The sequence below is a fragment of the Lysobacter enzymogenes genome (assembly GCF_023617245.1).
GTDB classification, from domain to species: Bacteria; Pseudomonadota; Gammaproteobacteria; order Xanthomonadales; family Xanthomonadaceae; genus Lysobacter; species Lysobacter yananisis.
Genome location: NZ_CP067396.1, coordinates 227,155 through 282,034, shown reverse-complemented (window position 1 = coordinate 282,034; position 54,880 = coordinate 227,155). Strand labels below are relative to the sequence as shown.

Genomic DNA, 54,880 nt, shown 5'->3' with positions numbered 1-54,880 from the left:
CGCGCACGCTGTTGAGGGTCAGCGTCTGGGTCGGCGGATTGCCGTTGCCCTTATTGCAGGTGCCGGTGAAACGGTCGGTGTAGCTGCTGCCGGCGCGCGGTACGAAGTCGCCGGTGTAGCCGGTCGCGGTCAGGGTCAGCTTGAGCACGCCGAAGGTGCTGTCGTTGCTGGCTTCCAGCAGCGCGTGGCTGCCGCTGATGCCGTAGAACGCGCGCCCGCCGGTGCCGACCAGGACCTGGCGGATGCCATCGCTGGCCGCGGCCTTGTTCGGATCCATCTTGGCGTAGCGCTGGTAGTTGTGGTCGTGGCCGACCAGCACCAGGTCGGCCTTGGCCGCGTACAGCGCGTCCCAGAACGGCTTGACCTGGCTGTAGCCGGAGTAGCTGCCGCGGCTGAGCAGCGGATGGTGGAAATAGGCCGCGGTGCAGGGCTTGGTGTTGGCGGCGAGGTCGGACTTGAGCCAGTCGATCTGGGTCTGGGCGACGGTGCCGCCGCTCATGGTGTTGAGGGCGATGAAGTGCCAGTCGCCGACGTCCCAGCTGTAGTAGCCCTTGCTGCGGTCGCCGGCCGGGCCGGTCTGGTTGCCGCTGCCGTTGAAGTAGTCGAAATAGCCCTTGGCGCCGGTGGTGCTGTAGTCGTGGTTGCCCGGCGACGGGCTGGTCAGCGCCTTGAAGCGGCCCCAGGTCGGCGCGTAGCGGTTGTTGTATTCGGTCAGGGTGCCGCTGTTGTAGGCGTTGTCGCCGGCGGTGAACACCGCGGTCGGGTTGATCGACACGATCAGATCGGAGGTGCCCTGGCAGGCGTTGCCGCTGGTGTCGCAGATGTCGCCCGCGCCGGCCACCACCACCGTGGCCTTGTCCAGCGCGACCGCGCTGTAGTCGTAGCGGTCGAGCTGGAAGGCGCTGTCGGGCTGGCTGAAATACGGCTGGATGTCGACGCACTCGCCGCGCAGCGCGCGGGTGGTGAAGCTGCGGTCGTTCCAGTGCTTGCCTTCGAACACCAGCTTGTCGCCGCCGCTGCTGGTCAGCACCAGCGAGTCGTAGCCCGACAGCTTGAGCTGCTTGAAGCCGACGCGCAGCCACTTGGCGCCGATTTCGCAGACGCGGTCGGCGGCGCCGGCCTTGGCCAGCGGCGTGCCGCGCACCGACGCGGCGCTCACCGGCTTGCTGTGGGTGGCGTCTTCCGACAGTTGCAGGGTGCGCTGGGCGGCGTGCGCCGGCGCCAGCGCGGCGGCGCCGATCAGGGCGGTGGCGAGGGCGGCGCACAACGGGGCGCGCGGGGCGATGGCGGTCACTGGCTGTCTCCGGCGGTGGAGTTGGCTGAAGGCGGGGATCGCGACCGACGGCCGCGATGGCTGCGGAGTTTGGCCGGAAAACTGCTACACGATTGCGACGCAATGCGCGGGTGCGGTGGGGGTTAGCGCGCAGGACGTCACAAGTCGCGATTCGGCCCGGGCCTGCGGCCGAACCTCGGCGAACGTTCCGATTCGCGAAGACGCGAACGCCGCGAAGTTTATCGATGCCAATCGCATTCGGACGCGCGGCCCGCCGGCGCGGTCGCCCGCCGGCAGTAAGGCGGCGGCGGGCTGCGCATGCGATGCCACCCAATGCCGAAGCAGGTTCCGCCAGCCAGCTGGCCGAAAGAGTGGCACGTCTATTACTCATAATTAGCGCGCGAATTGCACGCAGTTAAAGCGTAATCCGCAGCTCGAGCTTCATTGCGTGCGCCGGTATGTATTTTCGCGCCGCGAAAGCCGGTTTTCCGATGAAGCGTCTGTTGCGATTCGTGCTATTTTCCGCGCCGCTTCACGATGGGGCCGCATGCGCGAGGGGAGTCGCCGCTATGCGCCATCCCTCTTTCAGTCCAGCGAAGCTTGCGTGCAATCAGGACGCGCGCGGCGCTTCGCCCGCAAGAGACGTACCGATGAAACTTCTTCGCTTCCGCGCGCTGGCGCTGTCCCTGCTCGCGGCCACCGCGCTCGTCGCGTGCGGCGGCGGTGGCGGCGGCAAAGACGCGCCGAACACCGGCCCCAATCCCGCAACGCCGGGAACACCGGGCACGCCCGGCCCCGCCGCACCGTCCGCTCCGACCCGCCTGATCGCGAGCGCGGGCGTGGGCCGCGTAGAGCTGTCGTGGAACGCGGCGCCGGGCGCCACCAGCTACGAGATCTACCAAGGCCTCGCGCCCGGCGCGCAAGGCGCCGCGCCAGTCGTGCGCAACGTCGCCGGCACCTCGGCGACCGTCGTCGGGCTCGCGCCGGGCAGCACGTATTACTTCATGGTCCGCGCGGTCAACGCCGGCGGCAGCAGCGCGCCGTCGAACGAAGCCAGCGCCACGCCGCTGGCGCAAGCGCCGACCGCCGCGCTCGACATCGCCGCGCTGGAACTGGCGCAAACGCATGTGCTGCCCGCGCAGGGCCTGGGCTGGACGCTGAGCGCCGCCAGCGAGTCCTATCACGCCATCGGCGGCCGCCCCGCGCTGGCGTTGCTGCGGTTGTCGGCCGCCGATGCGCGCAACGTGCGCCTGGAAGGCTGGGCCGACGGCACGCTGCTCGGCGCGGTCGAAGTGGCGCCGCCCGCGGCACTGCCGCCTACCGAAGGCGCCGGGCCGGCCTATGCGACCGACCGCTACAGCGCAGACATTCCCGCCGCATGGATGACGCCGGCGCTGCAGCTGCGGCTGCGCGCCGACAACTACCTGCCCGGCGCGGCGCAATCGCCGCTGATCGGCGCCGACAGTTCGGCGGTGCTGCGGGTGCTGCCGTTCTATCTGTTCGGCGCGACGCCGGACAATTCGGTGCCGCTATCCGTCTCCGGCCTGCCCGATGCCGCCACCTTGGACGAGATCTACGCGAAATGGCCGGTGGCCCGCCTGATCGCGCAGAACCATCCGGCGCAGGCGACGGTCTGGCCGACCCTGGTGGTCCCGCCCAAAGGCGGCAAGCCGGCGTATCTGGCGCACAACGCCGACGCAGTGTCCGACAAGTTCCATCTGATGTCGTCGGTGCTGGCCGTGCTCGGCGGCCTGATCGACGCCAACGGCGAACGGCCGGCGCCGGTGCAGTTCTACGCGCCCTTGATCCTGTTCAACGCCGCCGGCCGCGTCGTGTCTCCCGGCGGCGGCCTCGGCGGCGGCGAAGTCGGCACCGGCGATCACGCGTACAGGGGCATCTTCATTCACGAGCAGGGCCACGCCATGGGCCTGCCGCATCAGGGCGAGGCCCATCGCGCCGGCCGTTATCCGTATGCCGGCGGCAGCCTCGCCGGTTCGGCCTGGGGCTACGACGCGGTCGGCAAGCGCTTCCAGCCGCCGTTCATGCCGACCACCTCGACCCGCTACGCGCGCTGCCGCGGCGATACCTTCGACGGCGCGCCGCGGCAGATCGACGCCGAAGGCCGCTGCGTCAAGCAAGACCCGATGCAGAGCGGCGCCGGCGATCAGGCGCCGGAGTACCGCTTCAGCACCTTCTCCGACTACAGCACCGGCATGTACCAGCGTTACTTCGAGGGCACGACCCAGCGCTCCGCCGACGGCCGCCGCAGCTACAGCGGCGGCAGCGTGATCCAGGACGCGGCCTTCGCCAGCGGCTACCGGCGCTGGGACACGATCGACCGGCGCTGGGTCGAGGCGGCCACCGCCACCACCAGCGGCGGCTTGTTCGGCCTCGATCAGAACCTGCCGCAACGACGCGACGTGCCGCTGTACGCGATCGCGATGACGCTGAGCAACGCAGGCACGCCCGAGGTCAGCCAGATCTATCCGCCGCTGAGCTACACCGGCAACCTGCTGCGCTACATCGACCCGACCGACGCGGCCCAGCGCGCCAGCATCGTGCCCGACACCAGCGTCAACTTCTGGTACTGCCGCAACGGCGGTTGCGACTACACGCTGCGCGCGACCTACGCCGACGGCAGCCTCCGCCACGTGCTGATCCAGGACGGGTTCCGCCCGTTCAACCAGGCGCGCGGCACGCCGCCGGCCAGCGCCAGCGATCCGCTCGACGGCGACAGCTTCCGCACCTGGGTCGTGCACGTGCCGGCCGACAAGGCGCTGCGCCGGATCGAGCTGCTGCATACGCCGATGGTCTGGGAGGGTTTTCCCGCCTCGCCGGCGGTGCTGGCCGCGCGCGACGTCGCCGCGCCGCTGGCGCCGCTCGGCTTCGGCGCGGACGCGGCGTCCTGCGCCGAGCTGCCGACGATCGCGGTGCCCGCCTCCGCGCTGCCGCCGCCGCGCTGCGCCGATCCGGCCGCTGCCGCGGCGGCCGCCGTGTCGCAAGCGCAGTCGCGGCTGCGCGGCTTGTTGCGCGACGCGCTGCGGCGCTGAGCGCAGCGGCCCGCGCCGTCATCGCAATCCCGGGCGCGTCCGCGCGGCGCGCCCGTCCTTTCTGCCGAGGAAGTTCATGTCCGTTTCGTCGAAATCCGTTGTATCGAAATCCGTTCTGTCGAAATCCGCACTCGCTGCCGCGCTCTGCCTGCTTGCCGTTCCCGCGCCCGCGCAAGAACGCAGCCACACTTACCTGGACGCCGGCTATGTCGCGCAAAAGCTGAAATCCGCTGGCTCCAATCCGCTGCTGCGGCTGGACGATATCGACGTGGACGGCGCGTACGCGGCCGGTTCGGTCGAACTGGGCTCGCAACTGTTCTTGACCGGCAGCCTGCACAAAGGCAGCGGCGACAACCGCTTGCGCGCCGGCCAGGACGTGCTGGCCGAGTTCGACGTGGACGCGCAGCAGGCCGGCATCGGCCTGGGCTATTACCGCGCGCTCGGCGAACGCGCAGAATGGACCGCCGAGGTCGGCTATCAGAACACTCGCATCGAGTTCGAGAACCGCGCGCTGCGCTTCAGCGAGAAAATCGACGGCAACGATTACCGCGTGTCGCTGGGCCTGCGCGGCGATCTGGCGCCGAATCTGGAAGGCTGGGCCCGGGTCAACTACATCGACGGCGACGTGTACGAGCGCGAATTCAGCGGCACGGTCGGCGCGCTGCTGAAGTTCAACGCGATGTGGGGCCTGAGCGCGGAAGCCAGCGCCGGCGCCGGCAACCAGCGCTACCTCGTCGGCGTGCGCGCGAGCTTCTGACGCCGCGGTTTCACTCGTCGTGCATCGGCGCGCCCCGGCCTGCGATCTCCAGCAGTTCCACTTCGAACGCCAGCACCGAGTTCGGTTCGATCTGCCCGGCCAGGCCGCGCTCGCCGTAGGCCAGCTTCGGCGGCATCCAGAAGCGGTACTTGGCGCCCGGCGCCATCAGCTGCACGCCCTCGGTCCAACCGGGCATCACCTGCGCGAGCACGAATTCGGCCGGATGGTCGGTGTCGTAGGTGCTCTCGAACTTGCGCCCGTCGATCAGCGTGCCGACGTAGTTCACCCGCACCGTGTCGCTGGCCTTGGGATGCGCGCCCTTGCCTTCGCGCAGCGCCCGGTATTGCAGGCCCGAGGCGGTGGTCTTGACCCCGTCGGCGTTCGCGTTCTTGCGCAGGAACGCCTCGCCGGCGGCGAGATTGCGCGCCGCCAGCGCCTCGACCTGCTGATCGTGCTTGTCGCGCAGATGCGCGCTGAAGCCGTCGCGGATGCGCTTGGTTTCGCTCTCGTCGAACAGCGACGGCCGGCCGGCCTGGGCGTCGCGGATCGCGCGCAGCACCAGTTCGGCATCGAGTTCGGCGCGGATCGGCTCGACGCTGCGGGCGAAGTCGCGGCCGACCACGTAGCTGATCCTGGCTTTCTCGCTCGCCACGTCCGCCGCCGCCAGCGGCGCCGGCGCGGCGGCGGCGCCCGGCTTCGGTCCGCCGCTGGGCGCGCAGGCGACCAGGGCGGCGGCGAGCGCGAGCGAGAGCGCGGACAGGACGAGCAGGGAACGCGGCATGGCGGAACTCCGGGAATGCGGGAAGCGCGAAAGAAGGAATACGCAACGGGCGGCGCGGGATCAGTCGGCGACGGCGAAGGTCAGCATCATCCCCATGTCCTCGTGTTCGAGGTTGTGGCAATGGAGCATGTAGCGCTGCACGCCCTGGAACGGCTGCGAGAAGTCGATCGCCAGGCGCACGATCTCGCCGGGCCACACCACCACCGTGTCGCTCCAGCCCAGGTCCTGCGCGGTCAATCCGTTCGCCGCGACCTGGCGGCCGCGGATGTCCGGCGGACTGATCGCGCGCGAGACCACGCGGAACTGAAAGCCGTGCAGGTGCATCGGATGCGGCATGCTGGTCATGCTGTTGCGGATCTCCCACACCTCGCGCGTTCCGCGCTTCACCGTGAACGCCGGTTCGTGGCCGCTGAGGTGGAAGTTCCAGTCGTTGATGAACCAGCGGCCTTGTTCGTCCATGCGCAGGCGCAACGCGCGCACCGGCCAGCCGGCGGTGTCCGGCGGCGGCGGCACGGCCGACATCGCGTCGAGCGAAGGCAGTTGCGCGGGCGGACGCTGGGTCGCGCACTCGATCACCCGCAGCTCCATCAGGTCCAGCGGCTCGCCCATCGCCACCGCGCCGGGATGGTCGCCCATCGGGTCGGGCGCGAACGCGCCGGATTCGTCCTCGTTCTCCATCGCCACATAGTCGAGGCTGCGCAGCACCGCCTTGGCGCCGGGCGCGAGCGCGCCGAAGTCGACCAGCACGTCGGCGCGCTGGGCCGGCGCCAGGAACAGGTCGTCGATCGGCCAGGCGCGTTCGAGCAGGCCGCCGTCGCCGCCGATCAACAGCATCGGCAGCGGCTTGTCCTCGTGCAGGAAGCACGGCCGCAGCATGCGCGCGTTGCTCACGTTGGCGAGGCGGAAGCGGTACCACGCGGGAATCACATCGAGGTAAGGCTCGGGCGTCCAGTTGACCAGCACGCGGTTGCCGATCCAGTCGTCGGCGCCGTCCTTGTAGACGATCGCGTTGCGCGCATCGACCTGCTTGTCGGCGATCATCAGCGGCAGGTCGCGCTCGCCCCAGCGCAGGCCCAGGCGCTGGCGCAGCGCGAGTTCTTCTTCGTCCTCGACCAACAGCAGGCCGGCCAGCCCGCGCTGCAACTGCGCGCCGGTGCGGCCGTGCGGATGCGCGTGATACCAGTACAGGCCGGCGCGGTTGTCCACGCGCAAGCGATAGCGGCGGCTCGCGCCGGCGGCGACCGGATGCAGGCCGCTGCCGTCGTTGGCCTCGTCCACGTGCAGGCCGTGCCAGTGCACGGTGGTGTCTTCGTTCAAGCGGTTGCGCAGGCCGACGTCGATGCTGTCGCCGCGGCGCGCGCGCAGCAACGGGTTCAACGCTTCGCCCGCGGCGGTGCGCGCGGCGTAGGCCCACAGCGCGGTGGCGGGGCCGGGGAACAGGTTCGACTGCGTCGCCTGCGCGCTGAGTTCCAGCGGCGCGCGCAGATCGATCTCGGCCATCGGGCCGGCGCTGCCGGGCAGGCGCAGCGGCTGCACGAAGCGCGCGTCCGGCGGCAGCGATTGCAGGTCCGGCGGCGCGCCCAGGCTGTGGCCGTGGCCGCCGGTGTAGCGCCACAACGCGATCGGCCCGGCCACGGTCGCGGCGCCGCCGACGGTCAGGCCGATGAGGAAACGGCGGCGTTGCGGATCGGTCATCGGGCGCGGGCGTCGGCAGGCGGAAGTCGGTGCCGCCCGCGGCCGCGGGCGACCCGCCATGATGTTCGCGGCCGATGGCAATTGCTTTGCGCGACGGCAGGAATTTGTGCGATGCCGATCATGATTCGGACATGCCGCCGCGCATGTGCGATGCAGGCGCGACGCAGGCGACGCGCGCGGCCCGGGCGCCCGGGCCTCAGATCGAATCGTCGAGCCGCGCCTGCCAGACCCGGTCGCCCATCTCGTGTTCTTCCACGCCGGCGAAGAAGTCCTCGCCGAGTTGGCCGTAGTCGGGCTCCTGCTCGCCGCGCCAGTCCAGGAACTTCGGCCGGTGCACGGCGAAGCCGAGCGGATGGGCGGCGTTGCGGTACGGCACGGCCAGGGTCAGCGCGCCTTCGCCGGCGAAATCGCGCACGCTCAGGATCAGCGCGTCGGTGCGGCCCGAGGGCAGGGTCAGGAAGCCGTCGTGCACCAGCACCGCGTGCTGCGCGCCATCCGGATTCGCGGCCAGCCGAGCGCGCGCTTCGGCCACCGCGTCTTCGACCTGCTCGCCGGCGTAGCGCACCATCTTGCGCTCGCCGGCGGGGTCCTCGAAGGCGTAGAGGGGGATCAGGTCCTCGCCGTCGGCCACGCACCACACGCCATGGGCGGCGAAGAAGCCGGCCAGTCGGATTGCTTGCTGCACTTGCGTCCCCTCGGTGCGTCTCGGCAGCCCCCTGCGGCGTCAATGTAGCAGGAGCCGAGGAGCGAGCGCGGAAGAGCGAAGAGCGAGCAAAACCGCGTCCGCACTCCCCCGCTTTCTCTCGCTCCTCACTCCTCCACGCTCACTCCTCGCTCCACCCCCACAGCCTCGCCTCGCGCCGCCTCTGCAGGAAATACGCCGGCTCGATCAGCAGGCCCGGCATATACGACCCAGACGCCGGGGCGGTAGAACGGCGAGCAAAAGCGCGCCCGCACTCCCCGCTTTCTCTCGCTCCTCACTCCTCCACGCTCACTCCTCGCTCCACCACCCGCAACCCCGCCTCCTGCAGCCGCCGCAGAAAGTACCCCGGCTCGATCAACAGGTCCGGCGTGTACAACCCCGGCGCCGGCGCTTCGGCGCCGTCCAGGCCGAGCAGCCGTTCCACGCCCAGGGCGATGCCGAGCGCGGTCAGCGGCGCCTGGCCCTGCGGGTGCACCAGTTCGTGGCGGGTGCGCACGCGGCGGCCGGCTGCGTCCTCGCCTTCCAGTTCGATCGCGATCTCGGTGGAGAACGCCTCGCCGCGGCGGCGGCTGGCGGTTTCGCCCAGCGCCAGGTCCAGCCGGATCGAATGCGCGCCGGTGGCCGCGGCGAGGCTGACCACGTCCATCGGCGAATAGGCCTGCGCCGGCATCGGCGTGCCGTCGACGCTGACGCCCGCGCCGGCGGCCTGCTCGCCGCGCACCCAGCGCCAGCGGCCGCGCTCGAGGATCTGCGCGGCGGCGGCGCTGGTCAGGCGCTCGTAATCGGCCGCCGCGGCCGGACCGCCCATGTCGCGTTCGTCGAGCAGGGCGAACAGGCCGATGCGTTCGACCCGGCGCAGGGCGGCGGCGAAATGCAGCGCCGGCAGGGTCGCCGCGCCAGCGAGCCAGTGGCTGGCCAGCAGCATCGGCGAGCGGCCGGGATGGCGCAGGTGCAGGCTCACTTCCGGCGCGATCTCGAACGAGCCGCTTGAGGTGCTGACGTACGGCAAACGGCGATGCAAGGCGTACTTCAGGGTGTTGAGCGTGTCGTCCTTGACGAACACGACCACCGCGCTGAAACGCGCGTCGGCCGGCAGGCCGAGGTCCTCGCGCTGCAGGTCCACCGCCAGCGCGCTGGCGCCGCCGACCCGGGCGGCGACCGCCTCGGCGCGCGCGCGGTCGCGACCGGCGATGGCCAGCGGCAGCCGCGGATGCAGCCGGCGCAGCGCTTGCGCGCCCTGCGCGCCGACCACGCCGGAGCCGCCGACGATCAGCACCGGCGCGAGCGCCGCCGCATCGGAGACAGCGGCAGACGGCGCGGGAGCGGCGGAAGAAACCGTGGCAATGTTCATGATCGCGATCCGATAGGCATCGCGCCGGCGCCGCGCCCCGATGGCGCCGGCACAAGCTACGATTGGTAAGTTACCTACAGTAGGATACAATCCTCGCGCCGCTGTCAAGCGCGTTCTTTCTCCGCACAGGCCGACCGATGACCACCGCTCCCGCCAAACGCATGTCCAAGGCCGACCGGCGCGAACAGCTGCTGGAAACGGCGATGGCGATGGTGCGCGAGCAAGGCACCGATGCGCTGAGCCTGGGCGCGCTGGCCGAGCGCGCCGGGGTCAGCAAGCCGATCGCCTACGAACACTTCGGCACTCGCTCGGGCCTGCTGATCGCGCTGTACCGGCGCATCGACGAACGCCAGGCCGCGACCGCGGCGCAGGACTTCGCGCGCACGCCCAAGCGCCTGGGCGACGTGGCGCGGCTGATGGGCGCCAGCTACATGAGCTGCTTCCGCACCGCCGGTCCGGAATGCCACGCGATCTTCGCCGCGCTCAAGGGCGACGAGGAAATGGAGCGGGTGCAGAGCGAACTCACCGCGGCCTACGTCGAGTTCTATCGCGGCCTGCTCGCGCCGTACGCGAAAGTCGACGACGCCGAACTGCAGCGGCGCTGTGTCGCCATCGTCGGCGCCGGCGAGGCGCTGTCGCGCGAGATGACCCATGGCCGCATCGACGAAGCCGATGCGGCGGCGACGATGGCGAGCTTGATCGAGGCGACGCTGGCGCGCGCCTGAGCGCGCGGACGCAAGCGCGTATCCGACTGTAGAAGTTGCGCAAGCCGCGACCGCGAGATCGCGCTTGCGGCGTAATTGCGGTTTCGCGGCCGCGACTTGCGCAGCGCCTACAACGGGCTAGCGGCGATTCAATGGCAACCGCCGCCTCCGCCATCGCCACCACCACCGCCGCAATCGCCACCGCTGCCGCCATCGCCGCCGCCATGGCAGCCGCCGCTGGAATCGCTGCCGCAATACGAACCACCGCTGCCGCCGCTATCGACCGTCGCGCCGACGTGCGCCCAGAACGCAGCGCCCTCGCCCGCGGGTCCGCGGCGCGCGCCGTGCGAGCCGGCGACGATCCGCACCCGCATCCGCGCCGGCACCGCCGGCAGCTCGGTCGCCAACAACGCCCAGACCGCGCCGAACACCGGCAACAGCCACACGCCTGCGATCAGCGCGCCGCGCACGCCCGGCCTCAGCCGCCTGCAGCGCCACGCCTTGCGCGTGGCGAGCGCGTTGGCCGCCAGCAGCATCGCCAGTCCTGTCCATGCCACCGCGTCCATGTCCGCATCCTGTCGTCGCTTGCCGCGGATCGTGGACGAAGCCGCGCTGCGCTTGCGTAAACGATTCGATAAAAACGCCGCTTCCGACGGTTTCGTCGCGTGTGAATTCCAGCAGCGCAACGTTGCGGCGGCGGCCCGCAACGATCCGAGGCGGGCCGACGTCGCGATGCGCGAACGCCGGTCGCAACCGCCCCGATCACGAGCGAAGCGCGGGCCTCGGACATCGACGACGACGCCGGCCGCACCACATCGAATCCATGGCCGCGCAAGCGCGCGCACGGCGGCGTCGGCCGAACCGGCACGCCGCCGACGCAGATCGGCGCGGCAACCGGCGGCGCGGCCCTGCAACCTTGTAACAGCCGCGACTGAACCGGTTGTGGCGAATCGCCGTCGCCGCTGCGCAACGGGGTTGACCCGGCCGCGATCGGCGAGGATCATGCGCCCCGCACGACCCCCTTCCGCCCTCCAGAGGCCCCCTTGGACAGTCGATCTAGACCTTCGCTGCAGCGCTCGCGCTGACGGATCGCTCCAGGTCTGGGATGTCCCAGGTCGGCTCCGTTCGCGCAGAACGAAGCCGAGTCGCACGTAACCCATCACCGATGCTCCGCCCGCTCCGCGCGGTGCGGGCGCGCGCTCGCTTTCCCATCGCACTGCAGTCAAAACCCAGACCGCTTCCGGGTGGCCGCTGGCGTTTCCGTTCGTCCGGAGCGCGCCGATGCCCTTCCGTTTCGCCCTGTTTTGCCTGTTCGCGGCGCTGTCGCTGCACGTCGGCGCCGCGCGCGCCGGCGCCAGTCTCTACGTCGACGACGCCGCCACCGTCGAACGCGGCCGTTGCCAGCTCGAAAGCTGGCTGCGCACCGCGGCGCCGGCGCGCGAACTGACCCTCGCCCCGGCCTGCAACCTGGCCGGCACCGAATTCGGCCTGAGCCATAGCGACTACGCCGCGCCGCACGCGCCGGCCGCGCAGGCCCTGAGCGCCAAGCGCACGCTGCACGCCTCGGCGCACGGCTGGGCCCTGGCCGCGTCGCTCGGCGCCAACTGGAACGGCGCCCGCTACGACGGCTGGAACTTCAACCTGCCGCTGACCTTGGGCCCCGATCCGAACGGCCCGCGCCTGTGGCATTTCAACCTCGGCTGGAACCAGCCGCGCCGCGGCCGCGCGCGCCTCACCGGCGGCGTCGGCCTGGAGCAGGCGCTGGCCGCGGACTGGACCGCGTTGGCCGAGCTCTACGCCGATCCGCACGGCGACCTCGGCGGCCAGCTCGGCCTGCGCCGCGCGTTCGGCGCCGACGCCAGCCTCGACCTGTTGCTCGGCGACCGCGCGCGCGACCCGCGCGGCCCCTGGCTGACCCTGGGCTTCAACCTCGCGCTGCGTTGAACGCCGCGCGCTCACGCACGGTCCCCGCGACCGCAAGGAGCACACCATGACCTTGCTGCACTTCCCCGCCAACCGCCTGCGCCCGCGTCCGCGTCCGGGCAAGGCGCCGTACCGCGCCATCGCGCCGCTGCTGCGCCTGGCCTGCGCGCGGTTGCGCGAACGCGACGCCGCCGACGCGCGCGGCGCGCTGGTCGCGACGTGGTGGCGTTCGCCGCAGAGCGGGCGCCTGGAATGCCGCTGGACCCGCGCCGGCGCAGCCGAGGAACCGCCGGGACGAGAACGCATGGATCGCCGCGACCGCCGCGATCCCAGCGATCGCCGCTCCGACCGCCGTGCGCACCGCGATGCGCATCCGCTCCGCCGTTCCGAGGCCTGTCCCGATGTTCCGTCCCTTCCTGCAATTTCCGCCGGCGCCGCTGCGCGCGCGCTGGTGGCCCAACGCCTATGACCTGATCGCCTTCGCCCTGCTGATCGCCGCCGCGGTGGCGCTGGCGCACGCGGCGATGGAAACCCGCGCGCCGTTGGCGGCGCTCGACGCCGCGCCGGTCTCGCTCGATCCGGCGCGCCTGCCCGACTACGCGTTGCGCACCACGCTGCGCATGTTCGCGGCGATGCTGGCCTCATTGCTGTTCACCTTCACCGTCGCCACCTGGGCGGCCAAGAGCCGGCGCGCCGAACGCCTGATCGTGCCGGCGCTCGACATCCTGCAGTCGGTACCGGTGCTGGGCTTTCTGAGCTTTACCGTGGCCGCGTTCCTCGGCCTGTTCCCGGGCCGCCAGCTCGGCGCCGAATGCGCGGCGGTGTTCGCGATCTTCACCAGCCAGGCCTGGAACATGGCGTTTTCGTTCTACCAATCGCTGCGCACCTTGCCGCGCGATCTGGACGAAGTCGCGCGCGGCTTCGGCCTGAGCGCGTGGCAACGGTTCTGGCGGCTGGAAGCGCCGTTCGCGATGCCGGGTCTGGTGTGGAACGCGATGATGTCGATGTCCGGAGGCTGGTTCTTCATCGTCGCCTCCGAGGCGATCAGCGTCGGCCATACCACCATCGCGCTGCCGGGCGTCGGCTCGTACCTGGCGCTGGCGATCGCGCGCGAGGACTTCGCCGCGGTCGGCTGGGCGGTGGCGGCGATGGCGATGGTGATCGCGCTGTGCGATCAACTGGTGTTCCGGCCGGTGGTGGCCTGGGCCGACAAGTTCCGCAGCGAGCAGACCGCCAGCCAGCAGCGGCCGCGCTCGTGGATGTACGAGCTGATCCGCCGCACCCGCGCCGGCAAGCGCGCGCTGCGGCCGCTGGCGTGGCTGTGGCAGCGCGCGCTGTGCCTGCGCTTGCGGCCGCGCGCGCCGGTCGCTGCGGCCGGCGAAGCCGCGCCGGCGTCGCCGTGGCCCGACCGCCTGTGGCTGGCCGCGTTGCTGCTCGCCGCCGCGGCCGGCGCGTGGCTCGCGCTCGACTACGGCCGCCAGCACCTGCAAGCGGACGACCTGCGCGCCGCGTTCGGCGGCGGCTTGGCGACGCTGCTGCGGGTGGTCGTGCTGATCGCCATCGCCAGCGCGATCTGGGTGCCGGTCGGGGTGTGGATCGGCCTGCGTCCGCGCTGGGCCCAGCGCGCGCAGCCGGTGGCGCAGTTGCTCGCCGCGTTTCCGGCCAACGTGCTGTTCCCGGCGGCGGTGATCGCGATCCTCGCCACCGGCGCGAACCCGGACGTGTGGCTGTCGCCGCTGATGGTGCTGGGCACCCAGTGGTACATCCTGTTCAACGTCATCGCCGGCGCCAGCGCGGTGCCGACCGACCTGCGCGAGGCGGCCAGCGTGCACCGGCTGCGTTCGTGGACGTGGTGGCGGCGCGCGATCGGGCCGGCGGTGTTCCCCTACTACGTCACCGGCGCGCTGACCGCCTCGGGCGGTTCGTGGAACGCCAGCATCGTCGCCGAACTGGTGACCTGGGGCGATCGCAAGGTCGAGGCCTACGGCCTGGGTTCCTACATCGCCCGCGCCACCGCGGCCGGCGACTTCCCGCGCATCGTCCTGGGCGTGGCGGTGATGTCGCTGTTCGTGACCGCCTTCAACCGCGCCCTGTGGCGCCCGCTGTACGCCTACGCCGAACGCCGCCTGCGCCTGGATTGAGCGCGCGCCGTCCGTCCATCGAATTCGAGGAGTTTCGCCATGACCCTGCACACCTGCATCCGCCCGCTGATCGACGTGCGCGGCCTCAGCCAGCATTACCCCAAGGCCGGCAGCGAACCGCTGCGCGTGCTCGACCACGTCGACCTGCAACTGCGCGCCGGCGAGATCGTCGGCCTGCTCGGCCGTTCCGGCTCGGGCAAGTCCACCCTGCTGCGCGCCATCGCCGGACTGATCCGGCCCAGCGCCGGCGAGGTCGAGTTCCTGGGCACGCCGTTGAGCCGCGCGCCGGCCGACATCGCGATGGTGTTCCAGAGCTTCGCCCTGTTCCCGTGGCTGACCGTGCTGCAGAACGTCGAGCTGGGCCTGGAAGCGCGCGGCGTGGCGCCGGCGCAGCGGCGCCCGCGCGCGCTCGCGGCGATCGACCTGATCGGCCTGGACGGCTACGAGAGCGCGTACCCGAAGGAACTGTCCGGCGGCATGCGCCAGCGCGTCGGCCTGGCCCGCGCGCTGGTGGTCGAGCCCAAGGTGTTGCTGATGGACGAGCCGTTCTCCGCGCTCGACGTGCTCACCGCGCAGACCTTGCGCGGCGACCTGCTCGACCTGTGGGCCGAACGGCGCATGCCGATCGAGGCGATCCTGATGGTCACCCACAACATCGAGGAGGCGGTGCTGATGTGCGACCGCATCCTGATCTTCGGCTCGCATCCGGGCCGGGTGGTCGACGAGATCCAGGTGTCGTTGGCGCAGCCGCGCGATCGCTTCGACCCGGCCTTCCGCGGCTTGGTCGATGCGATCTACGAGCGCATGACCGGCTCGGCGCATCCGGGCGCGAACGCGCGCGGCGGGTTGGCGATGGAGCTGCCGCCGGTGTCGAGCAATCTGATCGCCGGCCTGATCGAGGCGGTGGCCGAGCCGCCGTACCGCGGCCACGCCGACCTGCCGGCGCTGGCGGCGCAACTGCAGTTGGAGGTCGACGAACTGTTTCCCATCGCCGAAAGCCTGCAGCTGCTCGGCCTGGCCGAACTCGGCGACGGCGACCTGCGCCTGAGCGAGGCCGGCGCGCGCTTCGCCGCGCTCGACACCGATGCGCGCAAGCGCCTGTTCGCGCGCCAGCTGGCCGCGCACGTGCCGCTGGCCGCGCACATCCGCCGGGTGCTGGACGAGCGCGCCGCGCACCAGGCGCCGGCGCGGCGCTTCCGCGACGAGCTCGAAGACCACATGTCGCCCGACTACGCCGCCGCGACCGTGCGCGCGGTCACCTCGTGGGCGCGCTATGCGGAGTATTTCGCCTACGACGAGGCGGCGGACCGGTTCAGCCTGGACAATCCGGGCTGAGTCCGGGCGACCTGCGACAAAAGCGTCGGGACTGAAGTCCCTCCCACAACAGCCTTCATCCGCCGCCGCCAAACTTCGGCGGCAGAGCTTTCAGAGTCCTTGTGGTAGGGCCTTCACAGCTCTTGTGGGAGGGCCTTCAGGCCCGATGCCTTCCGCTCAGACACGACGATCTTCCAGCACCTCTCCCCCGGAGCCGCCATGCGCTTCCTGCACACCTTCCAACTGCTGCCGTTCCTCGACACCGTCGCCAGCCTGCTCGCCGCCTTCGTCCTGGGCACCCTGATCGGCGCCGAACGCCAGTACCGCCAACGCACCGCCGGCCTGCGCACCAACGTGCTGGTCGCGGTCGGCGCGGCCGCGTTCGTCGATCTGGGCATGCGCCTGGCCGGCAGCGTCGAAGCGGTGCGGGTGATCTCCTACGTGGTCTCCGGCATCGGCTTCCTCGGCGCCGGCGTGATCATGAAGGAAGGCATGAACGTGCGCGGCCTCAACACCGCCGCGACTCTGTGGTGCTCGGCCGCGGTCGGCGCCTGCACCGGCGCGGACATGATCGCCGAGGGCGCGCTGCTGACCGCGTTCGTGATCGCCGGCAACACCTTGCTGCGGCCGCTGGTCAACGCGATCAACCGCGTGCCGATCGACGAACGCGTGTCGGAGGCGACCTACGAGGTGCGGCTGAGCGTGGCGCCGGAATCGGCGCCGGCGGCGCGCGAGTGGCTGGTCGATCACCTGGAGGCGGCGAACTATCCGGTCGGCGACGTCGATGTGGACGAACACGGCGAGACCGCGACGCAGATCGTCGCGATCCTGGTCAGCACCGCGGTGGTCGCGGCCGAGCTGGATGCGGTGGTGGAACGATTGCGGCGCCTGCCGGGGGTGATGCATGCGACCTGGGAGTCGAGCACGCGCGATTGAGCCGCTTCGGATATCGCGAATGCCTCCTGTAGGAGCGACGCAAGTCGCGACCGCGGGGTAGCCGGTCGCGTCGCAAGCGCGGTGTCGCGGTCGCGGCTCGCGCCGCTCCTACAGGGGCTATCGAGGCGATGCAGCGCCGGAGGTCACGCGCACTCCGCCGCGCGGCCCAGCAAAAAATCGCGCTCGCGCGCGTTGCGGGTCAGGCCCGCGGCGCGCTCGAACTCCCCGCGCGCTTCCTCGCGCCGGCCGAGCTTGAACAACAGGTCGCCGCGCACGCTCGGCAGCAGGTGGTACTGCTTCATCGACGGCTCCTGCAGCAGCGCGTCCACCAGCGGCAGCGCGGCTTGCGGACCGAACGCCATCGACACCGCGACCGCGCGGTTGAGTTCCACCACCGGCGACGGCGTGCGCGCGGCCAGGCGCTGGTACAGCTGGGCGATGCGCGCCCACGGCGTGTCCTGCGCGGTCGCCGCGCGCGCGTGGCAGGCGGCGATGGCGGCCTGCAGCACGTAGGGCCCGTCGGAACCGCCGAGCTGCACCGCGCGCTCCAGCGCGGCCAGGCCGCGCTGGATCTGCAGCCGGTCCCAGCGCGAGCGGTCCTGGTCGAGCAACAGGATCGGCTGGCCGTCCGGGCCGGTGCGCGCCTTCGAACGCGAGGCCTGGATTTCCATCAGCGCGACCAGGCCGAACGCTTCGGCTTCCTTCGGTATCAGCCCGGCCAGGATCCGGCCCAGGCGCAGCGCGTCCTCGCACAGGTTCGGCCGCATCCAGTCGTCGCCGGCGGTGGCCGAATAGCCTTCGTTGAACACCAGGTAGATCACTTCCAGCACCGAGGACACGCGCTGCGCCAGTTCCTCGCCGCGCGGCACTTCGAACGGCACCTGCGCATCGGCCAGGGTGCGCTTGGCACGGACGATGCGCTGGGCGATGGTCGGCTCCGCGGCGAGGAAGGCACGCGCGATCTCGTCGGTGGTCAGGCCGCCGAGCAGGCGCAGGGTCAACGCGACCCGCGCCTCGGTCGACAGCACCGGATGGCAGGAGATGAACACCAGGCGCAGCAGGTCGTCGCCGATGTCGTCGTCGAGCTTGTCGAAGAATTTCTCTTCGTGGCCGTCCTGGTCGGATTCGAGTTCGTAGCCGATCTGCTCGTGCTTGCGGTCGAGCAGCTTGCGCCGCCGCAGCCGGTCGATGGCGCGGTTCTTGGCGGTCTGCATCAGCCACGCGCCCGGGTTGTCGGGCACGCCGGTCTCGGGCCATTTCTCCAGCGCGACCACCAGCGCGTCCTGGGCCAGTTCCTCGGCCAGGCCGACGTCGCGGACCATGCGGGTGAGTCCGGCGATCAGCTTGGCCGATTCGATGCGCCAGACGGCGTCGATGGCGCGATGGGTGTCGGTGGCCGTCATGGCGAGGGATGACACCACCTCGCGCGGCCGCTCGCAAGGGCCGGCGGCCCGCGCGCAGCGCGGGACCGGTCGGTCGCAACGGCGGCGGCGGAGCGGGCGGTCGGACCGCGCGCGCCGTCGCCGCGAACGCGCGGTCAGGCCGCGGCCTGGCCGTGTCCTTCGCCGTCCACGCAGCCCATCGCCTGCACGCAGTTGACCATCCACGGCACGCCGAAGCGGTCGGTGAGGATGCCGTAGGCCAGCGCCCAGAAGGTTTCTTGCAGCGGCATCTCGATCTTGCCGCCCTGCGCCAGCGCCTTGAAGATGCGCGCGGCTTGTTCCGGATCGTTGAGGCTCAAGGTGACGTGCGCGCCCTTCACGCCCTGGTAGGGGTACTGTTCGGTCGCGTCGGTGCCCATCAGCATGAAGCCGTCGAGTTCGTAGCAGCCGTGCATGATCTTCTCGCGCTCGGCGGCGGCCAGCCCTTCGCAACCCGGGTTGTCGCCGAAGGGCATCAGCGCGTGGATCTTGCCGCCGAGGATCGTCTGGTAGGTCTCGAACGCCTCGCGGCAGTCGCCGTCGAAGGACAGGTAAGTGGTGAGTTGCATGGTGGCGGTTCCTTTGGATGGAATGAGGGAAGGCGCGGACGCGGCGGGGGCGTGGGTCGCGCTTTCACTAGGACGACGAATGCGCGGCGGGCGGATCGACACGGCCGGCGGATTTCTTTCGCTGTCGTGGGAGGGCCTTCAGGCCCGATGCTTTACGGTCGGCTCGCCGGCGTCTGCAACAAAGGCGTCGGGCCTGAAGGCCCTCCCACGGCATCGGCCTGCGCCGCGGCGCAGGCCTTTCCCGCAGGTTCAATGCCGGCCGGCTACCTGCTCGCGCAGCCGCGCTTCGGCCGCCTGCAGCTCCGGCGTCAGCGCCTCGCCGAAGTCGGCCGCATCGAACACCCGGCGGATCTCGATCTGCGATTGCGCGCCGTCCGGGTTGGGCACGCGCTTGACCCATTCCACCGCCTCTTCCAGCGAGCGCGCCTGGATCAGCCAGAAGCCGGCGATCAGTTCGCCGGGCGCATCGAACGGCCCGTCCGCCACCCGCCGCGCGCGGCCGTCGAAATACACCCGGGCGCCGCGCGCGCTCGGATGCAGGCCCTCGCCGGCCAGCAGCACGCCGGCCCGCACCAGTTCTTCGTTGTAGGCGCCCATCGCGGCCAGCAGCTCGGTGCCGGGCATGACCCCGGCCTCGCTGTCGGGCGTGGCCTTGACGATCAGCATGAATTTCATGGTCGTGGTCCTCGTCGCGGCCGGCGGAGCGCCGGCCTTGACGGAGCGACGAACCGGGGCGGCGGGGATCGACATGGGCCGGCCGGAGAGCGGCATGGCTTCATGCGGTTGTGGGAGGGCCTTCAGGCCCGATGCTTTTGTTTCCGATCGCGGCGACCTGACCGAAAGGCATCGGGCCTGAAGGCCCTCCCACAACAAAGAAAGGCCCGCCCCGCGAACGCGGAGCGGGCCGGAACAGCCCGAAACGGCTGGAGAACGGCTTACTGGAGGGTGGGCCGACAGGTTCGCCCGTCAGCGGCGGGCGGATGGGTTACTGGAAGTCGTACTTGACCCCCACGGTGAAGTAGCGGCCGATCGCGCCGCTGGAATGCATCGGGTTGTAGTTGATCGCGCCGTAGGTCAGCGGATCCAGCGGCGCGATCTTGTCGGTCAGGTTCTGCACCGAGCCGAACACTTCCACGCCGTCCTTCGCGCGCCAGCGCCCGGACAGGTCGAAGGTGGTGAACGACGGGATCCGGCAGCCGTTGCCCGGCGCCGGGGTGCCGTCGGCGTAGCGGCTGGCGCAGGCGTTGCCTTCGGCGGTCACGTTCTTGAAGTCGGCGATGTAGTTGGCCACGCCGCTGAGGGCGAAATTGCCGATCTCCCAGGTCGCGCCGAGGTTGATCTTGTCCTTCGGCGTGCCGATGCAGTTGGTCACGTCGCAGTTGCCGTGGGTGCCGGCGTACTCGAACGTGGTGCCGTCCTCTTCCTCGCGCTCGTAGGTGCTGATGTGGCTCCACTGCAGGTCGAGGTTGAGCTTGCCGTAGCCGCCCAGCTCGAAGCCCTGGCGCACGTCCAGGTCGATGCCGCGCACCGTGGTCGAGGCCGAGTTTACGTAGGCGGCCTGCGCCGCCAGCAGGGTGCCGGAATTGGGAATGCCCGGCAGGTTGTTGTCGCTGCGCACCACCCGGCCGGCGGCGACCGCGGCCGAGGTGGTCTCGACGTTGATCTCGTTGCTGCGCTTGATCTCCCAACCGTCGAGGGTGATGGTGGTGTTGCTGGTCGGCTCGAACACCAGGCCCAGGGTGTAGCTCTTGGATTCCTCGGCCTTGAGATCGGGGTTGGGGCTGGTGATCACCGCGATCTGGATGTCGCAGTCGCGCACGCTCGCGCCCGCCGCCGGGTTGCCGCCGGGGCAGCGCACCGGGTCGGCGGAGGCGGTGAAGCCGGCCAGGCCGCCCTTGCCCGACTCGGCCGGGTTCGGCGCGCGGAAACCTTCGGCGTAGGTCGCGCGCAGCGCCAGCTGCTGCAGCGGCTTCCACTTGATGCCGACCTTCGGCGTGGTCGCGCTGTCGCCGCCCTTGTAGCTGTCGTAACGCACCGCCGCCGACAGCTCCAGGCTCTCCAGCACCGGCGCCACCATCTCGGCGTAGGCCGCGGCGACTTCCTGGGTGCCGCGATACGCCGAATAGCCCAGGCCGATGATGTCGCCGGTGTCGGTGTAGGTCTGCGGATCGAGCTGCGCCTTCTGCCGGCGCCACTCCGCGCCGAAGGCGATGCCGAGCGAGCCGCCCTTGAGTTCGGTCAGCGAACGCGAGCCCTTGATGTCGAACAGGTCCAGCGTGGTCTTGCCGTCGGCGTGGATGGTCGGCGAGATGTAGTCGTACAGCGCCTGGTTGTTGAGGTTGGCGTTCTGGCCGATCCGCCACCAGCCGCCGGGGCCGGTGCCGTTGGTCAGCGCGTCGCGCACCGCGCTGTAGCGCAGGTAGCCGTCGCGGGTGTTGGTCAGTTCGCTTTCCGAATGCAGGTAGGCCACGTCCAGGTCCCAGCCGCCGGCGGTGCCCTTGATCCCGGCCAGCACGCGGCTGAATTCGCTGTCGCCGCGGATGATGCGCGGGCCGACGTCGAACGCCGAATAACGCAGGTTCACCGCCTGGCCCGGGAACGGGTTGTCGGGATGGTTCGGCCCCAGCACCACCGCGCCGTCGCCGGAATCGGCGTTGACCGGGCCGCCGGGATAGCCCCACGCGCCGGACACGCTGTTGGGCGTGTTGTGGAAGGTGCTCTTCTTGCGCGAATAGCCGGCCTCGACATAGACCTCGAAGTTGTCCAACAGCGCGAAGGTGCCGCGGCCGAACAGGTTCACGTACTTCTCTTCCGGCGCCAGGCTGTTGAACTGGCCCGACTGCCACAGGCAGCCGCCGTTCGGGTCCTGCGGCGTGATCGGCGAGAACTGCGCGCAGCCCGGCAGCGACTGGTACTGGCCGGTGATCGGATTGCGCACGCTGCCGGCCGGCGACGGCGAGGCGTCGTCGCCGAGGATGAAACCGTTCATGAAACGCTTGGTCTGGCTGTAGCCCCAGCGGCGCGCGTCGCCGGTGCCGATCCACTTGCGGTCGCGGCGGTCGGCGACGCGGATCTCGTCGGTCTGGCCGCCTTCGATGTTGAAGTAGACGTTGTAGCGGTCGTCGTTGAGGCTGCCGAAGCCGAACGTCGCCGAGGCCTTGGCCATCTGGCCGTCGCCTTCGCCGGACACGCCGTAGCTGCTGCGCACCGACACGCCCTTGAATTCCTTGCGCAGGATGATGTTGACCACGCCGGCGATGGCGTCGGAGCCGTAGATCGCCGAGGCGCCGTCCTTGAGGATCTCGACCCGCTCGACCGCGTCCATCGGGATCACGCTGAGGTCGGTGAACACTTTCTGGCCGTCGTCGGCGAGGCCGTACGGCGCCATGCGGCGGCCATTGAGCAGCACCAGCGTGGAACCCGCGCCTAGGCCGCGCAGCGACACGCCGGAGCCGCCGGAAGCGAAGCCGGTGCCGTAGGTGCGCGGCACCGAGCCGGCGCCGTCGGAGGTCAGCGTCTGCAGGTATTCGGCCAAGGTCGCCTTGCCGCTGCGGTCGATCTCCTGGCGGGTGATCGACTGCACCGGCGAGGCGGTCTCCATGTCGCCGCGGCTGATGTTGGAGCCGGTGACCTCGATGCGGTCGAGCGTGGTGGTCTGCGCGGCGTTGGCGTCCTGCGCCTGCGCCGCGGCCGGCGCGAGGCTGGCGACGGCGGCGGCGAACAGCGCGCGGCGGATCGCTTTGTTCAAGGGCGCGCGGCTGAAAGTGGCGTGCGGCATGAGCGGCTGGCTCCTGTTGAGTGGATTCCCTGGGAATGTGCTGCGAAGGACGACGGCAGTGTCGAAAACCTCAGCGAGCGCCGTTGAGCGCATCGAGCGCGAAGGCTGCGCGCGGACATCGCGAACGATGCGCCGCGTGTGCGCGATCGCGCGAAGTGTCGATCGCCGCGCGGCGCGCGGCGTGGAGTCCCCGGATGAGTCGATGCATTGTTCAAGCGTGTGTGGCGACGCGGCGCACTCCCTCGGCGCGTGGGAGACGCGTGCAGCGACGTTAATACGCGACGTCCGCGCGGTACTTCGACGCAGTTCCGTTTAGCGCGCGCGAAACTTTGCGGAGTATGTCCAACGGATGCCCGGCGGCGCGCGCCGCATCATGCGCGGTGACGACTGTCTTGCGCGATCAGTTAGCGCGCAGCGCGACGACGCCCGCATTCGCATGCATCGCGCGCTGGATGTTTGTGCAAGTGCGTCATCGGCGATTACCGAATCGGCAAAGTCGCGCGACACTGCAGGCTCGTGTGGGAGGGGCTTTAGCCCCGACGCTTTCCGATCAGATCGCGGCGAATTGAACCAACTGCGTCGGGCCTGAAGGCCCTCCCACAACCGCGGGCTCGTGTGGCAGGAACTTCAGCCCCGAGGCTTCGCGCTCGGATCGCGACGAACCGAAACCGGAAGCGTCGCGGCGGAAGCGCTCGCCGACAACGCCACCGTCGTCTTGATCGCGCTGGCCAACGGACTCGGCAAGCCGCAGCACGGCGCGCGTGTCGGCGCGGCCGCCGCGCCGCCGGCCGCGGCGGAACGTGCACGCGCGGGCCGGCCGGCGTCAGCCATGCGCGCGCTCCACCGCGGCGCGAACGCGCGAGGTCGATGCGGACGCGGCAGGTTCAGGCCGGCGGATCGTCATGCGGCGCACCGGGCGCGGCCTGCAGTTGGGTCAGGTAGTCGTCGAGCCGCTGCAGGCGCTCGTCCCACAACTGGCGGTACTCGTCGAGCCAGCCCGACACTTCGCGCAGGCGCGCGGTCTCCAGCCGGCACGGCCGCCACTGCGCGCTGCGGCTGCGCGCGACCAAGCCGGCGCGCTCGAGCACTTTGATGTGCTTGGAGATCGCCGGCAGGCTCATCTGGAACGGTTCGGCCAGTTCGGTCACGCCGGCTTCGCCGCTGGCGAGGCGGGCCAGGATCGCGCGCCGGGTCGGGTCGGCGAGGGCGGCGAAGGTGGTGCTGAGCGAGTCGGCAGGCATAACTGAACCAGAAGGTTAAATAACATCGATAGTGGATGCCTGGCGCGCGCAGGGTGTCAAGCCGGCCGTGATGGCGCCGTCAGCCGGCGACCTGCCGGCGGGCCTTGAATCGTTCAGTGAATTCATGAACGAACGCGGCGCGGCTGACTCACGGAAACTCACTTCATCACATAATAATTGTGACGATGTTCGCACTAATGGAGAGGCGCTGAGTCGGCCGCATGTCCCGTTAGTCGTTTCCTGCCAGGACCCGCGTCGCCCATGAAGCCTCCCCACTCCAACGCGATCCCTGCAGCCGCGCGGCCCCCGCGTGTCGGCGCGGGCTTTGCCGTGGAGGCCGCATGCGCATAGGCCTGGACTACCGCGCCGCCACCCTGGCGCCCGGCAGCGGCCCGGCGCGTCAGGTGCTGGCGCTGGAGCGCGCGCTGCGGCGCCGGCCGGATACCGAAACGGTGCTGTTCACCGAAGCGCCGCTCGACCATCCGCACCGCGCCATCGCGGTCGCCGCCGACCTGCCCGCGGCCGCCCCGACGGGCGCCGGTGCGAGCGTCGGTGCGGCCGCCGGCCTGCGCCGGCGCTGGCGCTTCGAGGCCGGCTTCCTGCCCGCGGCGCTGCGCGCCGAACAGGTCGACGTCTACATCGCCGCGGCCGAAGGCGGCCTGCCGGTGTGGCGCAAGCCGGCGTCGGTGCGCCAGGTGCTGCTGCTGCACGATCTGTTCAAGCTGACCCTGCGCCGGCCGAAGTCCTCGCCGCTGCGCGCGCTGGCCGCGCGCATGCTCGACGAGGCGGCGATCGGCCATTCCATCGCCAGCGCCGACGCGATCTGGACGCCCTCGCGCTATACCACCGCCGAGTGCGGCCGGCTGTATCCGGCGCATGCGCACAAGCTCTACGTGTTGCCCGACGCGGTGGCGCCGATGCCGGCGCCGGCCGAGCGCAGCCGCCTGGGCCAGCCGCTGCCGCCGCGCTACTGGCTGCTGGTCGGCACGCGCGAGCCGCGCCGCAACGCCGACCTGTTCCTGCGCGCGTGGCTGGACGCGCGCCGCCAGCATTACGACACCCCCGACCTGGTCGTGGTCGGCTCGCCCGCCGACGTGCCCGCGGAACTGCAACGGCTCAACGGCGTGCACTGGTTCGAGCGCGTCGCCGACGACGAACTGGCGCGGCTGTACTACGACGCCGAACGGCTGTGGCAACCCTCCTATGCCGAAGGCTTCGGCCTGCCGGTGCTGGAGGCGCTGGCCGCCGGCACCCCGGTGGCGGTGGCCGAGGGCGGCGCGCTGGAGGAAGTGGCGCCGGTCGACATGCCGCGCTTCGACCCGCACGACCGCCCGCAGCTGGCCCAGTTGATGATCCGGCTCAGCCGCGAATCGGTGGTCGGCAACGCCGAGCAGCGCCGCGCCTTCGCCCAGCGCTTCGCCCCCAACGCCTACGCCGCGCGCGTGGGCGCGTTGCTCGACGAGTTGCTCAAGCGCAGCGACCGCTGAGGTCGCCGCGGGGATGGCGGCGCTGCGGAGACAGCGGACAGGCGTTGGGAGAGAGCGAAACTGCGCTTTCGCTCTCTCCCAATGCCTGTGCACCAGGTTCCTCGCTGTTCGGCGCTCCGCGCCGCTCGTCGCGCCTCACTCGTAAGGCGCGTGTTCCAGCCCTTGCGCGGCGATGATGCGGTTGATGTGCGAAACCACTCGGCAGCGGTCGTCGCGCGGGGTCACGGTCAGCAAGCGTTCGATCAGGCTGTCCACGCGCGGCCAGAACACCGCGTCGTCGCTCCAATGACGCCGCCACAGCGGCAACGCCGCGGTGAGTTGGCACAGATCGCCGTCGAGTTCGGCGCGGGTTCGGTGCATCGATTGGCTCCCCTGGCAACGGCGGGACCGGCCCGCCCTTGGTGACGCACGCGCGGCCGAAGCCGCCGCGATGGTGGTGGTGGACATTCCGCCGCCGCCGGGGGGTGCGGGACGGATCGGAGGGACGCCGCCCGGCTGCGATCCCCATCGCAGGCCGCCGGCCTCCCGACACTCCTATGTACGAACGCAGTGCGGACACCCGGCCCCACCTTCGATCACCAAAAATATACAGAAAATGCGAGTTCAGTCACGCTTCTGATGCAGCAACTGCGCGGTCGGGGCTGGGGGCAGGGCCAGGAGCAGCGCGCAGGGGAGTCGAAGCGGCCTTGCCCGCACCCGTGCGCTCACTGGCGGCCCCACACCGTTCCACCCGCGCCGCATTGACCTCAAGCGGGCTTGAGGTCCCACCCTGGCGGCCATGTTTCCGACCCGGTCCGCGCGCATGAAATCGACGTCCCTGCCCTTCTCTGCGCAGCCGCCCAGCGACACGGCGCCCGACCGCCCGGCCCAGGCGGACGCCGCCTCGACCGACTGGCGCGCGGTCGCCGCGGTGTTCGGCGCGGGGCTGATCGCCGCGCTGCAAGTCGGCAAGACCGCCATCGCCCTGCCCGCGCTGCGCGCCGACCTCGGCCTGGACCTGCGCGCCGGCGGCTGGCTGATGGCGGTGTTCGGCCTGCTCGGGCTGTTCGCCAGCGTGCCGGCCGGGGCGCTGGTGGCGCGGCTGGGCGACCGTCGCCTGCAGGTCGCCGGGCTGGCGGCGATGGCGCTGGGCAGCGCGCTCGGCAGCCAGGCCGACAGCCTGACGGCGCTGATGGCCACCCGCGTGCTCGAAGGCGCCGGCTTCCTGCTGTTCGCGGTCGCCGGCGCGAGCGTGCTGCAGCGGCTGTCGCAGGCGCGCGACCGCGCGGTGGTGTTCGCGATCTGGAGTTGCTACATGCCCGCCGGCATGGCCCTGGCGCTGGCCACCGGCGCCGCCCTGGACGGCTGGCGCGGATATTGGGAACTCAATGCGCTGTTGTGCGCGGCGGCGGCGCTGGCCCTGCACTGGGCAGTGCGCGCGCCGTCGGCGCAGGCCGCGCGCGCCGCGGCCGCGCGGCCGTGGCGGGCGATCGCCGCCGACGCGTGGGCGGTGGCCGGCGCGCGCGGCCCGTTGCTGCTGGCGCTGGCGTTCGCGCTGTACGCGCTGCAGTTCTACGCGCTGCTGAGCTTCCTGCCGACCTTGCTGATGCAGCGCATGCAGGTCGACGCCGCCGGCGCCGGCCTGCTCAGCGGCGCGGCGATCGGCGCCAACGTGCTCGGCAACCTCGCCGCCGGCGCGCTGCTGCGCCGCGGCACGCGGCGCTGGCGCTTGATCGCGCTCGCCAGCGCGACGATGGGCCTGTCGGCTGCGGCGGTGTTCGCGCTGCCGCTGCCCGCGACCGTCGCCTACGGCCTGTGCGTGCTGTTCGCGCTGGCCGGCGGGTTGTTGCCGGCTTCCACCATCGGCGGCGCCGCCGAGTTGGAACGCGATCCGGGCCGGATCGCGATCGCGGTCGGCCTGTTGATGCAGGGCAGCTACCTGGGCCAAGTGATCGGGCCGTCGTTGTTCGGCAGCGTGGTCCAGGCGGCCGGGTGGCCGGCGGCGGCGTGGCCGGTGGGATTGGCGGCGCTGGGGGCGGTGGCGGCGGCGGTGGCGCTGCGGGGGGCGTTCGCGGCGGAGGGTGGGCGTGGTTGAGGGCGGGTGGGTTGGGGTTTTAGGGTTGCTTCCGTATTTGTGCAGTCGCGTATCCGACTGTAGGAGCGGCGCGAGCCGCGACCGCGACAACGCAACTACGTCGTAACTTTCACGGTGTTTGCGGTGGCGCGGTCGCGGCTTGCGCCGCTCCTACAGGGGGCGTGCCGCGGTGGGGTTCGCCTTTGCGTGTGCGTGCGCTTGGTTGCAAGCGAAGATCAAGGGCTTCCGTCCGCAAGCGGCCGGGTCACTTTCTTTGTCTTAAGCCACAAAGAAAGTAACCAAAGAAAAGGCCTTGTTTTTTCGGATCAAGAGCCATTATGGCTCGCAGCGGCGCGGGGCCGCGCCATAAGGGGCATCCTGCCCCATGGCGCGCGTGCGCATCCATGCGCACGCCCTCCGGGGCTGCGGAACATCGGCTTTGCTTGGGGTTGCGTCAAAGCGAACAGCGAACAACTAACGGCTGGAGACAACGGCAAACTGGATTCCGGGTTTCGCCGGAATGGGGCGGATTCGGATTCGCGGCGATTCGAGCTGGCGCAAATCCGGCGGCCGGTTGAGTCGGCTGAGATTCGGATCGACGCAGATCTTGGCGTCTGCAACGCCTGCGCTGTGTATCAGGCCGCGGCCGCTTCGCTCGCCGTCGGCGACGTCGCGCGGCGACTGCGGATCAGGCCGTCGCGCAGGCGCAGGAACGGGCGCTCCACGCTGTAGTGCAGCAATGCGCCGCCGGCCAGCGCGGCGGCGGCATAGGCGCAGAAGGCCAGCAGCGGTCGCGCGTCCAGCGCTTCGCCGAACGCGCCGGCCATCAGCGCGAACATGCCCTTGTGCACCAGGTACAGGCTGAAGGACGCCGCCGCCAGCCAGCCGGCGCCGGGGATGCGCAGGCGGCCGGTCCAGCGCTGTTCGGACGCGCCGGCGGCGACCAGAAGCGCCATCGCCAGCGAGATCAGCGGGAAGCCGAACACCGAGGCGGCGAAGCCCAGGCGCTCGCGCGAGATCCACATCGCCGCCGCCAGCACCGCCACGCCGGCCAGCGCGAGCCAGCCCGAGCGCCGCATCATCGCCGCCCACGCGCGCGGCCGGTACGCGCGCAGCGCCGCCAGCGCGACGCCGAACAGCAGTCCATCCAGGCGCATCCAGGTCGGGTAGTAAATGCGCTCGACCCAATGGTTGGCGTTGTCGTCGAGGCCGTTCCATACCCAGGCGCGCAGCGCGATGCCGGCCAGCGTCAGCGCGATCACCGCGGCGACGCCCTTCCACAACGCCGGCCGCCGCGTCAGCGCGATCGCCAGCAACGGAAACAGCAGATAGAAATGCTCTTCCACGCACAGCGACCAGGCGTGCGAGAACGCCTTGTTGCGTTCGTAGTCGATCAGCAGGTTCAAGGTGAAGCTGAAGAACTGCCAGCCCGACTCCAGCCCGGGCCGCTCGCGGAACGCCGGCCACAGCAGGTACAACGCCAGCACCGTCCAGAACGCCGGCAGCACGCGCAGCGCGCGGCGCAGGTAGAAGTCCTTGAAATCGAGCCGGCGGCCCTCGCTCAGCGGACGCAACATCTGCCAGCCGATCAGGTAGCCGCTGAGGGCGAAGAACAGATCCACGCCCATCCAGCCGAACTGCGACATCGGCATCCACGGCGAGCCCAGACCCTGGCCGGCGGCGTGGAAGAACATCACCCAAACGATCGCGATCGCGCGCAGCAGATCGAGGCCGGGCAGTCGGCTCATCTTGGTTCCTGGTGTGTGGGAGCGTTGCGGACGTCGGTGCCGCGTTCGCCTGGCGACCTTGCATCGCGGGCCGCGAACGCGGACACAGTGTGCGCGCGGGCGAAGCGCGCAACAAGACGAAATACGCGCGCAACGCGGCTGCGTTGCCACGTTTGCGAAGTCGAATGCGCGCGCATCCGGCGCGCTGCAAACGCGGCTTTCGCCGCATACAAGAATCTTTTGTGGGACGCGTTCGCGCAGCGCGTTCGTCGATGCGTTTTTCATCCGCGCGTGTTTCGTCGGCGGGTCTTCATCGATGCATTCGGCCCAGGCGCGCGACCGATGCGCGCGACCTGGCGCAACCCGGCGCGGCACCGTCAAGACGCACGATCGGTCGCGCCGACCTAGGGCCGCCCCGAGGATGCCGCGGCCGCGGCGCGGCGCTACCGTCGCAGCAACGTCCCTGCGGCAACGGGCGATCGCGCGTGCGGGTGCGGCCATGTCCATCGACTTCCCGAGCAATCCCCTGGGCAACCTGCTGTCGGGCCTGGGCGGCGGCGCGTCCGGCCTGCCCGGCGGCCTGCCGTTGCTGGGCGGGAACGGCCCCGGCCTCCCGGGGATGCCGTCGGCGCCCGGGGAGGGCGACAACGATCCGCAATCGCCGCGCCTGCCGTCCAACAATCTGCCCGGCTCCAACGGCCAGGGCCCGGGCGGCCTGCCGGGTACGCCCGGCACACCGGGGCTGCCCGGCGGCGGCCTGGGCAACACGCCGGTCGGCACCGCGCCCGCGCCGGGCAGCAACGCGCCGCTGATCAATCCCGACAATCCGCTCAGCCGCATGCTGCAGGGCTCCTCGCCGAGCGCCTACAACCACCCGTTCGGCAACGGCCCCGCGCCGACCCAATACCCGGCGCCGACCCTGTCCGAACGCGCCTTCAACGCCGCCCAGTACGCACTGCTCGATCGCGGCGCGGTGCCGGCCGCGGCGAGTTCGGCCGCCAGCGCCGGCGCACAGGGCCAGTCGCTGCCGGCCGCGGTCGGCGGCGCGTTGCCCGGCGGCGGCAGCGCCGGCGGCGCGGCCGCGGGCGCCGCCGCGCACGGCGCCGCCACCACCGCCCAACTCAGCGCCGCGCCGGCTTCGACCCTCGCCGCCGCCAATGTCGTTCCCAACGCCGTCGCCGGCTCGCCGGCCGCGGCGGCGCTGTCGCAGGACGCGTTGATCGCCCAGCAAGCCTTGCTCGCGCGCCTGCCGGCCGGCACCCACGCGGTGGCCGGCAACACCGCCGCGGCCGCCGCGGCGCCGCCGTCGGAAACCGCGGCCGCGCTGCCGGCGGTCGGCACCCACACCACCAGCAACGATCCGCGCAATCTGCCGGCGGCGCTCAACGACCGCGCCGTGCAGCAGCGCGGCGACGGTCCGAACGCATCGGTCTACACCGGCGACACCGCGGCGCGGCGCGCGCCCGGCCGCGGCCGCGTCTCCGGCGCCACCCTGACCCACTGGCTGTGGCGCTTCGGCCGCGGCGGCGCCCACCGCCCCAGCCACGACGACACGCCCGAAGTCGAGGCCGTGCGCGCGCTGCAGTGGCTGTTCTGGGTGCTGACCGTGGTCGCCTACGTGTGCCTGGCGATGGCGGTGGTCCTGCTGCTGCCGGGCGGCAGCTTCGACAGCCAGCGAATCCAGACCGGCGGCAGCGGCGCGGCGCTGGCGCTCGGCGTCGCGATCGCCGCCGGCGCGTGGTGGCTGGGGCGACGGATCAACAAGCGTCCCTGAGCGACATCGCGCCGGCACAAGCGTCGCCGGATCGGCGAGACGGCCGCCGGCGCGCCGCGCGCCCTCAGCGCCGCGCGCTCAGTCCCTGGCCGCCGACCAGTTCGTAGCGACGCAGATCCAGCCCCTGGCGCTCGACCTCGCGACGCACGCGCTCGCCGAGCGACACCAACTCCTGGCGCGCACCGGTCTGCCGATACACCTCGTAGCTCACGCCGTGGCGCATCGCCGCATAGGCCAGGCGCTCGGCCAGTTCCTGCTTCTGCGCATCGCTGAGCGAGCGCAGCCCCGGGCTGGCGAGCAAGGCGCGGCGCAATTGCTTGCGCAACCCGGCTTCGCCGCCGGGCACGTCCTTGGCGTTGCGGTCGTTGGCGACTTCCCAGGCCATCGCAAGATAGGCGGCGGCGACGTCGCCGAGATCGTCGCGCGCGTAGCCGTAACGCAGCAGCAGCGCGTCGAAGCGCTCGCGCATCTGCGCCGGCGTCATCGACAAGCCTTTCAGCGCGACGCCGGCCTGCTCGCCCTGGACCCGCGCGCTCAGCGCGGGATCGCGGCGAAAACGCAGGGCCGAATCCGGCGCGGCGGCGGCGCCCGCGGCGCCGCGCGCAAGCGCGGTCAGCGACTGCGACCACACGCTGCTCGCCGCGACCGCGCCCGGCGCGGCGCGGCCGCGGCCGGCGTTGAGCGCGCCCTGCTCGGCCGACAGCACGTTGCCGGTATGGACTTGATGCTGGTGCATCAACACCGCCTGTCCGGCGGCGTCGAACTGGGCCTGCACCGGCGCGGCCAGGACGCAGCCGATGGCCGCAGCCACGAGCGGCTTCGCGCGCGCTGCGGCAGCCAAAAGCGCTACGGATCGCGCCGTCGCCGCGCGCAAGTTCGAACGACAGGCCCGCAGGCATCGCGCCGGCCAGCCGTCGATCTGCGGCGTCCGGACCCGCATGCCCACGGCCCGCGACTCAAGGCCCATCGCCGACCCGCCCCGTTCCACGCTCGCTCGATCGCGCATCGCACACCTCCTTCGGCCCGCCGCGTCGCGGCGCATCGCCGCGGGCGCAAAAACGAAGAACGCCAAGCGGCAAGCTTGGCGTTCTTTCGCGGCGGCGCAAGCCGCCGGGCGCACACTTCCGGGCTCGCGCGCGACCGGCGCGCGCAGGCCGTTCAGCGCTTGCTGATTTCCTTCAGGCCGTTGCCGATGGAATCGAGCGCGCTCTTGATCGCGTTGCTCTCGATACCGAAGATCTGGCTCTGGGTCTGGAAGTCGGTCATCGCGCGCATGTATTCCTTGGACTGCTGCTCGCCGCTCTTCGGATCGAGGGTTTCCTTGTAGTTCTCGACCATGCGGTTCTTGGCGTCCATCATCGCGTTGACGCGGTCGCCGAGGATGTCGCCGAGCGCGGCGGCCAGCACCTCGAACCAGGAACCGCCCTTGGCGGCCTTGACGCCGCTGGTGCTGCGAGCTTCGCCCGAGGCGATGCGCTCGTTGGTCATGGAAATGCCGAGATCGGAGGTGGACATTTCGTTGCTCCCTGTGGGTTCGTTGGTCCGCCGGAAGGCGGATCGGATCAGTTCGGTTCGGGTGGTTCGATCGGGTTCCGGCGCCGGCCCGCCAGGTGGGCGAGCGTCCGTCCGGCGGTGCGGTTACGGCTTACATCCGCATTCTCCATGCCCGCCGGCGCACCGTAAGTCGGGGCGTGCCCTAGCTAGGGTTGACCCCAGGGTCCGCCTCGGGGTCAGCCCCAGGGGCCGGGCTTGCGCGCCGCGGCGACCTTGCCGATCTGCGGCGGCAGGCCCTGCACCACCTGCACCGCGGCGCTGGCGCCGCGGCTGCGCTTGATCTGGCCGATCTGCTCGTGCAGCCAGGCGTGCGCGCCGGCTTCGCCGTCGCGGGCCAGCCGGCGTACGAACTCCTCGCCCAGGTCGCGGGCTTCGTTGTCCTGGCCGCCGAAGGCCTGGTCGAACTTGCCCAGCAGCGCCTCCTGTTCGGCCTGGCCCAAACCCAGCTCGGCCACGCTGTCGGCCCAGGCCTGGCGGTCGAAACCGCGGCCGCCGGCTTCCGCGTTCTCGAACGCGTCGCGGAAGTGCTTGAGCAGGAAGTCGCGATCGGCCGCATCCAGGTTCGGCTGCTCTCGCAACGAGGCCTCCAGCTGGTCGATGAACTGGCGGCCGTCGGCGGCGGTGTTGGCTTGGGATGACATGGGGCGATGCGCTCCTGCAGGGTTGTCCATAGAGGGCGGGGCGGCCCGGCCGGCCGCGACGGCGCCGGGCGACCGCGTTCAGTCGTGGAAATGCGGGTCGATGCTGAGCCGGCCGAGGTTGCGCTCGGCGAAGCGGCGCATCAGCTCGGGACCGGCCTCGCGGATCGCGTCGTAGCTGGAGCGCGAACGCGAATCCGCGCGCAGCTGCCAGCCGTCGGCGGTCTTGCTCAGCAACAGGTCGGTGCCCGGCAGGGTCTGGTCGGACAGGCGCAGCAGCACCTGGCCGTCGCCGCCGTCGGCGCCGCCGCCGCCGACCGCGAGTTGGCGCACGTGGCGCTCGACCAGTTCGGCGAAGGCGGCCGCGTTGGAGGTCGGCGCGGGCGCCTGCATCGGCGCGGTCTGGTCGGCGCGCATCGCCTGCTGCGCCAGCCACAGGCCGGACTGCTCGGACGACTGCCCGTCGCCGCCGCCGCGGTCGAAGCCGACCGAATAGCGCTGCTCGTCGCGCGATTTCTGCTCGACCCCGTGCTGCCGCGCCTGGCCCTGGGCGGCCTGGTTCTGCGCGGTCTGGTCCTGCGCGTATTGGTTGCGGCCACGCTCCAGCGCGTTCTGCTGGCGCCCGCGCAGGGCCTGCGCGGCGGCGTCGCCGGCGGCGTACTGACCGTCCTCGGGCTGGGCGCCGAGGGTCTGTTCGCCCTTCTGGCCCACCGCCTGGCGCTGCTGCATCAGTTCGCGGAACTGGTCGACCGACTCGGCCGGCGCGGACTGGCGCGCGGCGCGCTGGCGGTCGGACAACTGCGCTTCCTGGGCGAGCTGTTGGGCGCGCTTGGCGTCTTCGTTCGCGGAGCTGTTGCGGATCGTGCTCATGGCGACCTCAGAAGGGGGAGTTGTGGTGGGTGGAACGTTGCCGCGCGGCCAGCAGCAGGTCGGCCGACTGCGCTTCCTCGCGGCGCTGGGCGATCGCGCTTTGTTCCTTGCGCCACACGTCGCGGCGTTTCTCCAGCGCTTCCAGCCGCGACTTGGCGCGGAAGAAGGCCTTGCGCGCCTCGTCCAGCGCGGCCTCGGCCTCGCGCAGCTTGCCCTGCGCGTCGGCCAGGCGCTGGCGCGCGGCGTTGGCCAGTTCGGCCAGATGATCGACGTGCGACTCGCGCTGGGCCATCGCCATCGCCCACGGCACGCCCGCCGGCGGCGGATCGAGCAGGCGCAGGCGCTGGCTGGCGCGCTCCTGGTTCAAGGCGACGATCTCGCCCTCGATCGCGGTGCAGGCCTCGCGCCGCGCCTGCACCTGCGCCTGGTGCTCCATCACCAGCGCGCGCGCGGTCTCGACGCGGTGCTCGCGCAGCTGCAGCAGCGTGGCCAGGGGGAAGCGTTGCTTGTTCATCCGAACAACCTGCGCAGCGCGTCGATGGATTGCTTGTAATCGGCCAGATCGTTGGACGATTGCTTGAGCAGCTTGCGGATCGGCTCGATCTTCTCGATCGCGATGTCGGCGTCGGCGTCGCTCCCGCGCTTGTACTCGCCCAGTTGCAGCAACAGCTCGATGTCCTGGTGCTTGGCCAGGTACTTGCGCAGCTGGCCGGCGGCGCGCTGGTGCGCTTCGTCGGCCACGCGCGGCATGGTCCGGCTCAGGCTCACCAGCACGTCGATGGCCGGGTAGTGGTAGGCGGCGGCGAGCTTGCGCGAGAGCACGATGTGGCCGTCGAGGATCGAACGCACTTCCTCGGCGACCGGGTCGTCGCCGTCCTCGCCTTCCATCAGCACGGTGTAGAACGCGGTGATCGAGCCCTTGTCGTTGTTGCCGGCGCGCTCGAACAGGCGCGGCATCTGGCTGAACACCGACGGCGGGAAGCCGCGCCGCGCCGGCGGCTCGCCGATGGCGAGGCCGACGTCGCGCAGCGCGCGGGCGAAGCGGGTGACCGAATCCACCAGCAGCATCACCCGCTTGCCGCGGTCGCGGAAGTATTCGGCGATGGCGGTGGCGACCCAGGCGGCGCGGCTGCGCTCCAGCGCCGGGCGGTCGGAGGTGGCGACCACGATGATCGATTTCTTGAGCCCTTCCTCGCCGAGATTGTCGTGGATGAACTCGTTGACCTCGCGGCCGCGCTCGCCGACCAGGGCGATCACGTTGACGTCGGCGTCGCCGCCGCGCGCGAGCATGCCGAGCAAGGTGCTCTTGCCGCCGCCGGCGACGGCGAAGATGCCCAGGCGCTGGCCGACGCCGGCGGTGATGACGGTGTCTAGCGCGCGCACGCCGGTGGCGAACGGGCGGTCGATCAATTGCCGCGCGAGCGGATTGGGCGAGGCGGCGTAGATCGGCATCTGCACGGTCGGGCCGAAGCCGCCGCGGCCGTCGATGGCGTCGCCGTTGGCGTCGAGGATGCGGCCGAGCAGACCCTCGCCGCAGCGCACCGAGGCCTGGCGGCCGGTGGCGATCACCTCGGTGTCGTGGGCGACGCCGTCGAGCGCGCCCAGCGGCGTCAGCAGGGTGTACTGGCGCGACACGCCGACCACTTCGGCGGCGAGGCGGAAACTACGGTCGCGCGGGCTGCGCAGTTCGCACAGCTCGCCGATCATCGCCTTCAGGCCGGTGGCGCGGATCATCGTGCCGTAGGCCTCGGCGACCTTGCCCACGCGCACCACGCTGGGCACGCGCGCGAGTGCGGCGATCAACGGATCGATCTGCACCGGCGCGGGCGCCGGCTGCAATACGGTGCGCGGCAGGCTGCTCATCGCGCGCGCTCCGGCGTCTCGGCGCGCGCGGCGGTGGCCATCGACAGCGGCGCGCGCGGGCTCATCCACCGTGCTCCGCGCCGTGTTCGGCACCGTATTCGGCGCCGGACAGCGCGATCCGGATCGCCTCGATCTGCTGGGCCACGCCGGCGCGCACTTCGCCGACTTCCGACACCACCACGCAGCTGAGCTTGTCGAGGCTTTCGTCGTCGACCAGTTCGATCACGCCCACCACCGGATGCGCCTGGCGCACCAGGCCCAGGCCCTGGGCCACTTCCTCGCGCACGCTGGGGTGCACGCGGATCAACAGGAACTGTTCGGCCTGCGCGGCCTCCACCGCCTGCATGACCAGCGGCGGCACCACCGCGCGCGCGTCGAATTCGGGCGAGATCCGCGCCACGATCGCGCAGGCCAGCTCGGTCACGCGGCTGCCGGCGTCGGCCAGCACCCGCGCGCGACGCTCGTTGAGGTCGGCCAACTGCTGCGCCATCTGCTGCTGCGCGCGCGCCAGGCCCTCGGCGAAACCGGCGGCGTAGCCGGCCTCGCGCGCCTGCTGGATCTCGTCGCCGGCCTGGTCGTAGAGCGCGTTGACCCGGGCCAGGGTCTGGTCCATCTCGACCACCTGGCTCCACTGCTGCGCCGGCACCACGGTGCCGGCCAGCGCGCGCTCGAACTGCTTGCGCTCGAACACCGCCACCGTGCCCGCGGCGCGGCCGAGGTCGCGCCGCGCCGTCAGGTCGGCGACGTTGCTCGCGCCGGCGGCGGACGGGGCTTCGTGGCGGAGCGGATCGGCGGGCATGGCGGTTCCGGTTTGGAGGCAGGAATTCAGAGACGGAAATGAGGCGCGCGCTCAAGCGCTCAACGGGCGCGCGCCGTGATGGGTGTGCAGCCGCTCGACCACGTCCGGCGGCAGGTGCGCGACCAGCGCCGGCGCTTCGTCGTGCAGGTGGCGCGGCAGCAGCAGGCGGGCCCAGTCGGCCAGGCCGGGGTCGCGGCGCTCGGCCCACAGCCGCAGTTCGGCGCGTCCGCGCAGGTCGAGCAAGGCGTACAGCGGCGCATCGTCGGCCGCGCGCAACGCGCGGTCGAGGTGCTCGCCCAGTTGCAGGGCCAGCTGGTTCTGCACCTTGCCGTCCCAGACCTGGCTGTCGAGCGCGAGCAGGTAGGCGTTGTCCAGCGCCTGCTTGAGCCGACGCACCGGCTCGCGCCGCACTTCGGCGCGGATCGCCGGGGCGTAGGCCAGCGCGCCCAGGTCGCGCACCAGCCGCTCCACCCGCGCGCGCGGCCAGCGCAGCGCGGCGGCGGCGAAGCCCGCGCCCGGTTGCGGCGCCAGCAGTGCCGGCGCGGCCTCGGCGGCGAGCCAGGCGCCGAGCAGGCGGCGGCCGATCGCGCTCTCGCGCCCAGCCGCCAGCAGTTCCGGGGCGATGCGCTCGTCCTCGCCCAGACCGTGCCAGCTGGCATCGGTCTCGGCCAGAACCGCGCGCAGCGCCGCGGCGCTCATCCGTTCCACACTCCGCCGCGGGCGTTGCTCTGCGGCGGCGGCTGCGACGGCGGGAAGAAGCGCGAACGCAGGCGGCCGAAGAAGAACGCCGCGATCGCCAGCAGCACCAGCACGCCGGCGCCGATGATCACCGCGCTCAGGTCGATCGAGCCGATCACCGCGTTGAGCGGGCCGGCGGCCTGATGCACCTTCGGCGGCGACTGCACGGTGAAGAACTTCACCGTGACCTTGTTGACGTCGTCCAGGCCCTCGACGCTGTCCTTGACGAACACCTTGATGTCGGTCTCGCGGTCGCGCAGGCTCTGGCCGGGGCGTTCGAAGATCAGCACCGAGGCCGAGGAATCCTGGACGTTGCCGCCGAGCGGATCGCGGTCGGGCAGGGCGATGTGCACGCGCGCCTCGACCACGCCGTCGATCCGGGTCAGGGTGCGCGAGAGTTCCTGCGACAGGCCGTAGAGGTAGCGCGCCTTCTCTTCCAGCGCCGAGGAGGCGAAGCCCTCCTTCTTGAACACCTCGCCGAGCGAGCGGTACTGCGCGCGCGGCAGGCCGCGCGAATTGAGCACCTGCATCGCGTAGGGAATGTCGCCGCGGTTGACCATGACCTCCCAGCCGGTCTTGCTCGGCGAGGGGTCCTTCTCGGCGGGAATGCCCGCATCGAGCAACGCCGCCATCAGTTCGTTGGCCTGCTGCTCGTCGAGCTGGCTGTACAGCGGCGTGCGCGTACACCCCACGATCAGCAGGCAGGCCAGCAGGGCCGCCAGAATCCTTCCCGCCTTGAAGCCGGCCGCCTTGAAACAGGTCGCTTTGAAGCCGGCTGCGTTGACGCCTGACGCCCTACCCATGCATCCCCCGTGTTGTGATGTGCCTTGCGTTGTTACGACTGCTGGCGGAACAGCTGCTGGATGCCGTCGGACGTGCGGTTGGCGACGTTCGAGGTCAGCTGCGAGGTGAACATGAACTGGTGGCACTTCATGGTCATCTGGATCATCTCGCCCGGGGTCAGTTCGGCGGCGTTGGCCGAAATGCTCTGGCTGGCCTGGCCGATGCTCTCGGCGCCGCCGTTGAGGTTGTCCAGCGCCGCCAGCACCGCGCGGGTGCCCTGCGACGGTTCGGCCGCGCCGGCCTGGGCGACGCCGCCGGCCTGCACCCCACCGGCGGCACCCGGCGCCGAACCGCGGTCGAACGCAGCGGCGAACTCGCGGATGTCGTAGGCGGAGGCCTGCGGCGACTGCGCCGGCGAAGCGGCGGCCGGTTGCGCGGCTTCGGCCGCGACTTGAATGGCTTCGATCATGAACCTGTCTCCTGCAACGGTAGGTTCGACAGCGTTGGGTCGGTACGCATGCGGGCCTGGCCCGGCTTACGACGCCAGCGCCGCCGCGAAGGCCGCGGGCGCCCGGACACGGGGTTCCGGGCGCCGCGACGGCAGGCGGCAGACGTCGGGCCGCGCGCCGGTCAGTTCTTCGACGCCAGCTTCTCGATGCCCTGGGCGACCGAGTTGATCGAGGTCGAGGCGCTGTTGGAGATGAACTGCATGCGCAAGCTTTCCGAGGTCAGCGAGATCATGCTCGACGGCGTGTCGTTGCCGCCACCGATCGAACCCGACAGTTCGGTGATGCGCGAGGCCTGCGCGTCCATGGTCGAGCCCCAGGCCTTGGCCATCGCGGCGTACCAGCTGTTGCTGCCGCCCGCGCCGCCGCCGGCCGCGATGCCGCCGCCGCCGCCGCCGCCGCCGCCGGCCGAACGCGAGCCCTTGCCGTTGCCGATGGCGTCGTTCTTGTTGACGTCGGCGATGAAGGTGCCGACCAGGCCGGCGGTACCGCCGGCGCCGTTGATTGCGTTGTTGCTCATGACGTCTCTCCTGCTCGTTTGCGGCCAGGCCGCGCAATGGCGTGGAACAACGGATGGCACCGAAAACTTGTCGCGAAACTTGACGCCTATCGCAGTTACTCAGGTCTCAGCGGGCGATGGGTGCAAGGTGCCGAGGTTGGATTAGATCGGCGCCGCGCGGGTGAAACCAGCTAGTGCTGACCCTGGGGTCGCCCTGTTCATTGTCGACTCCCCGGCCGCGGCGGCGCTTCGGCGACGGTCGGGCGCGCGCTCGCCGGCGGCTTCGCGGCAGTCGGCGCGGCGGTAGTCGGCTTGGCGGCGCTCGGCGCGGCGGCATTGGCCGCCTGCGGCGCGGCCGGAGCCGGGGCCGGCGCCGAACCCGCGGGCGCGGCCGCCGTGGCCGCGGCATCCGCGGCCGGCGCCGCGCCGCTGGCGAGGGCCAGTTCCTCGGCCGTCAGCGGTTGCGCCTTGATCTGCTCGCTCACGCCGGTGGTCTTGTTCAGCGCCCAGGCCTTGTCGCCGATCGCGATCAGGTCGCGCCCGTCGGGCAAGGTGTCGCCGACCGCGTAGTCGGTGCCGTCGATGTCGGTCACGTGCGGGCTGTCGCCGCGCACGATCTTGACGATCCGGGTCGGCGGCACCGGCGCGGCGGGCTTGGCCGGCTCGGCCGTGGCGACCGCCGGGCCCGCCGGCGCGTGGCTCTCGTCGAGGTTGCGCGGGACCACCCGGCGCACGCCGTTGACGTCCTGCATCGCGCGCGAGGCGATCGCGCGCTGGAACTGCGCCGGATCGGCGAAGCGGCCGCTGACCTCGACATCGCCGTTGCCCAGGTAACGGGTCTGCACCGCCAGGCCCTGGCTGCGCAGCACTTCGCGCACGTCGGCGGCGATGTCGTCGCCGGTGCGCAGCTCCAGCCGCGCCTCGACTTCATCGCTGGCCAGGCGCTTGCGGATCGTCTCGCGCGTGGCCGCGTCCTTGACCGTGCCCGACAGCACCAGGGTGCCGTCCGGGCTTTCGCTCAGGCGGCCGCCGGCGATCGAGAATTCCTTGATCAGCGGCTGCGCCAGTTCCAGCGGCGATGGCTTCTTCTCGAAGCCCGGCATCACCGCCGCGGCGATCGCCACCGACACCAGCGACAGCGCGGCGAGGCCGGCGATCAGCGGCAGGTGGCGCATCGAGGTCTTGGCCGGACGCACGGCGTCGGCGAGGTTGGGCAGCATCGTCGCCCAGCCCGGGTCCTCGGCCGCGCCGACCGCGAACGAGGCGCCGCCGAGGTCGACCCGCTGCATCGGGCCCAGCTCGGCCGGATCGCCGGGATTCAGGGTCTGGCCTTCGATCCGCAGCGGCGCGTCGAGCGCGCGCAGCGAGACCGTGCCGCCCATGCGGGTCAGGAACGCGTGGCGCGGGGCGACGTTGGGATCGGACAGGACGATGTCGCAATCGCCGCTGCTGCCGATCAGCACCGTTTCCTGCGCCGACAGCGGACGGCTGCCGCCGGTGTGCAGGCCGGAGACGATGCGCAGCACGCTGACCGCCGGCGCGGCGGCGCGGATGCCGTCGCCGGCGCGCGGCGGCGACGACGGCGCTTCGGCGGCGCGCGGCTCGCCCGCCTCAAAGGCGCCCTCAGGCGTGGAATGTGGATCGTGGGACATCATCGCGATGACTCCTGTTCAGACGCCGCCGCCGAAGGCGGGGCGCGCGGCCGGGACGCGCGATACGCGCGGGCCGATCGGCCGATGAATGGGGGAAAGGACGCGCTCCGCGCTGTGCATGCTCATTCTCCTCAGGCGTTGACCTGGCCTGCCTGCACGATCCGCAGATCGGGCGCGAGTTCCTGGTAGGACAACACCGGCAGTTCGAAGAAATCGATCTCCAGCAGCTTGCGCAGGTGGCGGCGAACGTCCAGTGAACACAGCAGCACCGGCTTTATGCCTTCGCCCTGTCGCGCCAGGTGCGAGCGCACCTCCGCGCCCAGGCGCCCGGCCAGTTCCGGCGAGATCGCCAGCTGGGTCGCGCCGCCGGCCACGCGCACCGACTGGCGCAGGCGGTCTTCGAGTTCCGGATGGATCAGCAGCACCTGCATGGTGCGTTCGCCGTCGGCGTAGCGGTCGGCGATTTCGCGCTTGAGCGCGACGCGCACGTATTCGGTCAGCAGGACCACGTCCTTCTCGCGCCCGCCGACGTCGGTGATCGCCTCGAACGCATCGCGCAGGTTGCGGATCGGCACGCCTTCCTCGACCAGCCGGCGCAGCACGTCGGCCACGCGCTGCGGCGCGACCACGCGCAGCATTTCCTTGACCAGATCGGGATAGTCGCGCTGCATCCGCCCGAACAGGTTGGAGGCTTCCTGGATGCCGATGAAGCTGCCCAGGCGCCGCTCCAGCGCGGCGCGGCAGTGCTCGCTCACCGTGGCCAGGCCGTCGCGGATGTCGGCGCCGGCCTGGCCGGTCCATTCGCCGGCCAGCGGCGGGAAGAAGCCCGGCAGCTTGGGCGCGTTGGCGTCGCCGGCGCGGGCCGGGCGGAACTGCGCGTTCGGCGCCAGCCGGCCGAACGCCAGGCGCGCGCCGAACGCGGTCAGGCGATAGCCGCCGAGGCCGTCGTCGCCGTCGAGGTCGGGAGAAATCTTCAGCGCCGGCACCGGCAGCGGCACGCCGTATTCCTCGCGCAGGCGCCGCGCGATCTCGACGATGCGGGTGCGCGCGGCGTGCTCGCCGAACGCGGCCGCCAGCGACGGCGCCAGCTCCAGCTGCAGCGGCGCGGGCGGTGCGATCTCGTCCTCGTTGACGGTCTTTTCCTCGGCCGGACGCTCGCCCTCGGGCACCTTGAACGCGCGCCGCAGCACCGGGTGATGGTGGCGATAGCGCCAGGCGGCGAAGCCCAGCAGCACGACCGACAGCATCAGGAACACCAGCTTGGGGAAGCCGGGCACGAACGTCATGCCGAACGCCAGGAAGCCGGTGATCAGCAGCACGCGCGGCTGGCCGGAGACCTGGCGGGTGATCGACTCGCCGAGGTGGCGGTCGTCCTCGTCGCCGGCGGTGCGGGTCACCACCAGGCCCGCGGCGATCGTCGCCAGGATGGCCGGGATCTGCGAGACCAGGCCGTCGCCGATGGTCAGGATCGAATAGGTGTGGGTGGCGTCGGCGAGCGGCATGCCCTTCTGCAGCACGCCGATGGCCAAGCCGCCGAGCAGGTTGATGATGATGATGACGATGCCGGCGATGGCGTCGCCCTTCACGAACTTCATCGCGCCGTCGAGGCTGCCGTGCAGCTGGCTTTCCACTTCCAGCAGGCGGCGCTTGCGCTTGGCCTCGTCCTTGTCGATCAGGCCGGCGCGCAGGTCCGAGTCGATCGACAGCTGCTTGCCGGGCATCGCGTCCAGGGTGAAGCGCGCGGCGACCTCGGCCACGCGTTCGGCGCCCTTGGCGATGACGATGAACTGGACCACGGTGATGATCAGGAACACCACGAAGCCGACCACCAGGTTGCCGCCGGCGACCAGGCTGCCGAAGGTCTCGACGATGTGGCCGCCGTTGGCTTCCAGCAGGATCGAACGGGTGATGGCGATCGACAGCGACAGCCGGAACAGCGTGGTCAGCAGCAGCACGCTGGGGAAACTGGAGAACGCGACCGGGGTGGGGATGTACAGCGCGATCAGCAGCAGGCCGAAGCCGATGGCGATGTTGACCGCGACCAGGGTGTCGATGATCGCCAGCGGCAGCGGCAGGATCATCACCCCGATGATGGTGACCGCGGCGAAGGCCAGCACCACGTCGCTGTAACCCGCGCGCCGACGCGGTTGCGCGCCGGAGGCGGTGGCCATCCAGGAAGTCAGCAGTCCACGCATTCGTTCGCCCCGAAAACCCTTAGGAAATCCCGCTCCCCGCGGGTTCGCGCCCGGCCGGGGCCGGCGCGGCGGCGACCGCCCCGCGTCGCGCAAGCGATCCGCGCGCAGCGGCCATGTGATCGGCTAGGCAGTATGAAACGTCGAAGGCCGTCACTGCTTTGCCATGTATCCCTGAGCACCTACGCATGGCGCTGTCCTCGACACGATGCCGGTCCGGACGGCCGATACTAAGTGCAATTTGTCATCTCTTGTGTGAACGAGCCGGTTCCGCGCGCGGCGCGCATGAACTCACGCGTTCTTCATTCCCCGGCGCTAAATTTCGCCCGCATTCGTCGTTGTTTTTGTGAACTCGTGCGCAATTGCACCGACGCATTCGTCTAACGTAAGCGCGAAACGCTCACGATTCGCGCTCCGCGGGGGAGGTCGCGGGCGAGGCGGGAACCGCGGTCGCGGCGACGGTTGCCGATGCAACGGTCTGCTCGGCAGCGGCCGGCGCGGCAGCGCCCAGCGCGGCCGCCGCCGGTGCGATGTCGGCCGGATCCAGTTCGGCGATCAGGTTCAGCGATTGCCCGGCCACGCCGACCGCGAGCGCGCGGCCGCTGCGGGTGCGCAGCACCACGATCCGCTCGCGCGGGCCGATCGGCAGCACCTGCAGCACCGTCAGCGGCGCATCGCGCGCGGTCAGGCCGTGGCGCTTGCGCAGGAAGTACAGCACCGCGACCAGGCCGCCGAGCACCACCGCCACCGGCAGCACGATCGCGACAAATTCGAGGAACAGCGACGGCGGCTGCGCAGCGGCGGCCGGCGCAGCAGCCGCCGCCGGCTTCGCGGCCGGCGCGGCGGCTTGGGCCAGCCCGGCCAGCGGCGCGCAGGCGGCGATGAGGCACAGGCGAACGGCAGAACGCAGCAAGGGCAATGTCGGCATGGCGATTGAGTGCGCAACCCGGTTCAAGAACGGACGAAACGAACGACCCGCCGCGCGACTGCGGCGGCGGCGCGCGGCGACATACCCTAGCAGCCCCGCGCGGCTTCACGCCGCCGGGCCGCGGCGCGAGGGACGCTGAGGCATGGCCCGCTCGCGCTCCGCCGGTTCCCGCACGGTCTCCTCGACCGAATCCAAGCCCGATCCCAAGGCCGCTGCGACGGCCGACCCCGCCGCCGCGCGCGAGGACGCCGGCCTGCTCGCCGCAGTGCCGTTCGCCTGCGCGGTGTTCGCCGAAGACGGCGCGCTGCGCGCGGCCAACGCGCGCTACCGCGCCGAGTTCGGCGAACTGCCCGAGCACGACCGGCGCGAGGCGCTGCTCGCGCGCCTGCGCGGCGAGGCCCGCGACGGCGCGCGCCCGCGCGAGGTGCGCGCCCCGCACAGCGGCCGCTGGTACGCGCTGCACTGGGGCCGGGCCGAGCACGCCGGCGCGCCCGCCGACGTGCTCACCGCGGTCGACATCAGCGAACGCATGGAGACCCTGGCCTCGCACAAGAGCCGCCAGGAGAAGCTGTTGTTCACCTCGCGCATGATGTCGGTCGGCGAGATGGCCGCGACCCTCGCGCACGAACTGAACCAACCGCTCGCGGCGATCATGAACTACGTGAACGGCAGTCTGCGCCTGGTCGAACAGGCCGGCGGCCCGGTCCAGGTCGAGCGCGCGCTGCAGGCCGCGCGGACCCAGGCCGAGCACGCCAGCGCGGTGATTTCGCGGGTGCGCGAGTTCGTCCGCGCGCGCGAACCGCGGCGCGACGCGCACGAGCTGGCGCGCATCGCCGAGACCGTGCTGGAACTGCTGCGGCTGGAAGCCGAGCGCCTGGACCTGCGCATCGAACTGGGCCTGCCCGAGGCGCTGCCGCCGGTGTTCGCCGACCGGGTCATGGTCGAGCAGGTGCTGCTGAACCTGGTCAAGAACGCGATCGAGGCCATGCGCGAGATCGCCCCGGAGCGGCGCGAACTGCGCATCGACGCGCGCCTGAACCTGGACGAGCAGGTCGAAGTGCGCGTCTGCGACCGCGGCGCCGGCCTCAGCGCGGCCGAGCAGGATCAGCTGTTCTCGCCGTTCTTCACCACCAAGACCGACGGCCTCGGCATCGGCCTGGCGATCTGCCGATCGATCATCGAGTACCACGAAGGCCGGCTGTTCTTCGAACCGCGCGAGGGCGGCGGCAGCGTGTTCGGGTTTACCTTGCCGCGTTACGAGGCGCGGGGATGAGGGGCGCGCTACGCTCGTCCCAGGCGCCCGCACCGCGGCCGGGGACACGACATGACAAAGGTCACGACCGCTATCGCCGAGCGCCGGGTTATATCGTGGCTCCCCGGCGGGCGGCGTTCGCGCCCGGCGCCCGCTCTGCCTTCAGGACCGTTTCGTTCGTGAATTCCGCCCGCGCGCTCCGACCGGCCCTACTGGCGTGCATCGCTGCGCTTTGCTGCGCCTGCGCGCACGCGCGCTCCAACCCGCCACCGGCGCCCGAGGCGCTGGAGGACATCGTCGTCGCCGAACCCGCGGCGGCGGACGATATCGACTATGTCTTCAAGATGTCCTGCCGGGACTCGCCCGGCTTGAAGCGGCGGCACGTCGTGGTGGAAGGCTATGTCACCTCGGACAACGCCCGCGAACAGCGTTCCGGCCTGAGCGCCCTGGTCATCGACGGAGTCGCCCTGGACGCGCTCGCCTTGCGCGAGATTAACCGCGAATTCCCGCCCGATGCGGTACAAGATCGCCCTTGGATGCGGTGCGATCGGGGCACGATCGAATTCACCGTGCCGTACAACAACGCCGACAAGCGCGGTAGGGTCCGGTTCAAGATCGACAGCGACCGCCAGATCGAACTCGTTCCCTGAGGAAAGGATTCCCATGTCGACCGTCCCGACTCCCATAGACCAAAACCGGATCGACGCCCTGGCGTCAGAGGTCACGCACCGGATCCTTTCGCAGCCCGATTACAAGCAAAACGAGTACGTCGCGGTCTTGTATCGCGACGACAGCGGGGAACTGAAAGCGACGCCATTGTTCGGCACCGGCCACACCGACCGGGCGCCGTTGGGCCGAGCCTTGGCGGCGGCCGGCGGCAACGACCGCGTGGTCGGCGTGGTGCACAACCACCCGTCGTCGATCGTGGCTACGGCGTCCACCTCCGACCAGGACGAAGCCCGCGATATCAACAAGTTGCCGTCGGACAACGACTGGAGCGGCGCGCGCAAGGTGTTCAGCGACCGCGACGACGTCACTTACTACCTGCTCGGCCCGGACATGGCGCTGCGCAAGTACGACTACCAGGACAATGCGGCCTGGGACCGGAAGAACGATCACGAACATTGGGATCGCAACCGCAGCCGGTTCGAAACGGGGCCCCAATTGCAAGTCGAACCGGCGCCCGATCCGCGCGCGCCCGATCATCAGGACCACGCGCTTTACCGGCAGATCCTCGAAAAAACCCAGGAAGCGTACGAAAAGGCGGGCCGTCCGGCGGCCGAAGGCGAGCATGAACGCGTCGCCGCGAGCCTGCTCGCGGAAACCAAGCGCGATCACCGCGGCCAGTTCGAACGGGCCGACGCGGTGGTGTTCAGCGTCGACCCCAAGTCCGGGGAAGTCGGTCGTCGCATCTTCGTCGTGCAAGGCGACCCGTCGGATCCGGCCAGTCTGCGCAGCGACGCGAAAACCACGGATGCGGCCCGGCAGCCGCTGGAGCAGTCTTTCGACAAGGTCTACGACGCCAATCAACGCCTGTTCCTGCAACAGCACGAGCGCGGCGACGTAGTGCAAGTGCCCCAGCAATCGGCTCCCTCCGCGCCCGCGCCGGCGCGCTGAACCGAGAACTCTCGCGATATGTCCGCTCATCATCCACCCGCTCCCACGATCCTCGCGCCGCGCCGCGGCCCGGCCTTGCCGGGCGCGCGCAGCACCGGAGGCCACGCGCCATGAGCGAAGCCCGCATCTACCTGGTCGACGACAACGACGGTTTCCGCGAGTCCACCGCCTGGCTGCTGGAGACGGCCGGGTTCGAGGTGCAGGCGTACGCGTCGGGGCCTGCGTTCCTGGACGCTTACGGCCACGAGCGCCACGGCGGCGGCGCGCAGTGCCTGGTCTCGGACATCCGCATGCCGCTGATGAGCGGGCTGCAGTTGCAGGAAGAGCTGCGCCGGCGCGGGATCGGCCTGCCGCTCGTGTTCGTCACCGCCCACGGCGACGTGCCGCTGGCGGTCGAGGCGATGCGCAAGGGCGCGGCCAACTTCCTCGAAAAACCCTTCGGCGACGAGGCGCTGATCGAGGCGATCCGCGCCGCCGTGGCCCACGCCCGCAGCCACGCCGGCGGCGGCGAGGCCGGCGACGACCGCCTGGCCCGGCTGAGCCCGCGCGAGCGCCAGGTCATGGACCTGGTGGTCGCGAGCAAGCCGAACAAGATCATCGCCGACGTGCTCGGCATCAGCGTCAAGACCGTGGAACTGCATCGATCGAACATGATGAACAAACTCGGGGTACGCTCGCTGCCCGAACTGATGAAGGTGGCGCTGGGCCATGGCTGATACGCAAGCGGACATCGGTACGCCGGCGCGTGCCGGCGAAGACCTCGCCGCGCGCGCGCAGCCGTTGCGCGGCAAGGTGCCGGCGCTGCCGCTGTGGCAGGCACAGGCGTTGTGCGCGTTCTTCGGCGCGCCGCAGCGCTGGCCGCTGCGCGAAGGCGGCGGCTGGCTGGAGTTCTTCCGCGCCGGGCCGATCGACGGCGAAACGGTGACGCTGGAAGGCGACGGCGCGCGGGTGCGGCTGCAGCTCGACAGCGGCCTGGCGCTGGACGCCGATACCGGCCTGCATTGGAGCGGCTATCGCGGCCGCTCGCGCGTGCTGGCGTGGAGCCTGGCCCACGAATCGCAACTGATGAAGCTCAGCCAGGCGCTCGACGTGGCGCTGATTCCGGTGGTCGACGACGGCGCCGCGTCGCTGCGCGAGCTGCAGGCGCGCGGCGGCGAAGACGACGGGCTGTGGCTGGGCTTCCGCATCCTCGACGGCGCCGGCCAGGCGCGTTCGCGCGGCCACCTGCGCATTCCGCCGGGCTGGGTCGACCGGCTGCTGCTGCGCGCCGAACCGTTCGAGCGCGCGCGCGGCGACGGCGACGGCGAGCAGTACCGCGACTGGTCGCAGCTGCCGGTGCCGGTGACGCTGAGCTGGGACGGCCCGAGCCTGCGCTACGCGCAATGGCGCCAGCTGCGCGCCGGCGACGTGCTGGTGATCGGCAACTACCAACGTCCGCCGCCGGTGCGCGCGCTCGCGCCCGGGTTGGCCTGGCCGCTGGCGCCGATCGCCGACGGCTGGCGCATCGACGGCCCGCCCCTGACCCTTTCCACGCACCAGGAGACATCTGCGATGAGCGATCCCGAATCCGCCGCCGACGCGCCGGAGGCCGCGACCGGGCCGGACGTGCCGATCCGCCTGGAATTCGACCTGGGCCGGCTGGAATGCCGCTACGAAGACCTGGCCGGCTTCCAGCCCGGCTACGTGTTCGCCCTGCCCTCGCGGCTGGAAGGCGCCAACGTGGTGATCCGCGCCAACGGGCGCGATGCGGGCCGCGGCGAGATCGTCGCGGTCGGCGAAACCCTGGGCGTGCGCCTGCTCTCCTGGAGCTGAGTCATGGATTTCAGTTCGTTCTCGCCGGCCCTGGTGCTGCTGACGGTGGTCAGCCTGGCGCTGGCGCCGTTCGTGGCGGTGATGGTGACGTCCTTCACCAAGATCGTGGTGGTGCTGAGCCTGCTGCGCAACGCGCTGGGGCTGCAGCAGGTGCCGCCGAACGTGGTCATCAACGGCCTGGCGATCGTGTTGTCGATCTACGTGATGTATCCGGTGATCCTGGAGACCCACGACGCGATCAACGCCAGCGCGAACGGGACCACGGTGGCGGCGACGCAGGCGCCGCCGGCGGCGAACGCGACGACCGCGACGGGTGCGGCACCGGCTGCAGCGACCGCGCCCGCGGGCGCGGCGGCTCCAGCCGCGGGCAACGCCGCGCCGGCCGCGGCGGCCGCCACCACCGCGCCCGCGGCGACGGCATCGAGCGCCCCCGCGGCGAACGCGGCCGCGGCCGCGACCGCCCCCGCCGGCGCGCAGCCCGCGGCGGCGACGAAACGCCCGGCGCCGACGCCGTCCTCGGTGCTCGGCGGCAAGATGGACGCCGCGCGCCTGCTGCAGCTGATGGACGCCGGCAAGGAGCCGCTGCGCAAATTCCTGATCAAGCACTCCAGCGACGCCGAGCGCGCGTTCTTCCTGCGCAGCGCCCAGCGCCTGCTGCCGCCGAACGCGCGCGCCGACATCGGCGTGGACGACTTCATCGTGGTGATCCCGGCCTTCACCGTCAGCGAACTCACCGCCGCGTTCCAGATCGGCTTCCTGATCTTCCTGCCGTTCCTGATCATCGACCTGGTGGTGTCGAACATCCTGCTCTCGCTGGGCATGATGATGCTCTCGCCGACCACCGTGTCGCTGCCGTTCAAGCTGCTGCTGTTCGTGTTGATCGGCGGCTGGGCCAAGCTGGTGCACGGCCTGGTGCTGACCTACGGCGGGTGAGTCGGCGGGACCGGGGACCTGGGACCGGGGACCCGTAGTGCGCCAGATCTGCCAGGCTTTTGCGGGCCCCGGGTCCCCGGCCCCCTTTCTCCGGAACAACGAGTCCTGCTCATGGGCGACATGCTGGAACTGACCAAACAGGCCCTGTGGCTGACCCTGCTGCTGTCGGGTCCGCCGGTGCTGGCCGCGGCCGTGGTCGGCCTGGTGGTCGCCTTCATCCAGGCGGCGACGCAGTTGCAGGAGCAGACCTTCGCCTACGCGATCAAGTTCACCGTGATCGTGGTGACCCTGTTCGTCACCGCGTCGATGATCGGCGGCACCCTGTACACCTTCGCCGACCGCATCTTCCTCGATTTCCCCGGCATGATCCGGCACTGATGCGCGCGACGATGCGCGACGCGGGCGCGATGCGATGACCCTCGACATCGACAGCGGCGGCAACCTGCTGCTCGCGCTCGGGCTGGTGCTGCCGCGCGTGCTCGGCGCGTTCATGATGCTGCCGCTGATCACCAACGAGAACATGCCGCCGCTGGTGCGCAACAGCTTCATGGTCTCGCTGGCGATCATCGCGATCCCGGTGGCGATGAACGGAGTGCCGCTGAACCAGCTCAACGCGCTGCAGTTCGCGCCGATCGTGCTCAAGGAGCTGTTCATCGGCGTGTCGATCGGCTTCGTGTTCGGCATGGTGTTCTGGGCGATCAGCGCCGCCGGCAACGTCATCGACACCCAGGTCGGCATGACCCTGGCGCAGGTGTTCGACCCGATCCAGGGCCACCAGGCCTCGCTGCACGGCAACTTCCTGTCGCAGTTCGCGACCTGGCTGTTCATGGCCAGCGGCGCGTTCCTGGTGTTCCTCGACCTGCTGATGGCCAGCTACGCGATGTGGCCGGTGGTGTCGTTCTTCCCGACCCTGCACGCGGCCGGCATGGAGCTGTTCGTCGGCCAGTTCAGCTATCTCACCACCGCGCTGCTGGTGCTAGCGGCGCCGGCGATGGTGGTGCTGCTGCTGATCGACCTGTCGTTCGGCCTGGTCAACCGCTTCGCCCCGCAGCTCAACGTGTTCACCATCACCATGCCGATCAAGGCCTGGCTGGCGACCTGGATCGTGCTGCTGATGCTCGGGGTGTACGTGGAGATCGTGCTGGAGCGCATCTCCGGCAATCGCGGCTTGATCGAGGCCTTGAACAAGGCGTTCGGCGGGGCGTAGCGCGGCGCGAGCCGCGACCGCGGCGACGCAACTGCGCCGAAACGTCCGCGATGCTTGCGTTGTCGCGGCGCGGCTCGCGCCGCTCCTACAGGGAGATTTCCGTCAGCGCGGCTCGTCGTCGAGCGGCGGCGGCAGCTCCGGCGCGCTGTCGTCGCCGTCGCGCAGCCGGCGCACGCCTTCGGCCCAGTGCAGGACCTCGGCCACGGCCTCGAAGAACTCGTTGCCGATGTATTCGTCCAGCGCCACCCGTTCGTGCAGGCCGCGCGCCAGTTCGATGTTCTGCAGGATCGGCACGCCAGCCTCGACGGCGGCGGCCTTGATCGCCTCGGCCATGTAGCCCTCGCCCTTGGCCACCACCATCGGCAGATCGGTGATGCCGTGCTCGTACTGCAGGGCGATGGCGATGTGGGTGGGATTGGTCACGACGACGTTGGATTGGCGGACGGCGTTGAGCATGTTCTGCTGCGACCATTCCTGATGCAACTGCCGGCGCCGGCTCTTCACGTGCGGATCGCCCTCGTTCTCCTTGACCTCCTGCTGGATGTCGCGCCGGCTCATGCGCAACTGCTTGAGGTAGGAGAACTTCTGGTACCACACGTCGATGGCGGAGACGAAGAAGAACACGAAGATCGTCCACACCACGATCCGCACCAGCCCGTGCCAGATGCCCGAGCCCATCGCCTCCGGCGGCGCGTACGGCAGCAGCATCAGCTGGGCCAGCATCTTGTAGATCACGAACACGCCGATGCCGATCAGCGCCGCGCTCTTGATCACCGACTTGACCAGCTCGACGAGGTTGTCCATCGAGAACATCTTCTTGACGCCCTCGGCCGGATTCATCTTGTCCATGCTGGGCTTGATCTTGCCCAGCGACAGGACCGGGCCGACCTGCAGGAACTCGACCACCGCGCCCAGGAACACGGCCATGGCCAGCAACGGCAGGGTCAGCCACAGCAGGGTCTCGAAGGCGGAACCGCCGACCTCGCGCAGCGCGTCGCCGAAGGGCTGGTTGATCGCCTTGAGGCTGGCCTCGAACAGGCGGATCAGCTTGAGCCGCATGAAGTCCATCATCAGCCAGCCGCACACCACCCAGCCCAACACCAGCACGGTGCTGGTCAGCTCCTTGCTCTTGGCGACGTTGCCTTCCTTGCGCGCGTCGCGGATCTTTTTCTGGGTCGGCGGCTCGGTCTTGTCGGCGCCCTGGTCCTTCGCCATGCGCGGCCCTGCTGGGTGAAGGCCATCGAGGCTAGCACGCGGCGCACAGGCCGGAAGTGGCGGCTGTCAGCAATCGCCGCGGGCCTTGCGACGGCTCGGCGAGACGCGGCTGAATGCGCCCTGGGCACCTGGCGGACACCTAGGGTCGCCCCGAGTTGGCCCTGTCGCGGCCGCGGGGCTACATTGCGTCCATCCCCCGAAACGGCGATCCGCCCACCCCGACCGCATGAGCAGCATCGGCCCCGATTCGCGCATCGACCGCGCTGGCCTCGACAGCCAGACGCTGGAAGCGCTGCGCGTCCGCGAACCGGCGACGCAGGGCGCGTCGCTGCCGGCCGCGGTCGCCGAGGCGGTTCCGGCCTATGCCCCGCCGGCGCGGGATCCGGGCGAGCAAACCCTCAACGCCGATGCCTGGCGCGGCGTGGCGGCCGGCGAGCGGCAACTTCCCGGCGACAGCGGGCTGGAGCGCGAGCTGGGCCAGCTAGACCTGTCCGCCGCGGCCGACCGCGGCGCCGACGCGGTACTGGATTCGCTGACGGTTTGATTCGTCAGCTCTTGATTCGCCGACCGCCTGGGGCGCACCCGCCCGGGTAATGCCCGTGGCCGCCGCGAAGGCGACAGCGTCGGCCAAGGCCGGGCTCTGCGACTGCAAGCGCCCCGCCGAATGATCCGCCGGACCGCGAGCGCGGCCTTCGCGGATACCCGCGTCGCTGGCGCCGGCCCGCTCGGCTAGGCTAGTGGCGTCTTCGCTGCCGTTCCCCGCTCCCGTGACCGACGCCGCTCCCTCGCCCGAAGCCCTGCGCGCCGCCGCCGACCGCCTGGTCTCGGCGCTGGCCGCGCACAGCGACCCGGAGTACCGGCTCAGCGTGCTCAAGCGCGTGGTCCGCCGGCTCGGCGAGGACCGCTATCCCTTGTTCATCCGCCTGCTCGGCGTGGTCGCCGAGAGCGACGACGTGCGCGCCCAGCGCCTGCTCGCCGACACCTTCGGCACCGCGCTGCGGCGCATGGACCTGCCCGGCGGCGCGCTCAGCTCCTGGGGCGCGACCCGCCTGCCCGACGCGACCGGGCCGGTCGCGGTCAGCGCCCTGTCCGGGCATTTCTTCGGCGCCACGCCGCGGCGGCTGCTCGGGCCGGTGGAGTACCTGACGGTGTGGCACCTGCAGCGCACCCAGCGCACCGCGCTCGGCGCGGAGACGTTCCGCACCGCGCTGGCGCGGCTGATCGCCCTGCTCAACCGCAGCGAGGACGCGCGCACGCTGTATCCGCAGAAGCTCGCCGCCGATGCGCAGAACGAAATGGAAGGCGCCTACACCCGCGCCACCCGCGAACGCCTGCGCGCGCTCGCCGACGCCTGGCGCGCGGGACGCTCGCCGGAAGAAGTGGCGCAGGCAGCGCTGGAAGTCGCCGATGCGCCGCTGCCGGGGCAGTGGGTGGTGCGCGATCTCTGAGCGCGTCGCGGCCTTGCGCAAAAACGCCGCTGCGACACTGAGCCACATCCGCGCGTGCGACGCCGGTGCTGCAATGCGAGCCTCCCCGCACCGAAGCGATTGCGCATGCGCGACCATCCCGCCCTGCCCTCGCGCCGCCGCTTGCTCGCCGCGGCCGGCGCCGCCGCGCTGCTCAGCGCCTGCGGCGAACAGGAGCCGAAACTGCGGCTGCACGGCATCGACTTGAGCCAGCGCCCCGGCTTCGGCGGCGATTTCCGCCTCAGCGATCCCGACGGCCGCGAACGCACCCTGTCGGACTTCTACGGCCGCGCAGTGCTGCTGTTCTTCGGCTTCACCCTGTGCCCGGACGTATGCCCGACCGCGCTGACCCGCGCGGTGCAGATCCGAAAACTGCTCGGCGCCGACGGCCAGCGGCTGCAGGTGTTGTTCGTGACCCTGGACCCCGAACGCGACACGCCGCAGGTGCTGCGGGCCTATACCCAGGCCTTCGATCCGAGCTTCATCGGCCTGAGCGGCAGCGAGCAGCGCATCGCCGAAACCGCCAAGGCCTTCCGCGTGGTCTACGCCAAGGTCCCGACCGGCTCGACCTACACCATCGACCACTCCGCGTTGAGTTACGTCTACGACGCCCGCGGCCGGCTGCGCATGGCCTTGCGCCATGAGCAAAGCGCGGCCGAGTGCGTCGACGACATCCGCCAGATCCTGTGAGGCCGCGCATGCGCATCCCGCTTCGCCATTCGCTCCTGTTCGCCGCCGCGCTGCTGTGTGCGCCGATCGCTTTCGCGCAGATGGGCGCCGCGTCCGCGAGCGGCGCGCAAGTCGCCATCGATGCGCCATGGGTGCGCGCGACCGTGCCGCGGCAACCGGCCACCGGCGCCTTCATGCGCCTGACCGCCGCGCGCGACCTGCGCCTGGTCGGGGCGCGTTCGCCGGCGGCCGAACACGTCGAAGTGCACGAGATGGCGATGCAAGGGCAGATGATGCGCATGCGCCAGGTCGCTTCGCTGGACTTGCCCAAGGGCCGCGCGGTGGCGTTGGCGCCGGGCGGCTATCACCTGATGCTGATCGGATTGCAGCGGCCGCTGCGCGCCGGCGAAAAGGTCGCGCTGACGCTGCTGTTCGAAGACGCGGACGGCAAACGCAGCGAGCAGCAGGTGCACGCCGAGGTCCGCCCGCTCGCGACGCCCGCTTCGTGATCGACCCGTAGGAGCGGCGCGAGCCGCGACTGCGACGACGCAGCCGTCGCGCAGGTTCCGTCGTAGTTGCATCGTCGCAGTCGCGGCTCGCGCCGCTCCTACAGAAGGCTTCGGCTACAGGCCGACCACGCTGCGCTCGGGACCCGGGCGCTTGCCGAGCTTGCGCTGCAGCGAGCGCCGGTGCATGCCGAGCAGGCGCGCGGTCGCCGAGATGTTGCCGCCGGTGTCGTTGAGCGCCTGCTGGATATGCTCCCACTCCAGGCGCCGCAGCGGCATCATCGTGTCCGGCGCCTGCACCGGCGCGGCCGCCGCATCGGGCGCGTCGACGCCGATCGCGGCGAGGATCGCGCCGACGCTGGCCGGCTTGGGCAGGTAGTCGTCGGCGCCGCGCTTGATCGCATCGACCGCGGTGGCGACGCTGGCGTAGCCGGTGACCAGGACGATGCGCATGTCCGCGCGCAACTCGCGCAGCGGCCGGATCAGCTGCAGGCCCGAATCGG

Annotated in this window: 53 protein-coding genes and 2 pseudogenes (2 of these 55 running past the window's edge); 26 read left to right on the top strand and 29 right to left on the bottom strand. The window is 71.1% G+C overall.

Annotation, left to right across the window (positions count from 1 at the left end):
• Positions 1 to 1,294, bottom strand: partial view of a DNRLRE domain-containing protein gene (locus JHW41_RS01195; protein WP_250448743.1) — the 5' portion only. 452 nt of this gene lie to the left of the window's left edge; 1,294 of the gene's 1,746 nt are visible here — the first part of the coding sequence; its start codon is at positions 1,292 to 1,294; its stop codon lies beyond the left edge, outside the window.
• 629 nt (positions 1,295 to 1,923) lie between these two features.
• On the opposite strand from JHW41_RS01195, the gene JHW41_RS01190 reads away from it, so the two are divergent.
• Both JHW41_RS01190 and JHW41_RS01185 read left to right on the top strand, forming a co-directional pair.
• Entirely contained in the window at positions 1,924 to 4,323 is a 2,400-nt protein-coding gene (locus JHW41_RS01190; RefSeq protein ID WP_250448742.1) for a M66 family metalloprotease, read from the top strand.
• Positions 4,324 to 4,399: 76 nt separating this feature from the next.
• Complete coding sequence (locus JHW41_RS01185; protein WP_250448741.1) at positions 4,400 to 5,080, top strand: outer membrane beta-barrel protein; 681 nt, start codon at positions 4,400 to 4,402, stop codon at positions 5,078 to 5,080.
• 10 nt (positions 5,081 to 5,090) lie between these two features.
• Here the strand turns inward: JHW41_RS01185 and JHW41_RS01180 are convergent, their stop codons facing one another.
• The 4 genes from JHW41_RS01180 to JHW41_RS01165 all read right to left on the bottom strand — a co-directional run bounded on the left by JHW41_RS01180 (position 5,091) and on the right by JHW41_RS01165 (position 9,610).
• Positions 5,091 to 5,861, bottom strand: a complete 771-nt coding sequence (locus JHW41_RS01180) for an FKBP-type peptidyl-prolyl cis-trans isomerase (protein ID WP_250448740.1) — start codon at positions 5,859 to 5,861, stop codon at positions 5,091 to 5,093.
• A gap of 60 nt (positions 5,862 to 5,921) precedes the next feature.
• The gene (locus JHW41_RS01175; RefSeq protein WP_250448739.1) at positions 5,922 to 7,556 is read right to left on the bottom strand and encodes a multicopper oxidase family protein; all 1,635 of its coding nucleotides are present in this window, start codon (positions 7,554 to 7,556) and stop codon (positions 5,922 to 5,924) included.
• A 196-nt stretch (positions 7,557 to 7,752) separates the two neighbouring features.
• Entirely contained in the window at positions 7,753 to 8,241 is a 489-nt protein-coding gene (locus JHW41_RS01170; RefSeq protein ID WP_139381986.1) for a hypothetical protein, read from the bottom strand.
• A 292-nt stretch (positions 8,242 to 8,533) separates the two neighbouring features.
• Positions 8,534 to 9,610: a hypothetical protein gene (locus JHW41_RS01165; protein ID WP_250448738.1), complete on the bottom strand. Its 1,077-nt coding sequence runs from the start codon at positions 9,608 to 9,610 to the stop codon at positions 8,534 to 8,536.
• Between the two features lie 137 nt (positions 9,611 to 9,747).
• Between JHW41_RS01165 and JHW41_RS01160 the strand changes: the two genes are divergently transcribed.
• Positions 9,748 to 10,335 (top strand): TetR/AcrR family transcriptional regulator, encoded by a 588-nt coding sequence (locus JHW41_RS01160; RefSeq protein ID WP_057949537.1) that lies wholly within the window; start codon positions 9,748 to 9,750, stop codon positions 10,333 to 10,335.
• Positions 10,336 to 10,463: 128 nt separating this feature from the next.
• Here the strand turns inward: JHW41_RS01160 and JHW41_RS01155 are convergent, their stop codons facing one another.
• A complete protein-coding gene (locus tag JHW41_RS01155; RefSeq protein WP_250448737.1) occupies positions 10,464 to 11,318 on the bottom strand; it encodes a hypothetical protein in 855 nt (284 codons plus the stop codon).
• Between the two features lie 277 nt (positions 11,319 to 11,595).
• Between JHW41_RS01155 and JHW41_RS01150 the strand changes: the two genes are divergently transcribed.
• From JHW41_RS01150 to JHW41_RS01130, 6 genes and pseudogenes are all read left to right on the top strand, one after another.
• On the top strand, positions 11,596 to 12,258 hold the full coding sequence (locus JHW41_RS01150) for a hypothetical protein (RefSeq protein ID WP_250448736.1): 663 nt from the start codon (positions 11,596 to 11,598) through the stop codon (positions 12,256 to 12,258).
• 46 nt (positions 12,259 to 12,304) lie between these two features.
• Positions 12,305 to 12,706 (top strand): hypothetical protein, encoded by a 402-nt coding sequence (locus JHW41_RS01145; RefSeq protein ID WP_057949540.1) that lies wholly within the window; start codon positions 12,305 to 12,307, stop codon positions 12,704 to 12,706.
• On the top strand, positions 12,639 to 14,378 hold the full coding sequence (locus JHW41_RS01140; protein WP_250448735.1) for an ABC transporter permease: 1,740 nt from the start codon (positions 12,639 to 12,641) through the stop codon (positions 14,376 to 14,378). Before JHW41_RS01145 ends, JHW41_RS01140 begins: the two co-directional genes overlap by 68 nt.
• A 39-nt stretch (positions 14,379 to 14,417) precedes the next feature.
• Positions 14,418 to 15,713 carry an AAA-associated domain-containing protein gene (locus JHW41_RS01135; RefSeq protein WP_250448734.1) on the top strand — a complete coding sequence of 432 codons (1,296 nt, stop codon included), beginning with the start codon at positions 14,418 to 14,420 and terminating at the stop codon, positions 15,711 to 15,713.
• 27 nt (positions 15,714 to 15,740) lie between these two features.
• A pseudogene (locus JHW41_RS26150) lies at positions 15,741 to 15,821 on the top strand (hypothetical protein); the annotation flags it as partial.
• Between the two features lie 90 nt (positions 15,822 to 15,911).
• Positions 15,912 to 16,628 (top strand): MgtC/SapB family protein, encoded by a 717-nt coding sequence (locus JHW41_RS01130; protein ID WP_057949543.1) that lies wholly within the window; start codon positions 15,912 to 15,914, stop codon positions 16,626 to 16,628.
• Positions 16,629 to 16,771: 143 nt separating this feature from the next.
• Here the strand turns inward: JHW41_RS01130 and JHW41_RS01125 are convergent, their stop codons facing one another.
• The 5 genes from JHW41_RS01125 to JHW41_RS01105 form a co-directional block, all read right to left on the bottom strand.
• A complete protein-coding gene (locus JHW41_RS01125) occupies positions 16,772 to 18,031 on the bottom strand; it encodes an RNA polymerase sigma factor (RefSeq protein ID WP_250448733.1) in 1,260 nt (419 codons plus the stop codon).
• Between the two features lie 134 nt (positions 18,032 to 18,165).
• Complete coding sequence (locus tag JHW41_RS01120) at positions 18,166 to 18,618, bottom strand: VOC family protein (protein WP_057949545.1); 453 nt, start codon at positions 18,616 to 18,618, stop codon at positions 18,166 to 18,168.
• A 249-nt stretch (positions 18,619 to 18,867) separates the two neighbouring features.
• Positions 18,868 to 19,293, bottom strand: a complete 426-nt coding sequence (locus tag JHW41_RS01115; protein WP_078997893.1) for a YciI family protein — start codon at positions 19,291 to 19,293, stop codon at positions 18,868 to 18,870.
• Between the two features lie 310 nt (positions 19,294 to 19,603).
• Positions 19,604 to 22,396, bottom strand: coding sequence for a TonB-dependent receptor (locus JHW41_RS01110; RefSeq protein ID WP_250448732.1), 2,793 nt, complete (start codon positions 22,394 to 22,396; stop codon positions 19,604 to 19,606).
• 884 nt (positions 22,397 to 23,280) lie between these two features.
• On the bottom strand, positions 23,281 to 23,637 hold the full coding sequence (locus tag JHW41_RS01105; protein WP_057949548.1) for an ArsR/SmtB family transcription factor: 357 nt from the start codon (positions 23,635 to 23,637) through the stop codon (positions 23,281 to 23,283).
• 341 nt (positions 23,638 to 23,978) lie between these two features.
• Here JHW41_RS01105 and JHW41_RS01100 point away from each other — a divergent pair, with 341 nt between their 5' ends.
• A complete protein-coding gene (locus JHW41_RS01100) occupies positions 23,979 to 25,124 on the top strand; it encodes a glycosyltransferase family 4 protein (protein WP_250448731.1) in 1,146 nt (381 codons plus the stop codon).
• A gap of 135 nt (positions 25,125 to 25,259) precedes the next feature.
• On the opposite strand, the gene JHW41_RS01095 is transcribed toward JHW41_RS01100, so the two are convergent.
• Positions 25,260 to 25,484, bottom strand: a complete 225-nt coding sequence (locus tag JHW41_RS01095; RefSeq protein ID WP_057949550.1) for a hypothetical protein — start codon at positions 25,482 to 25,484, stop codon at positions 25,260 to 25,262.
• Positions 25,485 to 25,926: 442 nt separating this feature from the next.
• On the opposite strand from JHW41_RS01095, the gene JHW41_RS01090 reads away from it, so the two are divergent.
• Entirely contained in the window at positions 25,927 to 27,198 is a 1,272-nt protein-coding gene (locus JHW41_RS01090) for an MFS transporter (RefSeq protein WP_250448730.1), read from the top strand.
• 614 nt (positions 27,199 to 27,812) lie between these two features.
• On the opposite strand, the gene JHW41_RS01085 is transcribed toward JHW41_RS01090, so the two are convergent.
• Positions 27,813 to 28,925: an acyltransferase family protein gene (locus tag JHW41_RS01085; RefSeq protein ID WP_250448729.1), complete on the bottom strand. Its 1,113-nt coding sequence runs from the start codon at positions 28,923 to 28,925 to the stop codon at positions 27,813 to 27,815.
• Positions 28,926 to 29,403: 478 nt separating this feature from the next.
• On the opposite strand from JHW41_RS01085, the gene JHW41_RS01080 reads away from it, so the two are divergent.
• The gene (locus JHW41_RS01080) at positions 29,404 to 30,678 is read left to right on the top strand and encodes a hypothetical protein (RefSeq protein ID WP_250448728.1); all 1,275 of its coding nucleotides are present in this window, start codon (positions 29,404 to 29,406) and stop codon (positions 30,676 to 30,678) included.
• Positions 30,679 to 30,742: 64 nt separating this feature from the next.
• Here the strand turns inward: JHW41_RS01080 and JHW41_RS01075 are convergent, their stop codons facing one another.
• Complete coding sequence (locus JHW41_RS01075) at positions 30,743 to 31,489, bottom strand: DUF6683 family protein (protein WP_250448727.1); 747 nt, start codon at positions 31,487 to 31,489, stop codon at positions 30,743 to 30,745.
• Here JHW41_RS01075 and JHW41_RS01070 point away from each other — a divergent pair.
• Entirely contained in the window at positions 31,476 to 31,850 is a 375-nt protein-coding gene (locus JHW41_RS01070) for a hypothetical protein (protein ID WP_250448726.1), read from the top strand. The two genes, JHW41_RS01075 and JHW41_RS01070, sit on opposite strands and share 14 nt — an antisense overlap.
• On the opposite strand, the gene JHW41_RS01065 is transcribed toward JHW41_RS01070, so the two are convergent.
• The 13 genes from JHW41_RS01065 to JHW41_RS01005 form a co-directional block, all read right to left on the bottom strand.
• Positions 31,837 to 32,193, bottom strand: coding sequence for a hypothetical protein (locus JHW41_RS01065; RefSeq protein WP_057949554.1), 357 nt, complete (start codon positions 32,191 to 32,193; stop codon positions 31,837 to 31,839). The genes JHW41_RS01070 and JHW41_RS01065 overlap by 14 nt on opposite strands.
• A 215-nt stretch (positions 32,194 to 32,408) precedes the next feature.
• Positions 32,409 to 32,873 (bottom strand): hypothetical protein, encoded by a 465-nt coding sequence (locus JHW41_RS01060; protein ID WP_078997018.1) that lies wholly within the window; start codon positions 32,871 to 32,873, stop codon positions 32,409 to 32,411.
• 78 nt (positions 32,874 to 32,951) lie between these two features.
• The gene (locus tag JHW41_RS01055; protein ID WP_057949556.1) at positions 32,952 to 33,740 is read right to left on the bottom strand and encodes a hypothetical protein; all 789 of its coding nucleotides are present in this window, start codon (positions 33,738 to 33,740) and stop codon (positions 32,952 to 32,954) included.
• Positions 33,741 to 33,747: 7 nt separating this feature from the next.
• Complete coding sequence (locus tag JHW41_RS01050; protein WP_250448725.1) at positions 33,748 to 34,254, bottom strand: hypothetical protein; 507 nt, start codon at positions 34,252 to 34,254, stop codon at positions 33,748 to 33,750.
• The gene (locus JHW41_RS01045) at positions 34,251 to 35,603 is read right to left on the bottom strand and encodes a FliI/YscN family ATPase (protein ID WP_078997020.1); all 1,353 of its coding nucleotides are present in this window, start codon (positions 35,601 to 35,603) and stop codon (positions 34,251 to 34,253) included. The genes JHW41_RS01050 and JHW41_RS01045 overlap by 4 nt, the downstream gene beginning before the upstream one ends.
• Positions 35,604 to 35,664: 61 nt before the next feature.
• Positions 35,665 to 36,402, bottom strand: coding sequence for a FliH/SctL family protein (locus JHW41_RS01040; RefSeq protein WP_057949558.1), 738 nt, complete (start codon positions 36,400 to 36,402; stop codon positions 35,665 to 35,667).
• 51 nt (positions 36,403 to 36,453) lie between these two features.
• Positions 36,454 to 37,101 carry a hypothetical protein gene (locus JHW41_RS01035; protein WP_057949559.1) on the bottom strand — a complete coding sequence of 216 codons (648 nt, stop codon included), beginning with the start codon at positions 37,099 to 37,101 and terminating at the stop codon, positions 36,454 to 36,456.
• Complete coding sequence (gene sctJ / locus JHW41_RS01030; RefSeq protein ID WP_078997021.1) at positions 37,098 to 37,943, bottom strand: type III secretion system inner membrane ring lipoprotein SctJ; 846 nt, start codon at positions 37,941 to 37,943, stop codon at positions 37,098 to 37,100. Before sctJ ends, JHW41_RS01035 begins: the two co-directional genes overlap by 4 nt.
• Before the next feature lie 32 nt (positions 37,944 to 37,975).
• The gene (locus JHW41_RS01025; protein ID WP_091800212.1) at positions 37,976 to 38,392 is read right to left on the bottom strand and encodes a hypothetical protein; all 417 of its coding nucleotides are present in this window, start codon (positions 38,390 to 38,392) and stop codon (positions 37,976 to 37,978) included.
• A gap of 161 nt (positions 38,393 to 38,553) precedes the next feature.
• The gene (locus JHW41_RS01020; protein ID WP_250448724.1) at positions 38,554 to 38,949 is read right to left on the bottom strand and encodes a hypothetical protein; all 396 of its coding nucleotides are present in this window, start codon (positions 38,947 to 38,949) and stop codon (positions 38,554 to 38,556) included.
• A gap of 197 nt (positions 38,950 to 39,146) precedes the next feature.
• Positions 39,147 to 40,583: an FHA domain-containing protein gene (locus JHW41_RS01015; RefSeq protein ID WP_250448723.1), complete on the bottom strand. Its 1,437-nt coding sequence runs from the start codon at positions 40,581 to 40,583 to the stop codon at positions 39,147 to 39,149.
• 128 nt (positions 40,584 to 40,711) lie between these two features.
• Complete coding sequence (gene sctV, locus JHW41_RS01010) at positions 40,712 to 42,751, bottom strand: type III secretion system export apparatus subunit SctV (RefSeq protein ID WP_250448722.1); 2,040 nt, start codon at positions 42,749 to 42,751, stop codon at positions 40,712 to 40,714.
• A gap of 421 nt (positions 42,752 to 43,172) precedes the next feature.
• The gene (locus tag JHW41_RS01005) at positions 43,173 to 43,700 is read right to left on the bottom strand and encodes a flagellar biosynthetic protein FliO (RefSeq protein WP_250448721.1); all 528 of its coding nucleotides are present in this window, start codon (positions 43,698 to 43,700) and stop codon (positions 43,173 to 43,175) included.
• Between the two features lie 142 nt (positions 43,701 to 43,842).
• On the opposite strand from JHW41_RS01005, the gene JHW41_RS01000 reads away from it, so the two are divergent.
• From JHW41_RS01000 to sctT, 9 genes and pseudogenes are all read left to right on the top strand, one after another.
• Positions 43,843 to 44,973: a sensor histidine kinase gene (locus JHW41_RS01000; RefSeq protein WP_250448720.1), complete on the top strand. Its 1,131-nt coding sequence runs from the start codon at positions 43,843 to 43,845 to the stop codon at positions 44,971 to 44,973.
• 158 nt (positions 44,974 to 45,131) lie between these two features.
• Positions 45,132 to 45,602 carry a hypothetical protein gene (locus JHW41_RS00995; RefSeq protein ID WP_057949566.1) on the top strand — a complete coding sequence of 157 codons (471 nt, stop codon included), beginning with the start codon at positions 45,132 to 45,134 and terminating at the stop codon, positions 45,600 to 45,602.
• Between the two features lie 13 nt (positions 45,603 to 45,615).
• Positions 45,616 to 46,569, top strand: coding sequence for an XVIPCD domain-containing protein (locus JHW41_RS00990; protein ID WP_250448719.1), 954 nt, complete (start codon positions 45,616 to 45,618; stop codon positions 46,567 to 46,569).
• 110 nt (positions 46,570 to 46,679) lie between these two features.
• Positions 46,680 to 47,285, top strand: coding sequence for a response regulator transcription factor (locus JHW41_RS00985; RefSeq protein ID WP_057949568.1), 606 nt, complete (start codon positions 46,680 to 46,682; stop codon positions 47,283 to 47,285).
• Positions 47,278 to 48,381 (top strand): type III secretion system cytoplasmic ring protein SctQ, encoded by a 1,104-nt coding sequence (sctQ, locus tag JHW41_RS00980; protein ID WP_250448718.1) that lies wholly within the window; start codon positions 47,278 to 47,280, stop codon positions 48,379 to 48,381. The genes JHW41_RS00985 and sctQ overlap by 8 nt, the downstream gene beginning before the upstream one ends.
• 3 nt (positions 48,382 to 48,384) lie before the next feature.
• Positions 48,385 to 48,618: pseudogene (locus JHW41_RS26145) on the top strand (hypothetical protein); the annotation flags it as partial.
• Positions 48,619 to 48,915: 297 nt separating this feature from the next.
• Positions 48,916 to 49,314, top strand: coding sequence for a hypothetical protein (locus JHW41_RS26140; RefSeq protein WP_078997049.1), 399 nt, complete (start codon positions 48,916 to 48,918; stop codon positions 49,312 to 49,314).
• Positions 49,315 to 49,425: 111 nt separating this feature from the next.
• The gene (sctS, locus tag JHW41_RS00965; RefSeq protein WP_057949570.1) at positions 49,426 to 49,692 is read left to right on the top strand and encodes a type III secretion system export apparatus subunit SctS; all 267 of its coding nucleotides are present in this window, start codon (positions 49,426 to 49,428) and stop codon (positions 49,690 to 49,692) included.
• 34 nt (positions 49,693 to 49,726) lie between these two features.
• Positions 49,727 to 50,521, top strand: coding sequence for a type III secretion system export apparatus subunit SctT (sctT, locus tag JHW41_RS00960; protein WP_078997028.1), 795 nt, complete (start codon positions 49,727 to 49,729; stop codon positions 50,519 to 50,521).
• A 102-nt stretch (positions 50,522 to 50,623) separates the two neighbouring features.
• On the opposite strand, the gene sctU is transcribed toward sctT, so the two are convergent.
• Positions 50,624 to 51,736 (bottom strand): type III secretion system export apparatus subunit SctU, encoded by a 1,113-nt coding sequence (gene sctU, locus JHW41_RS00955; RefSeq protein WP_057949572.1) that lies wholly within the window; start codon positions 51,734 to 51,736, stop codon positions 50,624 to 50,626.
• A gap of 226 nt (positions 51,737 to 51,962) precedes the next feature.
• Here sctU and JHW41_RS00950 point away from each other — a divergent pair, with 226 nt between their 5' ends.
• The 4 genes from JHW41_RS00950 to JHW41_RS00935 all read left to right on the top strand — a co-directional run bounded on the left by JHW41_RS00950 (position 51,963) and on the right by JHW41_RS00935 (position 54,380).
• Positions 51,963 to 52,280: a hypothetical protein gene (locus JHW41_RS00950; protein WP_250448717.1), complete on the top strand. Its 318-nt coding sequence runs from the start codon at positions 51,963 to 51,965 to the stop codon at positions 52,278 to 52,280.
• A 223-nt stretch (positions 52,281 to 52,503) separates the two neighbouring features.
• On the top strand, positions 52,504 to 53,184 hold the full coding sequence (locus JHW41_RS00945; RefSeq protein ID WP_057949574.1) for a hypothetical protein: 681 nt from the start codon (positions 52,504 to 52,506) through the stop codon (positions 53,182 to 53,184).
• Between the two features lie 105 nt (positions 53,185 to 53,289).
• Positions 53,290 to 53,892, top strand: coding sequence for an SCO family protein (locus JHW41_RS00940; RefSeq protein WP_250448716.1), 603 nt, complete (start codon positions 53,290 to 53,292; stop codon positions 53,890 to 53,892).
• Between the two features lie 8 nt (positions 53,893 to 53,900).
• Entirely contained in the window at positions 53,901 to 54,380 is a 480-nt protein-coding gene (locus tag JHW41_RS00935; RefSeq protein WP_250448715.1) for a copper chaperone PCu(A)C, read from the top strand.
• A gap of 114 nt (positions 54,381 to 54,494) precedes the next feature.
• Here JHW41_RS00935 and JHW41_RS00930 read toward each other — a convergent pair whose 3' ends face one another.
• On the bottom strand, positions 54,495 to 54,880 hold the 3' portion of the coding sequence (locus JHW41_RS00930) for a response regulator transcription factor (protein WP_057949576.1). 211 nt of this gene lie beyond the right edge of the window; the window shows 386 of its 597 coding nt (coding positions 212–597); the start codon falls outside the window, past its right edge — the gene reads right to left on this strand; its stop codon occupies positions 54,495 to 54,497.

Excerpts from the sequence above, each read along its gene's own strand:
- sctQ (WP_250448718.1), top strand. The coding sequence starts at position 47,278 with ATGGCTGATACGCAAGCGGACATCGGTACGCCGGCGCGTGCCGGCGAA.
- JHW41_RS01035 (WP_057949559.1), bottom strand. The coding sequence starts at position 37,101 with ATGAGCGCCGCGGCGCTGCGCGCGGTTCTGGCCGAGACCGATGCCAGC.
- JHW41_RS01060 (WP_078997018.1), bottom strand. The coding sequence starts at position 32,873 with ATGTCATCCCAAGCCAACACCGCCGCCGACGGCCGCCAGTTCATCGAC.
- JHW41_RS01055 (WP_057949556.1), bottom strand. The coding sequence starts at position 33,740 with ATGAGCACGATCCGCAACAGCTCCGCGAACGAAGACGCCAAGCGCGCC.
- JHW41_RS01050 (WP_250448725.1), bottom strand. The coding sequence starts at position 34,254 with ATGAACAAGCAACGCTTCCCCCTGGCCACGCTGCTGCAGCTGCGCGAG.
- JHW41_RS01135 (WP_250448734.1), top strand. The coding sequence starts at position 14,418 with ATGACCCTGCACACCTGCATCCGCCCGCTGATCGACGTGCGCGGCCTC.
- JHW41_RS00940 (WP_250448716.1), top strand. The coding sequence starts at position 53,290 with ATGCGCGACCATCCCGCCCTGCCCTCGCGCCGCCGCTTGCTCGCCGCG.
- JHW41_RS01020 (WP_250448724.1), bottom strand. The coding sequence starts at position 38,949 with ATGAGCAACAACGCAATCAACGGCGCCGGCGGTACCGCCGGCCTGGTC.
- JHW41_RS01150 (WP_250448736.1), top strand. The coding sequence starts at position 11,596 with ATGCCCTTCCGTTTCGCCCTGTTTTGCCTGTTCGCGGCGCTGTCGCTG.
- JHW41_RS01120 (WP_057949545.1), bottom strand. The coding sequence starts at position 18,618 with ATGCAACTCACCACTTACCTGTCCTTCGACGGCGACTGCCGCGAGGCG.
- sctS (WP_057949570.1), top strand. The coding sequence starts at position 49,426 with ATGGGCGACATGCTGGAACTGACCAAACAGGCCCTGTGGCTGACCCTG.
- JHW41_RS01140 (WP_250448735.1), top strand. The coding sequence starts at position 12,639 with ATGTTCCGTCCCTTCCTGCAATTTCCGCCGGCGCCGCTGCGCGCGCGC.
- JHW41_RS01000 (WP_250448720.1), top strand. The coding sequence starts at position 43,843 with ATGGCCCGCTCGCGCTCCGCCGGTTCCCGCACGGTCTCCTCGACCGAA.
- sctT (WP_078997028.1), top strand. The coding sequence starts at position 49,727 with ATGACCCTCGACATCGACAGCGGCGGCAACCTGCTGCTCGCGCTCGGG.
- JHW41_RS01160 (WP_057949537.1), top strand. The coding sequence starts at position 9,748 with ATGACCACCGCTCCCGCCAAACGCATGTCCAAGGCCGACCGGCGCGAA.
- JHW41_RS00985 (WP_057949568.1), top strand. The coding sequence starts at position 46,680 with ATGAGCGAAGCCCGCATCTACCTGGTCGACGACAACGACGGTTTCCGC.
- JHW41_RS01015 (WP_250448723.1), bottom strand. The coding sequence starts at position 40,583 with ATGATGTCCCACGATCCACATTCCACGCCTGAGGGCGCCTTTGAGGCG.
- JHW41_RS01115 (WP_078997893.1), bottom strand. The coding sequence starts at position 19,293 with ATGAAATTCATGCTGATCGTCAAGGCCACGCCCGACAGCGAGGCCGGG.
- JHW41_RS01190 (WP_250448742.1), top strand. The coding sequence starts at position 1,924 with ATGAAACTTCTTCGCTTCCGCGCGCTGGCGCTGTCCCTGCTCGCGGCC.
- JHW41_RS01095 (WP_057949550.1), bottom strand. The coding sequence starts at position 25,484 with ATGCACCGAACCCGCGCCGAACTCGACGGCGATCTGTGCCAACTCACC.
- JHW41_RS01100 (WP_250448731.1), top strand. The coding sequence starts at position 23,979 with ATGCGCATAGGCCTGGACTACCGCGCCGCCACCCTGGCGCCCGGCAGC.
- JHW41_RS01165 (WP_250448738.1), bottom strand. The coding sequence starts at position 9,610 with ATGAACATTGCCACGGTTTCTTCCGCCGCTCCCGCGCCGTCTGCCGCT.
- JHW41_RS01145 (WP_057949540.1), top strand. The coding sequence starts at position 12,305 with ATGACCTTGCTGCACTTCCCCGCCAACCGCCTGCGCCCGCGTCCGCGT.
- JHW41_RS00950 (WP_250448717.1), top strand. The coding sequence starts at position 51,963 with ATGAGCAGCATCGGCCCCGATTCGCGCATCGACCGCGCTGGCCTCGAC.
- JHW41_RS00990 (WP_250448719.1), top strand. The coding sequence starts at position 45,616 with ATGTCGACCGTCCCGACTCCCATAGACCAAAACCGGATCGACGCCCTG.
- JHW41_RS01085 (WP_250448729.1), bottom strand. The coding sequence starts at position 28,925 with ATGAGCCGACTGCCCGGCCTCGATCTGCTGCGCGCGATCGCGATCGTT.
- JHW41_RS01105 (WP_057949548.1), bottom strand. The coding sequence starts at position 23,637 with ATGCCTGCCGACTCGCTCAGCACCACCTTCGCCGCCCTCGCCGACCCG.
- JHW41_RS01005 (WP_250448721.1), bottom strand. The coding sequence starts at position 43,700 with ATGCCGACATTGCCCTTGCTGCGTTCTGCCGTTCGCCTGTGCCTCATC.
- JHW41_RS01080 (WP_250448728.1), top strand. The coding sequence starts at position 29,404 with ATGTCCATCGACTTCCCGAGCAATCCCCTGGGCAACCTGCTGTCGGGC.
- JHW41_RS00935 (WP_250448715.1), top strand. The coding sequence starts at position 53,901 with ATGCGCATCCCGCTTCGCCATTCGCTCCTGTTCGCCGCCGCGCTGCTG.
- JHW41_RS01175 (WP_250448739.1), bottom strand. The coding sequence starts at position 7,556 with ATGACCGATCCGCAACGCCGCCGTTTCCTCATCGGCCTGACCGTCGGC.
- JHW41_RS26140 (WP_078997049.1), top strand. The coding sequence starts at position 48,916 with ATGGACGCCGCGCGCCTGCTGCAGCTGATGGACGCCGGCAAGGAGCCG.
- JHW41_RS01040 (WP_057949558.1), bottom strand. The coding sequence starts at position 36,402 with ATGCCCGCCGATCCGCTCCGCCACGAAGCCCCGTCCGCCGCCGGCGCG.
- JHW41_RS01130 (WP_057949543.1), top strand. The coding sequence starts at position 15,912 with ATGCGCTTCCTGCACACCTTCCAACTGCTGCCGTTCCTCGACACCGTC.
- JHW41_RS01070 (WP_250448726.1), top strand. The coding sequence starts at position 31,476 with ATGGCCGCAGCCACGAGCGGCTTCGCGCGCGCTGCGGCAGCCAAAAGC.
- JHW41_RS01090 (WP_250448730.1), top strand. The coding sequence starts at position 25,927 with ATGAAATCGACGTCCCTGCCCTTCTCTGCGCAGCCGCCCAGCGACACG.
- JHW41_RS01025 (WP_091800212.1), bottom strand. The coding sequence starts at position 38,392 with ATGATCGAAGCCATTCAAGTCGCGGCCGAAGCCGCGCAACCGGCCGCC.
- sctV (WP_250448722.1), bottom strand. The coding sequence starts at position 42,751 with ATGGCCACCGCCTCCGGCGCGCAACCGCGTCGGCGCGCGGGTTACAGC.
- JHW41_RS01185 (WP_250448741.1), top strand. The coding sequence starts at position 4,400 with ATGTCCGTTTCGTCGAAATCCGTTGTATCGAAATCCGTTCTGTCGAAA.
- JHW41_RS01125 (WP_250448733.1), bottom strand. The coding sequence starts at position 18,031 with ATGACGGCCACCGACACCCATCGCGCCATCGACGCCGTCTGGCGCATC.
- sctJ (WP_078997021.1), bottom strand. The coding sequence starts at position 37,943 with ATGGGTAGGGCGTCAGGCGTCAACGCAGCCGGCTTCAAAGCGACCTGT.
- sctU (WP_057949572.1), bottom strand. The coding sequence starts at position 51,736 with ATGGCGAAGGACCAGGGCGCCGACAAGACCGAGCCGCCGACCCAGAAA.
- JHW41_RS01110 (WP_250448732.1), bottom strand. The coding sequence starts at position 22,396 with ATGCCGCACGCCACTTTCAGCCGCGCGCCCTTGAACAAAGCGATCCGC.
- JHW41_RS01155 (WP_250448737.1), bottom strand. The coding sequence starts at position 11,318 with ATGATCCTCGCCGATCGCGGCCGGGTCAACCCCGTTGCGCAGCGGCGA.
- JHW41_RS01065 (WP_057949554.1), bottom strand. The coding sequence starts at position 32,193 with ATGTCCACCTCCGATCTCGGCATTTCCATGACCAACGAGCGCATCGCC.
- JHW41_RS01045 (WP_078997020.1), bottom strand. The coding sequence starts at position 35,603 with ATGAGCAGCCTGCCGCGCACCGTATTGCAGCCGGCGCCCGCGCCGGTG.
- JHW41_RS01180 (WP_250448740.1), bottom strand. The coding sequence starts at position 5,861 with ATGCCGCGTTCCCTGCTCGTCCTGTCCGCGCTCTCGCTCGCGCTCGCC.